General features: G+C 65.6%; 50 protein-coding genes (2 of these 50 running past the window's edge). 18 read left to right on the plus strand and 32 right to left on the minus strand.

Annotation, left to right across the window (positions count from 1 at the left end):
* From FHY02_RS13865 to poxB, 4 genes are all read right to left on the minus strand, one after another.
* Positions 1 to 1,069: the 5' portion of an efflux transporter outer membrane subunit gene (locus tag FHY02_RS13865; protein WP_260172899.1), read on the minus strand. 311 nt of this gene lie to the left of the window's left edge; the window shows 1,069 of its 1,380 coding nt (coding positions 1-1,069); its start codon is at positions 1,067 to 1,069; its stop codon lies off the left edge, out of view.
* A gap of 17 nt (positions 1,070 to 1,086) precedes the next feature.
* Entirely contained in the window at positions 1,087 to 2,166 is a 1,080-nt protein-coding gene (locus FHY02_RS13870; protein ID WP_183923130.1) for an HlyD family secretion protein, read from the minus strand.
* A complete protein-coding gene (locus FHY02_RS13875; RefSeq protein ID WP_183923132.1) occupies positions 2,163 to 3,809 on the minus strand; it encodes an MFS transporter in 1,647 nt (548 codons plus the stop codon). The genes FHY02_RS13870 and FHY02_RS13875 overlap by 4 nt, the downstream gene beginning before the upstream one ends.
* Before the next feature lie 219 nt (positions 3,810 to 4,028).
* The gene (poxB, locus tag FHY02_RS13880; RefSeq protein WP_183923134.1) at positions 4,029 to 5,753 is read right to left on the minus strand and encodes a ubiquinone-dependent pyruvate dehydrogenase; all 1,725 of its coding nucleotides are present in this window, start codon (positions 5,751 to 5,753) and stop codon (positions 4,029 to 4,031) included.
* 267 nt (positions 5,754 to 6,020) lie between these two features.
* Here poxB and FHY02_RS22675 point away from each other — a divergent pair, with 267 nt between their 5' ends.
* Both FHY02_RS22675 and FHY02_RS13890 read left to right on the plus strand, forming a co-directional pair.
* Positions 6,021 to 7,220, plus strand: a complete 1,200-nt coding sequence (locus FHY02_RS22675) for an SHOCT domain-containing protein (protein WP_260172900.1) — start codon at positions 6,021 to 6,023, stop codon at positions 7,218 to 7,220.
* Positions 7,217 to 8,089 carry a hypothetical protein gene (locus tag FHY02_RS13890; protein WP_183923136.1) on the plus strand — a complete coding sequence of 291 codons (873 nt, stop codon included), beginning with the start codon at positions 7,217 to 7,219 and terminating at the stop codon, positions 8,087 to 8,089. Before FHY02_RS22675 ends, FHY02_RS13890 begins: the two co-directional genes overlap by 4 nt.
* 146 nt (positions 8,090 to 8,235) lie before the next feature.
* Here FHY02_RS13890 and FHY02_RS13895 read toward each other — a convergent pair whose 3' ends face one another.
* The 3 genes from FHY02_RS13895 to FHY02_RS13905 all read right to left on the minus strand — a co-directional run bounded on the left by FHY02_RS13895 (position 8,236) and on the right by FHY02_RS13905 (position 16,202).
* On the minus strand, positions 8,236 to 9,420 hold the full coding sequence (locus tag FHY02_RS13895) for an ImmA/IrrE family metallo-endopeptidase (protein WP_183923146.1): 1,185 nt from the start codon (positions 9,418 to 9,420) through the stop codon (positions 8,236 to 8,238).
* On the minus strand, positions 9,417 to 9,704 hold the full coding sequence (locus tag FHY02_RS13900; protein WP_221198654.1) for a type II toxin-antitoxin system HigB family toxin: 288 nt from the start codon (positions 9,702 to 9,704) through the stop codon (positions 9,417 to 9,419). The genes FHY02_RS13895 and FHY02_RS13900 overlap by 4 nt, the downstream gene beginning before the upstream one ends.
* A gap of 432 nt (positions 9,705 to 10,136) precedes the next feature.
* Positions 10,137 to 16,202, minus strand: coding sequence for a DUF3320 domain-containing protein (locus FHY02_RS13905; RefSeq protein ID WP_311731839.1), 6,066 nt, complete (start codon positions 16,200 to 16,202; stop codon positions 10,137 to 10,139).
* A gap of 849 nt (positions 16,203 to 17,051) precedes the next feature.
* On the opposite strand from FHY02_RS13905, the gene FHY02_RS13910 reads away from it, so the two are divergent.
* The 4 genes from FHY02_RS13910 to FHY02_RS13925 are packed head-to-tail and all read left to right on the plus strand — an operon-like array spanning position 17,052 to position 19,871.
* A complete protein-coding gene (locus tag FHY02_RS13910; RefSeq protein WP_183923150.1) occupies positions 17,052 to 18,356 on the plus strand; it encodes a peptidoglycan-binding protein in 1,305 nt (434 codons plus the stop codon).
* Between the two features lie 2 nt (positions 18,357 to 18,358).
* A complete protein-coding gene (locus tag FHY02_RS13915) occupies positions 18,359 to 18,964 on the plus strand; it encodes a hypothetical protein (protein WP_183923152.1) in 606 nt (201 codons plus the stop codon).
* The gene (locus FHY02_RS13920; RefSeq protein WP_183923154.1) at positions 18,961 to 19,416 is read left to right on the plus strand and encodes a hypothetical protein; all 456 of its coding nucleotides are present in this window, start codon (positions 18,961 to 18,963) and stop codon (positions 19,414 to 19,416) included. Before FHY02_RS13915 ends, FHY02_RS13920 begins: the two co-directional genes overlap by 4 nt.
* A gap of 23 nt (positions 19,417 to 19,439) precedes the next feature.
* Entirely contained in the window at positions 19,440 to 19,871 is a 432-nt protein-coding gene (locus tag FHY02_RS13925) for a type VI secretion system amidase effector protein Tae4 (protein WP_183923156.1), read from the plus strand.
* A 46-nt stretch (positions 19,872 to 19,917) separates the two neighbouring features.
* Here FHY02_RS13925 and FHY02_RS13930 read toward each other — a convergent pair whose 3' ends face one another.
* Positions 19,918 to 20,850: a LysR family transcriptional regulator gene (locus FHY02_RS13930; RefSeq protein WP_260172901.1), complete on the minus strand. Its 933-nt coding sequence runs from the start codon at positions 20,848 to 20,850 to the stop codon at positions 19,918 to 19,920.
* Between the two features lie 102 nt (positions 20,851 to 20,952).
* Here FHY02_RS13930 and FHY02_RS13935 point away from each other — a divergent pair, with 102 nt between their 5' ends.
* A complete protein-coding gene (locus FHY02_RS13935; protein WP_183923158.1) occupies positions 20,953 to 21,270 on the plus strand; it encodes a UrcA family protein in 318 nt (105 codons plus the stop codon).
* Positions 21,271 to 21,331: 61 nt separating this feature from the next.
* Here FHY02_RS13935 and FHY02_RS13940 read toward each other — a convergent pair whose 3' ends face one another.
* The gene (locus FHY02_RS13940) at positions 21,332 to 22,342 is read right to left on the minus strand and encodes a hypothetical protein (protein WP_183923160.1); all 1,011 of its coding nucleotides are present in this window, start codon (positions 22,340 to 22,342) and stop codon (positions 21,332 to 21,334) included.
* Entirely contained in the window at positions 22,339 to 22,812 is a 474-nt protein-coding gene (locus FHY02_RS13945) for a hypothetical protein (protein ID WP_183923162.1), read from the minus strand. The genes FHY02_RS13940 and FHY02_RS13945 overlap by 4 nt, the downstream gene beginning before the upstream one ends.
* A 469-nt stretch (positions 22,813 to 23,281) precedes the next feature.
* Here FHY02_RS13945 and FHY02_RS13950 point away from each other — a divergent pair, with 469 nt between their 5' ends.
* A complete protein-coding gene (locus FHY02_RS13950) occupies positions 23,282 to 23,863 on the plus strand; it encodes a hypothetical protein (protein ID WP_183923164.1) in 582 nt (193 codons plus the stop codon).
* A 61-nt stretch (positions 23,864 to 23,924) separates the two neighbouring features.
* On the opposite strand, the gene FHY02_RS13955 is transcribed toward FHY02_RS13950, so the two are convergent.
* From FHY02_RS13955 to FHY02_RS13970, 4 genes are all read right to left on the minus strand, one after another.
* Complete coding sequence (locus FHY02_RS13955; RefSeq protein ID WP_183923166.1) at positions 23,925 to 24,446, minus strand: hypothetical protein; 522 nt, start codon at positions 24,444 to 24,446, stop codon at positions 23,925 to 23,927.
* Positions 24,447 to 25,064: a hypothetical protein gene (locus FHY02_RS13960; RefSeq protein ID WP_183923168.1), complete on the minus strand. Its 618-nt coding sequence runs from the start codon at positions 25,062 to 25,064 to the stop codon at positions 24,447 to 24,449.
* On the minus strand, positions 25,054 to 25,320 hold the full coding sequence (locus tag FHY02_RS13965; protein ID WP_183923170.1) for a hypothetical protein: 267 nt from the start codon (positions 25,318 to 25,320) through the stop codon (positions 25,054 to 25,056). The genes FHY02_RS13960 and FHY02_RS13965 overlap by 11 nt, the downstream gene beginning before the upstream one ends.
* A 170-nt stretch (positions 25,321 to 25,490) precedes the next feature.
* The gene (locus FHY02_RS13970; RefSeq protein ID WP_183923172.1) at positions 25,491 to 26,534 is read right to left on the minus strand and encodes a hypothetical protein; all 1,044 of its coding nucleotides are present in this window, start codon (positions 26,532 to 26,534) and stop codon (positions 25,491 to 25,493) included.
* Between the two features lie 386 nt (positions 26,535 to 26,920).
* Here FHY02_RS13970 and FHY02_RS13975 point away from each other — a divergent pair, with 386 nt between their 5' ends.
* On the plus strand, positions 26,921 to 27,829 hold the full coding sequence (locus FHY02_RS13975) for a HEPN domain-containing protein (protein ID WP_183923174.1): 909 nt from the start codon (positions 26,921 to 26,923) through the stop codon (positions 27,827 to 27,829).
* 174 nt (positions 27,830 to 28,003) lie between these two features.
* Here the strand turns inward: FHY02_RS13975 and FHY02_RS13980 are convergent, their stop codons facing one another.
* The 4 genes from FHY02_RS13980 to FHY02_RS13995 all read right to left on the minus strand — a co-directional run bounded on the left by FHY02_RS13980 (position 28,004) and on the right by FHY02_RS13995 (position 32,021).
* Entirely contained in the window at positions 28,004 to 28,990 is a 987-nt protein-coding gene (locus FHY02_RS13980; protein WP_183923680.1) for an aldo/keto reductase, read from the minus strand.
* Between the two features lie 1,471 nt (positions 28,991 to 30,461).
* Positions 30,462 to 30,908, minus strand: a complete 447-nt coding sequence (locus FHY02_RS13985) for a cupin domain-containing protein (protein WP_183923176.1) — start codon at positions 30,906 to 30,908, stop codon at positions 30,462 to 30,464.
* Between the two features lie 121 nt (positions 30,909 to 31,029).
* The gene (gene rclC, locus FHY02_RS13990) at positions 31,030 to 31,668 is read right to left on the minus strand and encodes a reactive chlorine resistance membrane protein RclC (RefSeq protein ID WP_183923178.1); all 639 of its coding nucleotides are present in this window, start codon (positions 31,666 to 31,668) and stop codon (positions 31,030 to 31,032) included.
* A 14-nt stretch (positions 31,669 to 31,682) separates the two neighbouring features.
* The gene (locus FHY02_RS13995; protein ID WP_183923180.1) at positions 31,683 to 32,021 is read right to left on the minus strand and encodes a carboxymuconolactone decarboxylase family protein; all 339 of its coding nucleotides are present in this window, start codon (positions 32,019 to 32,021) and stop codon (positions 31,683 to 31,685) included.
* Between the two features lie 109 nt (positions 32,022 to 32,130).
* Here FHY02_RS13995 and FHY02_RS14000 point away from each other — a divergent pair, with 109 nt between their 5' ends.
* A complete protein-coding gene (locus FHY02_RS14000; protein WP_183923182.1) occupies positions 32,131 to 33,063 on the plus strand; it encodes an AraC family transcriptional regulator in 933 nt (310 codons plus the stop codon).
* 129 nt (positions 33,064 to 33,192) lie between these two features.
* Positions 33,193 to 33,552, plus strand: coding sequence for a hypothetical protein (locus tag FHY02_RS14005; protein WP_183923184.1), 360 nt, complete (start codon positions 33,193 to 33,195; stop codon positions 33,550 to 33,552).
* Between the two features lie 251 nt (positions 33,553 to 33,803).
* Here FHY02_RS14005 and FHY02_RS14010 read toward each other — a convergent pair whose 3' ends face one another.
* From FHY02_RS14010 to FHY02_RS14045, 8 genes are all read right to left on the minus strand, one after another.
* Positions 33,804 to 37,406, minus strand: coding sequence for a hypothetical protein (locus FHY02_RS14010; protein WP_221198655.1), 3,603 nt, complete (start codon positions 37,404 to 37,406; stop codon positions 33,804 to 33,806).
* Between the two features lie 368 nt (positions 37,407 to 37,774).
* Complete coding sequence (locus FHY02_RS14015; protein WP_183923186.1) at positions 37,775 to 39,817, minus strand: TonB-dependent receptor; 2,043 nt, start codon at positions 39,815 to 39,817, stop codon at positions 37,775 to 37,777.
* Positions 39,818 to 39,868: 51 nt separating this feature from the next.
* The gene (locus FHY02_RS14020) at positions 39,869 to 40,909 is read right to left on the minus strand and encodes a HoxN/HupN/NixA family nickel/cobalt transporter (protein WP_183923188.1); all 1,041 of its coding nucleotides are present in this window, start codon (positions 40,907 to 40,909) and stop codon (positions 39,869 to 39,871) included.
* Positions 40,906 to 41,298 carry a DUF302 domain-containing protein gene (locus FHY02_RS14025; RefSeq protein WP_183923190.1) on the minus strand — a complete coding sequence of 131 codons (393 nt, stop codon included), beginning with the start codon at positions 41,296 to 41,298 and terminating at the stop codon, positions 40,906 to 40,908. Before FHY02_RS14025 ends, FHY02_RS14020 begins: the two co-directional genes overlap by 4 nt.
* A complete protein-coding gene (locus FHY02_RS14030; protein WP_183923192.1) occupies positions 41,295 to 42,002 on the minus strand; it encodes an aquaporin in 708 nt (235 codons plus the stop codon). The genes FHY02_RS14025 and FHY02_RS14030 overlap by 4 nt, the downstream gene beginning before the upstream one ends.
* The gene (locus FHY02_RS14035; RefSeq protein ID WP_221198656.1) at positions 42,002 to 42,337 is read right to left on the minus strand and encodes an SH3-like domain-containing protein; all 336 of its coding nucleotides are present in this window, start codon (positions 42,335 to 42,337) and stop codon (positions 42,002 to 42,004) included. The genes FHY02_RS14030 and FHY02_RS14035 overlap by 1 nt, the downstream gene beginning before the upstream one ends.
* Complete coding sequence (gene nthA / locus FHY02_RS14040; protein ID WP_183923196.1) at positions 42,337 to 43,005, minus strand: nitrile hydratase subunit alpha; 669 nt, start codon at positions 43,003 to 43,005, stop codon at positions 42,337 to 42,339. Before nthA ends, FHY02_RS14035 begins: the two co-directional genes overlap by 1 nt.
* A complete protein-coding gene (locus FHY02_RS14045; protein ID WP_183923198.1) occupies positions 43,005 to 43,334 on the minus strand; it encodes an SH3-like domain-containing protein in 330 nt (109 codons plus the stop codon). The genes nthA and FHY02_RS14045 overlap by 1 nt, the downstream gene beginning before the upstream one ends.
* 206 nt (positions 43,335 to 43,540) lie before the next feature.
* Here FHY02_RS14045 and FHY02_RS14050 point away from each other — a divergent pair, with 206 nt between their 5' ends.
* The gene (locus FHY02_RS14050; protein WP_260172902.1) at positions 43,541 to 44,581 is read left to right on the plus strand and encodes an MBL fold metallo-hydrolase; all 1,041 of its coding nucleotides are present in this window, start codon (positions 43,541 to 43,543) and stop codon (positions 44,579 to 44,581) included.
* 136 nt (positions 44,582 to 44,717) lie between these two features.
* Positions 44,718 to 46,007 (plus strand): beta-propeller fold lactonase family protein, encoded by a 1,290-nt coding sequence (locus FHY02_RS14055; protein ID WP_183923200.1) that lies wholly within the window; start codon positions 44,718 to 44,720, stop codon positions 46,005 to 46,007.
* 69 nt (positions 46,008 to 46,076) lie between these two features.
* Here FHY02_RS14055 and FHY02_RS14060 read toward each other — a convergent pair whose 3' ends face one another.
* The 3 genes from FHY02_RS14060 to FHY02_RS14070 form a co-directional block, all read right to left on the minus strand.
* Complete coding sequence (locus FHY02_RS14060; protein ID WP_183923202.1) at positions 46,077 to 46,655, minus strand: energy transducer TonB; 579 nt, start codon at positions 46,653 to 46,655, stop codon at positions 46,077 to 46,079.
* Positions 46,645 to 47,334, minus strand: coding sequence for a hypothetical protein (locus FHY02_RS14065; protein ID WP_183923204.1), 690 nt, complete (start codon positions 47,332 to 47,334; stop codon positions 46,645 to 46,647). Before FHY02_RS14065 ends, FHY02_RS14060 begins: the two co-directional genes overlap by 11 nt.
* A 148-nt stretch (positions 47,335 to 47,482) precedes the next feature.
* Positions 47,483 to 47,791: a hypothetical protein gene (locus tag FHY02_RS14070; RefSeq protein ID WP_183923206.1), complete on the minus strand. Its 309-nt coding sequence runs from the start codon at positions 47,789 to 47,791 to the stop codon at positions 47,483 to 47,485.
* 552 nt (positions 47,792 to 48,343) lie between these two features.
* On the opposite strand from FHY02_RS14070, the gene FHY02_RS14075 reads away from it, so the two are divergent.
* Together FHY02_RS14075 and FHY02_RS14080 are read left to right on the plus strand one after the other, a co-directional pair.
* Positions 48,344 to 48,847 carry a MucR family transcriptional regulator gene (locus tag FHY02_RS14075; protein ID WP_183923208.1) on the plus strand — a complete coding sequence of 168 codons (504 nt, stop codon included), beginning with the start codon at positions 48,344 to 48,346 and terminating at the stop codon, positions 48,845 to 48,847.
* 97 nt (positions 48,848 to 48,944) lie between these two features.
* Positions 48,945 to 49,772, plus strand: coding sequence for a hypothetical protein (locus FHY02_RS14080; protein WP_183923210.1), 828 nt, complete (start codon positions 48,945 to 48,947; stop codon positions 49,770 to 49,772).
* A gap of 43 nt (positions 49,773 to 49,815) precedes the next feature.
* Here FHY02_RS14080 and FHY02_RS14085 read toward each other — a convergent pair whose 3' ends face one another.
* Entirely contained in the window at positions 49,816 to 50,367 is a 552-nt protein-coding gene (locus FHY02_RS14085; protein WP_183923212.1) for a transcriptional regulator, read from the minus strand.
* Between the two features lie 219 nt (positions 50,368 to 50,586).
* On the opposite strand from FHY02_RS14085, the gene FHY02_RS14090 reads away from it, so the two are divergent.
* On the plus strand, positions 50,587 to 51,426 hold the full coding sequence (locus tag FHY02_RS14090; protein WP_183923214.1) for a hypothetical protein: 840 nt from the start codon (positions 50,587 to 50,589) through the stop codon (positions 51,424 to 51,426).
* 236 nt (positions 51,427 to 51,662) lie between these two features.
* On the plus strand, positions 51,663 to 51,917 hold the full coding sequence (locus FHY02_RS14095) for a hypothetical protein (protein ID WP_183923216.1): 255 nt from the start codon (positions 51,663 to 51,665) through the stop codon (positions 51,915 to 51,917).
* A gap of 425 nt (positions 51,918 to 52,342) precedes the next feature.
* On the opposite strand, the gene FHY02_RS14100 is transcribed toward FHY02_RS14095, so the two are convergent.
* Positions 52,343 to 53,812 (minus strand): carbohydrate porin, encoded by a 1,470-nt coding sequence (locus FHY02_RS14100; RefSeq protein ID WP_183923219.1) that lies wholly within the window; start codon positions 53,810 to 53,812, stop codon positions 52,343 to 52,345.
* A 304-nt stretch (positions 53,813 to 54,116) separates the two neighbouring features.
* Positions 54,117 to 54,401 carry a hypothetical protein gene (locus tag FHY02_RS14105; RefSeq protein ID WP_183923221.1) on the minus strand — a complete coding sequence of 95 codons (285 nt, stop codon included), beginning with the start codon at positions 54,399 to 54,401 and terminating at the stop codon, positions 54,117 to 54,119.
* Positions 54,402 to 54,775: 374 nt separating this feature from the next.
* Between FHY02_RS14105 and FHY02_RS14110 the strand changes: the two genes are divergently transcribed.
* On the plus strand, positions 54,776 to 57,382 hold the 5' portion of the coding sequence (locus tag FHY02_RS14110; protein ID WP_183923223.1) for a TonB-dependent receptor. It continues 474 nt past the right edge of the window; the window shows 2,607 of its 3,081 coding nt (coding positions 1-2,607); the start codon lies at positions 54,776 to 54,778; the stop codon falls past the right edge of the window.

The raw sequence follows: 57,382 nt of genomic DNA on the forward strand, positions 1-57,382 counted from the left end.
TCCTGTAAGCGTAGGCGGCCTGATCCCTCCTGGCTGCGTCGACGTCACGCTGCGCCCTGAGCCGACCACCCTGAAACAACGGTGCGAGCACGCTTCCGCCAAGCGAGAAGAGCGTGACCGGCGTGGCGAGGAGAGACGAGGCGACGACGCCCCCGGAGGCCGAGATCCGGAAAGTCGGGAGCAGGGCCGCCCTCGAGGCGTCCAGACGATGGTCCGCAGCGACAAGCGTCTGCTCCGCCTCGACGACATCAGGGCGGCGGCGCAGGAGCTCCCCGGGTAGCGACGGCGCGACCGGAGGAATTTTAAGCTGGTCCAGGGCTGCCGTCCGGTCGACAGGTCCCGGTGGCTGCGAGAGCATGATGGAGAGCGCGCTCTCCTGGGCCGCTATTGCCGACCGGGCCGGAGGGATGAGCTGCTCGGTCGAACGGTAATCGGCTTCGGCCTGGGCGAGATCGAGACGGGGCGCGTAGCCGGCTTCCGACCGCCTTCTTGCGATCCTGAGAGCATCGCTCCGTGCGGCAAGCGTCTGCCGGAGTACCGCAAGACGCGCGTCCAGGACCACGAGCGACACGTAGCCCGTCACGATCTGCCCCTGCACGGCCAGGCGCACGCCGTCACGGGCGGCCCCGGTCGCGAGCAGCTGCGCCCGGGCTGCGGCGGAGCCGGCGCGTAGCCGGCCGAAGAGGTCGGCGTCGTAGCTCAGCGAGACCTGTCCCTGCACCAGCGACTGGTCGGCCCCCGCGCCGAACGCGCTGACGGATCGCTGCGTGCCCGGCGACGCGGCCGCATCGATCGCCGGCAGCTGCTGCGAGCGCGCGAGTGCCAGCTGCGCCCGCGCCTCCTCGACACGTTGCGCAGCGATGGCGATGTCGTCGTCGTCTTCGAGCGCGCGGCCGACCAGCGCGTCGAGGCGGGAGTCCTGAAAATTCCGCCACCAGCTCGGGTCGATCGGCGGGCCGCCCGCGTGCGGCTCCCGCCACGCCGCGGGCGGGACGATCGTCGCGCCCTGCGGGACTGGCGGCCTGGGTCCGGCGCATGCTGACGCCCAGAGCAGCAGCAGCAGCGGCATGTGAGCCGCCCCTTTCATCATGGCCGCCGCCAGACGCTAGCCTCGACCGACATCCCCGGCATCAGCCTCGTCGCGCCCGGCTGCCCGGGGTCGAGGACGATCCTCACGCCGATGCGCTGCGGCACCTTGACGAAATTTCCGGTCGCGTTGTCGGGCCTGATCACGGCGAATTCGGAGCCTGCGGCTGGCGCCAGCAGCTCGACCTTCCCGGCGAAGGCGCGACGAGCCATCGCGTCGACCCAGACCACGGCGCGGTCTCCCGGCCTTATCCCGTCGACCTGTTCCTCCTTGAAGTTCGCGATCACCCAACGATCCCGAGGGACCAAGGAGACGAGCTGGGTGCCGTTCGTCACGTACTGCCCCAGCCTTACCCCGATCTCGCCGAGCTGGCCGTCTTCGGGTGCGCGGATGACGGTGTTGGAGAGGTCGATCTCTGCGAGCCGAAGCTGAGCGCGGGCGGCTTCGACCTGCGCCTGCAGACCGGCTCTGCCGACCACGACGCTCCGCACGTCCTGCGTGGCGATCTCGCGAGCCGCGTCGGACTGGCGGACCTGCGCCTCCGCCAGAGCGAGCGCGGCTAGCGTCTGGTCACGCTCCCGCATCGAGACGGATCCGTCCGACACGAGATCGTCGATCCGGACCATGTCGGCGCGCGCCTTGCGCAGCTGCGCCCGGGCGCTGTCTCCTCCCGCCGACTGGCTGCGCTCGCCGGCGATCCGCGAGGCATGCGCCTGGTCCGAGTTGGCGAGGCTGGCCATGGCTGCCGATAGGTTCGCGCGAGCCTGATCGACACGGGCCCTGTAGATGCGGTCGTCGATGACGGCCAGCACCGCACCGGCCCTCACCTCCCGATAGTCCCTCGCCCGTACCTCCGCAACATAGCCGCTGACCTGCGGCGCGATGACGGTGGTCCGCCCCCTGACGCTCGCGTTCTCGGTCATCGCCCTGTCCTGCGAGAAGGGGGCGACATGCCAGGCTCGGGCGAGTGCGATCATCGCGAGCGCCGCGAGGGCGAGCGTGAGCGCCACCGACGCTCGCCCGCGGGGCGGCGGGAGCCACGTGCCCTGCTGGGTGGCGGCGGCCGGCGCATCGCTCATGGCGTCGCTCCCGAGGGAGCCTCGCTGCCCCGCACGACCGAGATGAGGACGATGAGCGAAGCTGTGGCCAGTGCCAGAAGGGTGACGAACCAGAAGACGTCGACGAACGCGAGCACGTTCGCGCGCCCCGTCACCGCCTGCCCGAGCATGGCGGCGCCCCGCTGGCCGGCGAGAGCCGCGTCTCCGCCCTGGACCGCCGCGGCCGCCGAGTAGCTGCGGATCCGGTCGACGACGAGGGGATCGGCCGTGGTCAGCCGCTCCCCGATGCCGACGACGTTCTCGCGAGAGCTGACCACCTGTAGGCTGCCGAGCAGCGCCGCGCCCGCCAGGCCGCCCACGTTCTGCGTGGTGCTGAACAGCACGATGTAGGTGATGACGTGATCGGCGCCGCGGTGGAGCGCCCGCACGAAGCCGAGCAGAAGCGACGGTCCCATGAAGAGCATCGTGCCGAAGCCGATGAGCATCTGGCTTGCATAGAGCTGCCTCGGCCGCGACAGGTCGCCTACCTTCGTGTCCAGCCAGGCACCGAGGGCTATGACGAGCGACGCGGCCAGCACGACCTTGAGGATGCGGCCCGGCCGGGTAATCGCGGCGGCCACGGCTATCCCCGCGACCATCGCGCCCAGTACCAGCACGAACAGCAAGTGCATCTGGTCGTTGATCAGACCTCCGAGCGAGAGAAGCCCGACCGAGCCGTACGTCTGCTCCGCCAGCGCAAGCCGCACGAGGACGGCGACCATGGCGAAGCCGAGCATCTCGGCCGTGCCGATCCAGCGCGTCTGGACCAGCGGTCGCGTCCGCACGTGCTCGATCGCGAACGCGCATGCGAGCAGCGGCACGGCCGCCAGGATGGAGCTGCGGATCCAGGAAGCGTCGGTCCACCACACGTACCTGCCCACGCTAAGCACGCCGCAGACGAGCAGGGCTCCGGGTACGACCAGGCAGATCGTGACGGCATCTAGCGGCTCGAAGGTCCGCACGCGGTCTCCGTGCGGCACCGGTAGCGCCCTGGTCGCCGCAAGAGCGGTCAGCACGAGCGCGAGCTCGACTAGATGCAGACCCGACCAGCCGTAGAGCGCGAGCGCCTCGACCGGGAACAGCCTCGCGATCGGCGGTCCGAGCTGGGGAACGCTGATGCCGATGAGGACGCCGATCGGCCGCGTGGCCGCTGGGAAGGCCTGTATGATGTTGTAAATGCCGAGCGTCACCAGGCCGGCCATCGCGAGACCGGCGAGCGCCCGGACGGCCAGCGTCAGGGCGAAGCCCGGCCACAGCAGCTCGGCCACCAGCGCCAGGGCGTACGCAGACAGGAGAAGGTTGGAGATCGGCGCGATGCCGAACTGCGCGCGCGCCTTGATCAGGGTCAGGTTCGCCGTGGCGTTGAAGGCGACGAAGACCGCCGGGAGCCAAGCCGCCTCAGCAGCGTACACACCCAACCCGCCGCCAAGGCTCCCCAGGTTCACCGTGACGAGCGAGTTGGTCAGGTTCGACGTCACGCCGCAGAACAGCCCGATGATCAGATAGCAGATCCGGTGCGGGAACGTATGCCGCGGCAGGTACGGCGACCCGAGCGTGGTCGGACGCTCGTCGTCGGCGAAGACGTATTCCGGACCGGTATCTGCTGCTCGTGTGCTGGCGACCATGCCGGATTTTCGGCTGAACCCGGGCGTGCGGACAACACGTACCTGGGTATCGGCGGCACCTGACCTTGGCACGGGAATGGCTTAGGGCGGCCAGACCGGCAGCAATGCGATGCGCGGTCTCGCGCGTAGATCGCAGCTTGCGACGCGCCGGCAGCTCGTTCGCGACCGTCGAACGGCGGCGTTCACGTTAACCGGGTTGCCGAGCCTCCGATCGTAGAGCTAGCGAAGCAGGTTCGCCCGGGCCATCTCGACAAGCTCGTCCCCCCGCCCGCTCATGACCGCTCTCGCCGCGTACAGGCTGAAGCCCTTGATCTGCTCCGCCCTGATCTTCGGCGGCACCACGAGCTCCATCGTCTCCGTGACCACGTCGACGAGCGCCGGTCCGTCGTGCGCGAACGCCGTCTCGAGTGCCGACTCGAGCTCGTCCGAGCGGGTCACCCTGATACCCAGATAGCCCAGGCTGTTCGCGACCGCGCCGAAGTCGGGGTTCGCGAGTGCGACGTTCGCATCCACGTACCCGGCCGCCTTCTGCTCGAGCTGGACGAATCCCAGGGAGGAGTTGTTGAAGACGACGATCTTGATCGGCAGTTTCATCTGCACTGCGGTGAGCATGTCGCCCATCAGCATGGCCAGGCCGCCGTCGCCCGACATCGAGATCACTTGGTTCCCCGGCGCGGCCGCCTGCGCTCCCAGCGCCTGCGGCATCGCGTTCGCCATGGAGCCGTGATTGAACGAGCCGATGAGGCGCCTGCTTCCGTTCATGGTGAGGTAGCGCGCCGCCCACACCGAAGGCGTGCCCACGTCGGTGGTGAAGATGGCGTCCGGCGCCGCGACGCGGTCGATCATTCGGGCCACGAACTGCGGGTGCAGCGGCCGGTCGCCGGCCCTCGGCGTCGCGAGATCGTCGAGTCCCTTCCTCGAATTGCGGTAGTGGTCGATCGCACGGCGGAGAAAGCCTTCGTCCCGGCCCGTGCCGATCCTTAGAAGAAGCGCTCGGGCGACCTCCTTCACGTCGCCCAGCACCGCGACGTCCAGCGGAACCCGGCGACCGAGGGAGGACGGATCATGATCCACCTGCGCGATCTTCGCCCCGGTGGGATAGAAGTTCCGGTAGGGGAAGTCCGTGCCGAGCATCAGGAGCGTGTCGCACTCCATCATGGCGTGATAGCCCGAGGAGAACCCGATCAGTCCGGTCATGCCCACGTCGTATGGGTTGTCGTACTCGATCCACTCCTTGCCTCTGTAGGCATGTACGATGGGCGCCTGCAGCGCCCCTGCGAGGGCGACCACCTCGTCGTGCGCGCCGGCGACGCCCGCACCGCACAGCATGGTGACGGCCTCGGAGCCGTCGAGCAGACCGGCCAGCTCGTCCAGGGCTGCCTCGTTCGGGAGCATGCGGGGCGGCGCCAGCGTAGCCAGGCGCCCGCTAGCGGGCGAACGGACCGGCTGCAGAGCCACGTCCCCCGGCACGACGAGAACGGCGACGCCGCGCCGCCCGATCGCAGTCCGGATGGCGCGGTGCAGGAGTTCCGGCATCTGTCCTGCGTCCTGCACCATCTCGCAAAAATGGCTGCACTCGCGGAACAGCTCGGTGGGACGCGTCTCCTGGAAGTAGCTCAGCCCGATCTCCGACGAAGGGATGTGGGCGGCGATCGCCAGCACGGGGACACGGCTTCGGTGGCAGTCGTAGAGGCCGTTGATAAGGTGCAGGTTGCCGGGGCCGCAGCTGCCCGCGCATACCGCGAGCCCGCCCGAGGCCGCCGCCTCGGCGCCGGCCGCGAAGGCACCGACCTCCTCGTTGCGGACGTGCATCCACTCGATGTTTCCGAAGCGTCTCAGGCTCTCGTTCAGCGCGTTCAGGCTGTCGCCCGTCACGCCCCAGATCCGCTCGACGCCGGCCTCCTCCAGCGTACGTACGATGAGATCCGCAATAATCTCGGCCATGTCAGGCGCTCCTCATGCACGGACGACGTCTTCGTCGAGCCTGCCAAGCGTGGCACGTTCGTCGGCGCTAAGGCACCCCTACCGAGGCAGGTAGATGGTCCTGAGCGTCGACGCACGCGCCAGCTTCGTGGTTAATGGAGCCTTCTTCCTGCCAGATGGGATCGATCCGGCGTTGACAGCATAGCTCCGCGCTCGCGAAGAGCGGCGCGCCGCGAGATGGCGGCAAGACGGGGGTCTTCAGCAATGCTTAGAAAGGGCGCCGCCGCCTTGGCGGTCTGCGCCGTGCTCGTGGCGTCGGGCGCGAGCGCGCAGGATAGAAACAAGGCTCGGGCGGAAGCGAAGTCCGCAGCAGCGGGGCTCAGGGCGCTGGGAGAACCGAAGGACCGCTGCGCGACGGGCGCCGAGCTCCAGGGGGAGAACGTGGTGGTCCGCGCCTCCCGCGGCTCCTCGCTGCTTCCAGGAGATCGGCTCGAGTCGCTCAACGGTCAGGACGTGACCCATGGCGACATCGCGGCGACGATCGGCATCCTGCGCTCGGTCGCGCCAGGCGCCACCATCCCCGCGACAGTCCGGCGCGGACAGGCCCGGACCGAGGTCAGCATCGTCTGCACGAATAGCCGGCCGATCATGGAAGCCTACGTTGCGGGTCTCGATCAGGCCGCTGCGGGCAAGTTCGACGACTGCGCGGCCACCTTCGGCCGTCCGCTCGATTTCGGGGCCGGCGGCGCCCTGGCGCGGGCACGCTGTCTTGCGCTAGGCCGCAAGCCGGACGCGCGCGTCGTCGCCGAGGCGGAATTCGTCGCGCTCAGGATGGCCATAGAGGATGCGACGTACATGCCGCCCTCGCGCCGGCGGCTGGCTCAGCAGCTCCGTGTGTCCGAGGCGTCGATGTCCCAGCAGGTCGGCGCCGCGCGTTTCCAGGAGCTCGTCGCCCTCACCATGCGATGGCCCGGGGACGCCGACCTGTTCGCCAGATCCGAGCCCGACTGGGCTGCGTTCCGCCGGAAAGGCGAGGAGGTGCTGCGGGCACGCCTCGTCGATCCTGAATCCGCCCGCATCGAATGGCCGCGCGGCTTCCTGTACGGATCCTGGAAGCCCATCCTCAGCAAGCGCATCGAGGGCTACTGGACCTGCGGCCTCGTCAATGCGCGCAACCGGATGGGGGGCTATACCGGCTCGACGGCCTTCGTCGTCGTCATGGATCCGGACGGAAACGTCCTCTTCTCCGACATGGGCTCGGCAAGGGAGTACGACCTGGTGTCGAGTCAGTGCACGGGCTCGGCCAACATGCTTCCGCCGGCGCCGCCCCAGCTTCAGGCGTCGGCCACTCCGCCGGGCGAGCCGGCACGTCAGGGGTCCCTGGGCGACGAGCTGCGCAAGCTGGCGGAGCTGAAGGCTGCCGGCGCGCTTACCGACGGGGAGTTCCAGGCGGCCAAGGCCAAGCTCCTGGGCGAGACCGGAAGATGATCCCTTCTTCCCGCTCCACCTGCGGCAGCATCGCGGCGATCGCGGCCGCGCTACTTGCCGTTGTCGTCTCGGCGGCGCCTCCGGGAGCCGAAGCCCAGAAACGCCGGACTCCGGCGAGATCCTCGGCGCGGGCGGCGACGAAGGCCGATCCGGTCAAGGATCTCGTTCTCGCCATCGCAGTGAACCAGCGTCGGGACGGCGAGAGCCTGTTCGCGGCATGCGAACGCTCGAGCTTCCAGACTCTTGCATGGACCCTGGACGCGATGCGCACTCGCATCGCACTCGAGAAGGGCGAGTACGAGACGGAGGCGGAATTCGGCGTCCGTCGCCGAAAGCTCGAGGACGCGCTGAACCAGGACCGGGAGCTGGTGGTCTGCCAGCCGCTGGACGACAACGAGGACGCTCCATTCAGGTATGATGCCGAGCGTCAGGTCTTCGCAGGCACCTTCTCCCGTCACCAGAACGTCTGGCGGGACGTCAAGCGCACCGGCAGCTACGTGTCGAAGACCCGCATGGGCGTGAGCGCGACCGTCCGATCCTCGGTTCAGATCGAGTATGACGTCGATCTGGGATCGGCTCTGAGCGACAGGCGATCGGACTGCCTGAAGGGCAGCTACCAGGCCGAATACGAGCTGGCAGTCGCCAGGGAGAACGCGCCGCTGCTCAAGGCGCGAGGCTACCTCGTTTTCACGGGAAGGCTGGTGGCGCCCTTCGTCGATCGCGACGACACGGCGGGATCGCCGACGCTGGACGACCCGAACGACGTCTACGAGCGGTCCCTCACCGTGCACTTCGAACCGAGTACGGTCAGCGTCGCCGGGCCGATCGGACCTGCGGCCTGGACCTGCTCGTTCCGTAGCGCTGGCTGAGCCTGGACCTGGCTCTTCCTGCCTGCAGAAGCGCTCTAATCGTGCCGCCGCGATCGGGAGGGGCTTCAGCACGATCGATCGGCGGAATCGTCGTGCTGCCTGCCGTCACGCGTCAGCCCATGCCTTCGCAGTCGGGCGTCGCAATTTCAGATCGCCCTTTCGGCAACCGGCCAGTCCCGCATCTGGGAACGGACCGTCCGGTGTCCGAGCATCTTGGAGAAGCGCAGGTAGTTGCGGTTCACCATTCGCCAGCGGGCGGCGACGATGGCGGGGCTCACCCCGGCCTCCCCTGCGAGCCCCTCGATGTCCCTCCTGCTGGTGAACTCCCCCTTGTCGAAGTCCGCCCAGAGCCCGGGAGGGATCAGGGTATCTTCCGCGAGCCTGTCGGCCTCGCGTTCGATGCGGGTGGACGATCCGATGTCCAGATCGTCGAGGATGGCAGGGGTCGCGTTCCCGAGATGCAGCCGGACGTGCGCCAGCTCGTGCATGAGCGTGAACCAGAAGTTGTCGACCTGATCGCGGCGTAGCGTCATCGCGACCATCGGAACGCCGTCGGAGCGCAGCATGGCCGCGCCGTCGAGATGCGTCCCGGGCAGATGCGGCAGCGCCACGAACGAGATGCCGAGATCGGAGAGGGTCGCCTCTACCCTGGAGGGACCGTCCTCCAGGGCGCTCAGCCGGGCGATGGTCCGCATGGACGCCTCGAGTGCCGGACGGTCGAAGCTGCCGCGCACCGTGTTCTCCCGGGAGCGGAGCAGAGCGGCCGCGCACCACGCCTGCATCGCGGCCGGGTCCGTCTTCGCGTTGGTCCTGTCCGTGCGGGTCTGGCGCAGCATCGCCAGCGACGGAGCGCCGTCGAGCGCCCGGCGGAGCATCTCGCCCAGCTGCTCCCCAGCCCGCAGGATGCCCCAGGCGGAGAGCTTCTCCTCGACCGGCTTGGCGAGCCTTGCGACCGGTCGCGGCTCCTCGTCCTCGCCCAGCAGGGACTCGGCCGGGATGTCGAGATGGCGAGTGAGCGCGCGGATCATGTCCAGCGACAGCGCACGGCTGCCATTCAGGACCTCCGAGACGCGCGACCGCGATCCGAGTATGGGCTCGAGGTCGCGCGTAGACAGGCCGCCCTGCTCCATGCGGAAGCGGATCGCCTCGATCGGCGTCGGCGCCTCGATAGGATAGGCAGACTTCTCGAAGTTCTCCACGAGGACGGACAGCACGTCGAGCTCGTCGGACTCGGGCGTTCCAACCTCCGCATCGATGATGACCTCGATGCGCGCCAGAGCATTCTCGTAGTCCTCGTCGTTGCGCAACGGCGCTACGGATACCATGGTCATTTTTTTCCTCCACCGACTATCTCGGCAGTGACTTCGTCATACTCGGCGTGCGTCCCGACGAACTTCACCAGGACGATTTGCAACTGGTAGTTGATGTGAACGATAAGCCGATACTTGTTGCCCGCGATGTTGAAGACGACACGGTTGTCGCCCACGATGCTCGCGCTCTTGTACTTCGCCTTGACATCCGCCGGCGTCTTCCATGCGGCGGCCATGGCCTCCGCGTACCAGGCCTTCAGAGGCTCCTCCGAGTCCTCCCGCTGCGGTGTCGACCAGTGCTCCACGAGCGGCCGCCTGCTTAAAACTCTCATGCAATCATGCTCGCTCGAACCGATGATGTCAATCGATGTTCCCGTCGCGGGAACATCGACATGTAGCAGCTTGGATCATGGCGGCAAGCCCACGACCGGCTGTCTCGCGCTGCGGCTCCGCCTCGCGCCCCTCCTGCACGCCTGTCGGCCAGCCGTCGCCCGCTCGGGGTCGGGCCATGGCGTTATCCCGGGGCGGACTGGCTCCGCGACACGGATGCCATCGGCGTTCCTCTGCGCGAGAGCTCTTCGATGACATCGTTCGGTTCGCCGGAAATCGACGGACCCGGACGATGGATCGCCCGTATGGCGACCTCGGACGAGACGAGACGCGGACACAGACGCCGCAGAACCGCCAGCCTATGTGTCCGAGCCGATGGCGGCGCGATGCGCTGAGCGCGACGTCGCCTATCGCAGGTCCCGGCGGGCAGGCTCATCTTGCCCGGAAGGTTGCCCGGGGTCCTGCGCCTGAGCTGCCCCTGCGTCGGGCCGCCCGCGCGCCTTGCCGGCGCCCCGCGAAGATCCCGCGGCTGCACTGCCGGCGGCAGGACCGTACCGGCGTGCGACGATCGATGCCGAACGCTCGCCAAACGGGGCGACATGGTCCTCCACGTCCGCGATCCGGCTTCTTGCTGCCGACGACAGCCTTCGGATCCCGAAGAACCGCGCGATGGCGACGGGGTCGCTAAGTCCGGTCGCGCCGATCTCCTCGAGCGATATGTCCTCGATCTGCCTGATGTCCTCCTCGGACGAGGGCGCTCGTGCGGCGCGCCATCTGTCCTGCTGCTCCTGCCCGAGCCAGACGAATGACTCGACCCCGTCGCTGGAGAGATGATGGCGGCCGCCCGCCAGCGTCATGATGCGGTCGCGGATCACCCTGCCCGTCCTCTGGAAGCCGTGCGCCCGCGCGATCCGCTGCACGAGCATCCCCTCCGAAACGGGCGCCTCGCATTCGAGCACCCGCTTGACGAGCAGGCAGAGGACCGGATCGTAGCTGGCGTCGTAGAAGGCGTCGGGGTCGATCATCTCGCTCAGCCCCTCGAAGGTCGCCCGACGGTACTTGCCGGCGGACTCGGCACGACCTGGACCCGACGCACCGGCGATCGTCGGCTCCAGCCGGCCGCGAGCGCCGCCCGAATCGTCGAGAGCCGCTCCCACGCCGTCCTCATGACCGACGTCCTGCGCGACCGCGCCTGCGGACGGGACCTCCGGCGGAGCCGAAGGCGCGCCCCGTTCCGTCTCGGCCGCAGATGTCGGAACGGAGGCCGCGGGCTGCACCGCATGCTCGGCGGCCGACGCGCGGCTGCGGGCGAGATGCTCCTCCAGCCTCTCGTGCAGCCTGTCGGCCGCCCGGCGTCGGTCGATCCACCAGTCCGTCGACCACACGCGCTCGAGCGACCATCCGAGATCCTGCAGGATCGACGCGCGGACCCTGTCGCGGTCCCGCGCGGTGGCGGCGCTGTGGTAGGTCGCCCCGTCGCATTCGACGCCCAGCAGGAAGTCGCCCGGACGGTCCGGGTGGACGATGCCGAGATCGATCCGGAAGCGCGACACGCCGACCTGCGGCACGACCGTCCATCCCCGCCGCTGAAGCTCCCAGGCCACGGCCTCCTCGAAGGGCGAGTCCATGCCGCCGACCGAGCCGCGGTCCGCCTCGGCCAGGGCGCGTGGCCCTCTCTCGGCGAACTGGATGAAGTGCTTCAGGTCCGCGATCGCGCGCTGGCTTGTCCTCGACAGGTCGATCATGCCCGGATCGAAGGAGGTGAAGACGACCATCTCCTGCCGGGCCCTGGTGACGGCCACGTTGAGGCGTCGCCACCCGCCCTGCATGTTGAGCTTGCCGAAGTTCATCGACATCGTCCGGCCGCCGGGTTCGGTCGGACCGAAGGAGATGCCGAGCAGGATGACGTCCCGCTCGTCTCCCTGCGCCGTCTCGAGGTTGCGCACCACGACCGGCTCCAGCCGCTGCTCGGCGTCGAAGTGCGGCTCGATCTCGGGATGGGCACGTCTCGCCTTGTCGAGAAGGTCCTCCACGAGGCGCATCTGCTCGGCGTTCATGGTGATGATGGCGAGCGTCATTGGCCTGCCGCCCGCATCGACGAAGTTGGGGTCCCGGAGGCGCGCCACCGCCTCGTCGACGATCGCGCGCGCCTCGATCGCGTTGGTCTTCTCGGCGCCTCGCGCCCAGACCCCGTCGACACGACGCCAGCTCACCGCGCTTGCCTGCGTGACGGGTGCGGGGAAGGTCACCAGCCGCCCCTCGTAGTAGCGGTGGTTGGAAAAGGTGATCAGGCTCTCGTGTCGGCTGCGATAGTGCCAGTCCAGACTGTGCTGCGGCACGCCGGCCCCGAGGCACTCGTCCAGAATGCTGTCCAGATCCGGCTCGACGTCCTCGTCGGCGCTGACCGAACCGACGCCGCGCTGGAAGTCGCTGCTCGGCGGCATCTGTCTCGGATCTCCGGCGATGACGACCTGCCGGCCGCGCGCCATCGCGCCGATCGCATCCCACGGCGTGATCTGCGAGGCCTCGTCGAAGATGACGAGATCGAAGAGCTCCTGATCGGCGGGCAGATACTGGGCGATCGAGAGGGGGCTCATCAGCATGCAGGGCGCGAGCCGCGTGAAGGCCTCGCCCATGTCGGCCGCGAGCTGTCGGATCGGCTTGCTGGGCCGCTGCAGCTGCAGCTGGTGCTTGAGGACGCCGTATCCGTCCCGGCCCTGCGCGTCGTTCTTGTCCGGAATGGAACCGCAGAGGCGGGCGCGGATGTAGCGCGAGGCGAGGTCGGCCATGCGGGCGTCGAGCTCGCGGAAGCGGGCGATCCGGTCCTCCTGCTCGCCGGCGACGAAGCGGGTGAGCACCGGCTCGGCGTCGATGCGGCTGCCCGCGAACCAGCGGGCGTAGGCGACCTCGAAGACATCGCCCGCCCGGGCGGCCTGCACGTCCCCGTGCTCCAGCGCGGTCACAAGCGGCAGAAGGCCGAGAGCGATCGCCTCGTCGCGGACGCGCCGCCAGTTGGCCCAGGCGGCGAGCCGGCTGGCATTGTCGCGCACGGCCCGGGCGCGGTCCCGCAGCGAGGTAAGGTCACCTTCCCCTTCCGCCTCGGCCAGCCCGTCGAAGCGCTCCCGTGTCAGGTCGAGGCTCGCGACGGCGTCCGTCAGACGCCGGACCACGGCGGCGTTACGACCGTCCGGTGCGAGCACGTCGTTGGCGTCGAGAACGAGCCGGGCGACCGCCTCGCGACGCTCGGCGAGAGCGTCTGGACCGTCGGAGGCGGCGCCGATGGCGGACCTAAGCCGCAGCGCGAGATCGGCGTCACCCTCGAGCGCCGCTACGTCCGTGCCGAGCCCGTTCCATGACGGGATCGCGGCGGCGCGCGGCGCCAGATCGTCGATTCCGTCCAGAAGTTCTCTCATCCTCGACAGCTTCGGCAGATCGGCTTCGACGTCGACTGGGCCGACGACGCCGCCGGCGTCCGCCAGCTGTCGTGCGACCTTCCTCCTGCCGAGCGTGGCGAGAAACCAGAAGCGACGTCCCGCTGCAGTCCACGCCGTCCGAATGCCGTCGAGATCGATGCGGCGCGCGCTCTCGGCGGAGTAACGGGCGGAGAGTTCGGCCTCGATGGACCGGTACTCCGCTATCAGCGAACCCGCCGAGCGGGCCGCGGCAGCCCGGTCGATCAGATCCGGCAGGAAGGCGAACCGCATGTCTCGTCCGTGACACTCGAGTGCGACCCCGAGCAGGTCGAGCGTCCGGGCGAGATCGTCCCGGGTGGCGAGCGCAAGAGACGGGCGGGTCGCCGCCCTGGCCGCCTCCGTCGCCTCGTGCAGCGCGTCCAACGCCTTCAGCAGCTCCGCCGCGGCGGAGACGATCTCCTGCTGCCAGCCGTTCGACCACTCCGTCCGTCCGATCCCCTCCATCCCGGGCGGCAGCCCTCCCACGTCGCCGCGGGCTATGGCGAGACGGCGCACGACCTCGCGCATCCGGACCATGTCGTCCCGGTCATGCGACGTCCCCGGAGGGAAGGAGAGGACGGGCGTACCGTCGTCGAGATCGCGGACCGTACGGCCGATCGCGCGGTGCAGGGTCCACCCGCTTGGATCGGACCGGTGGAGGAGTGCCACCACCTCGTTCAGCTCGTCGCGAAGCCGTCTCGCGGCCGCCGCCTCCTGCTGCCATTCGGTCTCGGAGAGCGCGTCCCTGGCGGTCCATGCGCGGTCCAGCTGCTTCAGCACCTCGCTCTTGGTCGCCTTCGCGGAGTGCAGCTCCAGACAGAACGGGCCGAGGCCCTTGTCGGCGAGCCGACGCTGGACGACGTCCAGCGCCGCGCGCTTCTCGGCGACGAAGAGGACGCGCCGACCCACTGCGAGATTGTGCGCGATCATGTTGGCGATGGTCTGCGACTTGCCGGTGCCGGGTGGTCCGTCGAGGACGAAGTCCCTTCCCTGTGCCGAAGCCACCACCGCGGTCAGCTGGGAGCTGTCCGCCGGCAGCGGCGTGAAGATCGAGGCGGGATCGACGAGCTCGTCGAGCCTCTCCGGACGCGGGAAGTCTCCACGCCCCGCGAAGGCGTCGCCCGTGCGGTCGATCAGGTGGCTGACGACGGGGCTTTCCCTGAGCCGGTCCGACCGGTCGACCAGATCCTTCCACATGAGGTACTTGGCGAAGGAGAAGGTCCCCACCGCGACGTCAGGCACGACCTCGAAGCCGGCCATGTCGCGGACGGCGGTCCGCACGGCGCGCCACACCGCCGGAACGTCTACTCCGGAAGCATCCTTGGGCAGCTCGCCCTCGAGGCCCGGAATGACGAGCTCGAAGTCCTGCCGCAGCAGCTCTAGCAGCGTGAGATTGAAGCGCGGCTCGTCCTCGTGGGCGCTCATGACGACACCGGACATGGCGCTCTTGCGCTCGAGTCTCACCGGCATGAGCACGAGGGGCGCCCTGTACGTGCGCTCCTCGTTCGGGGTCTTCTTCCACTTGAGGAAGCCGAGCGCGAGATAGAGGGTGTTGGCACCGCCCTCCTCGAGATCGCTCCTGGCCTTGCGGTACAGCTCGATCAGCAGGGCATCGAGCCTGTCCTTCGGCATCGGCGAGAGCGTCTCGCCGCGAGCAAGCGCAGCCTGGGCCACTTCCGCCCTCAGGCTTTCCTGCGTCTGCTGCTGGTAGAGCGCCTCGTCGCGTCCGCCGGTCGTGAGCTCGGGCACCGGCGAGATGCGGATCTTCCTGCCGCCGGACAGCAGATCCTCGAGCGCTCCCGGATCGGGGCAGAGCAGCTTCAGGACCTTCGCGCCGTCCGGCAGGTGCAGCAGCCTGTTGCTCGTGGTCAGGTTGAGCAGCTTGCGCTGCCACTGCCTGATGCGGCCTCCCGGGCCGTCCGGCTCGACCTCGACGTCCACGTCGAACGCGGGGAGCTCGGGCGCGAGCTCGAGCGCTTCGGACACCTGCGCTTCCGGGACGGATCCGGGCTGCTGGGGCGCCAGGGCGACCGCAAGCGGCCTGATCTTCTGGATGCGCGCGCGACGGACGTCGATCGCCATCTCGAAGCTGGCCTCGACGCTCTCGTCGACCTGCCGGCGGGCGGCGGCGATCGCCTGCACGAAGCCGGCCGGCGGGCTCTGGGTCGCGAGCGTCGTCTCGAAAAGCAGAAGGTCGTCGATGTCGAAGCGTCGGCGGATCGCCGCGGCCTCGTCGGTGAGCAGGGTGGAAAATTCTATGGGCTGGAGCCAGACGCCCACGAACGCGTGGCCCCGCGTGAGGACGAGTATCGGGTTGAGGCCGGCCTGCTCGAGCGCCGACGCGAACAGCAGCGCGGTATCTAGACAGGTCGCCAGACCTCCCTCCAGCACGGCGCTCGGATTGCGGACCTTCTGGCCGACCTGTTCGAAGCTGGCGGGCGGCAGGCTGTACGTCAGCCGGAGGCCGCTCACGGCCGCCCAGATCGCCGAGGATAGCTCCCAGACGCGCTTGCGCTCCTTCGAGATGTAGCCGTCGATGGCGTCGGACTTGCCGGCACGGCGCAGCGCATCGGAGGCCGACTTGAGTATTCTGTCGACCGCCGGATCGTTGGGCATGACGAAGGCGGGAAGAAGCTCCGCCATGTCGCCCAGGCCGCCCCACTCGTTCCGCGCAAGCAGCTCGACGGGCCACGTGGCACGTGCCAGCGATGCGCCTTGACTGTCGAGCAGTTCGAACGTCACCTCTCCGGTCATCCGCTCGGCGACCTCGTGGAGGAAGGAGGCGCTGAGCGACACCGATCGGTCGGTGATCTCCAGCCGATCGCCAGGCTGCATTCGCTCGATGCGCCAGGTCTTCTCCTGCAGGAACGGCGGATCGGCGAACAGGCGCAGGCTGAGGCCTTCCTCGGTCTTCGAGCCTCGCGCCTCGACGATGAGCTCTCGGACGAGCGGAACGGCGTTCTGGTGCGAGGCGAAGCCGATCTTCGACGAGACCGTCGCCTGGATGTCAAATTTACTCACTGCCCGTGCGCTCCCCCGCGCGTCTCCGACCGGCCGACGCGTCTCTCGTCTCAGATGCACTCGTCGCCTTGGCGGCAACTCCTTGGCAAGTGGTGAAAATAGTTCATTCATCCGTCGCGACGCCACTCGGATCGTCTCCGGATCGAAGATGAGCGATGAGGCGCCGGCCGGCGTGCAGAACGACGTCAGGTCGTACGTGCTATCGTCCCAACAAGAAGTCTTCCCGTCCACGTCAGGGAACGATCCTCGGCTACTTTCTCACGAGAAAGCTGCCTTCGTGGCACGGAGAGGGCGCAGTGCCTTGCGGTCACCGAAGCGCCCTCCTTGATGTTAGCGATCTACGTCTACACGACGGAACGGTAAAAATCAGCGTTTTCGACGGATGTTTTGTCCAATCAGCTTATCCGCACGAGGCGTAGTTATGACGATCAGGAACGCGGGGGGCGTTCGAATCGGTTCAGCACGAACGAAGTGGAGGATGCTCATGCGGCCTTTACGTGCTCGTCTGCGATTAAATTCCTGATTTATCGCTTAAACACCGTCATTGCTCGTCTGCTGTCGAGCATAGGAACTTCAGATTCCTAACGACAGACGTAGGGTCGGACGACGAGGGTCGATCTCATGTTGCTTCAGGGAGCAGCAGTTATGTCTCGTCACTTCAGAACGCACCATGTTGTTGTCGCCGCCGTACTCCTGAGCATACCGCTCGGGTCCGCAAGCGCCGCGGTACAGCGGATGGGAATAGCGGCGGGCACTTACCGCATTTCCGCCAACGGCTCGCGAAGCGTTCCCGCCTTCTGCTTCGACTACACTAGGAAGAGCCCTTCACGAGGTAGCCGGTTCGACACGGTGCTGACCGACAGCAGCTCCGCGACCGTAAAGGTCGGCCAGAGGCGCATGACACTCCAGCAGGCGATCTCGCAGGGCATCGTCCAGGTAAGCGGCACGCAGCACACGATGGACAGCGTGCTGAAACGCGTCGACGACCCAAGTCTCCGCGCCCGCATGAGCCCGGCCGAGATACAGCGGTATCGAGTTCTGCAGGCCTATTGGGCTCATATGCCTCCCGCTCAGCGTGCTCAGATCGAACGAGCGAACGCGTCCTACTTTGCACAGCAGGGCGATCACACGCGCCTGCAGTTCTCCAGCAGGACGAACCAGCCTGTCGAGATCACGTTCGGAAAGACGGCGCTTCTGGGCACCGATGCAGATCGGGGTCTAGCTACGCCGGATCTACAGATCTCCGGGAGCTCGCCGCAGCACGCGGAGCAAGCCGCGATCTGGCGCAAGATGACCCGCCGTCATCAGGCCTTACTCGCCACTTCCGGCTACGCCGTTAAGGTCGATGGCGTAGCGAGCAGGTCGACGAAAGGGCAGATCGCCCGCTTTCAGCGCGATCACAAGCTCGTTCAGTCCGGCGAGATAGACGTTCCGACGGAAAAGGCGCTCGTAAGGGAAAGCGGTCAGGCTTCCGCGCTGAAGGCGGTCAACACCAATCCTGCTCGCGAGTACACCGTCCTCTACGTATCTCGAAACCCGTCCAGCGAGGGGACGGTATACCAGGTACATGACGGCAGCGGGCCGCGGTTCTCCGCAACGACAATCAGCGACATCATTAAGGGAATGGGAGCGCAGCCAGGCTCGGGCAGCAAGCGCGTCTTCCTCGTTCCGCGAGGCCTGGACGAGAGGCAGGTGGGCCTGCTTGCCGCTTCTGCCGACAACTACAGCAGAGCGGAGGCGCAGGGCCGTCCGGCCGTCGGAGTGATGAAGGTCAGCGGCGTGACCGACGAGGCGATGTTCCAGCGCACCGTGCAGCTCGACATAGGCGAGACCGTGACGAGAAGCGCTGGCGCCAGCGGCGCGTACGAGAAGCTAATCACTTTCCAGAGTGCCGATGGCCGTTCGAAGACCGTCACGGTCGTATCCTTCGCCAGGAATTTGATGGATCAGTTCATCCGCAACCTCCAGGCGTTGTTCTCTCGTCATCAAGGCAGCCCGACCGCGCCGACGCCGGCTCAGCTGATATCCCTAGCGCTCGAACAAACTCGACGTGATGCAGGGCTCACCCGCAGGGAGATGAAGGAGCAGCTCAGCGTGGAGATCTCTAATACGCAATTTGCCAGCCGGCTCATCCTGAGCAGGATCGCAGGATAAACATGACTGCCTCGACTACTCCATCGGACTGGATGGTAGGCGTCTGCCTTCCATTGAGTGAAGGCGAGTACAGCTTGCACTCATCGAATCCAGGCTCGTTCGACCTCGTCCACCAAATCGATGGAGGCTGGCCAGTCTACCAGCGAGCATTACTGACAACTATTCTTGAGGCGCTAAACTATTACAAAAATCTAGGCGTACTTATTGAGCCGAGTTTTACCCTTAACAAATTTAATCGTCTGAGCCATCACATTGGCGCTAATAAGGTTTTTACACTTGTCGGCCACTGGACCGAAATAGGAGTTGAGCTAGCTGATGGGATTACGCCTTTTGACACCATCGTTGATATCATTCCGCCGACATATTGCGGTGTGGTCGATCTATGCGTGTGCCATCCCACACCACTAGCTGCCGCCCTGCGGCTCAGACGACCGTCCATCCGAACCATCAGGTTCGTGGACGCTCCTGTGTCGTTGCTTCTCTGGCTGCGCCTCTACAAGGCTCTTTTCGCCCTGCTGTCTCAAACAAGTCTCGACGTAGACGATGCGATGCAGGCCTGGATAGGCGCAGCGATTGACGGCGCCAAGAACCTTGGGAGGAGACCATGAGCCGCCAGATCGTAAGCAAAGAGGACATCGCCAAAGCTACCACGATGGGACCCGGCGCCAAGCCAGTCAAGGCACCAGACACCTACGTGGAAAGGCTTGTGAAGTACATCCCGCCAGATGTTATCGCAGCCTACGTAACCATAGAGGGAATGATAGCTGCGGCAGAGAACTCTAGAGATAAGGCCCCACTATCCTGGGCGGTATTCGTGATTATTCTAATAGCATGTCCACTCTACCTTAGAAGATCTGGCGTAATCAAGCCACTTCAACTTATTCTCTCGACGTTAGCATTTGCTGTTTGGGCATTTGCGTATAACGGACCTCCCTTTTCGCTCCTTCAGCTCAGCCCAATCTATGGTGCAGTCCTGCTCACGCTCACTACCTTTCTGATCCCCATCATCGTCCCGGAAAGTAGCCAAGGTCCGGCAAAGCCGGCTGCGACGGCGATCTAGCTGCGAATAGAGGAGACGTTCTCGTGAAATTCGAAGATCTGTGGGCCGCATATCCGGAAGAGGACTTCCCTTGCCTTGATGCTATCGGCGAGCCGGCATTCGAGAACCAGTGCGCGATCCGCATGGGCACGACGCTGGCGGCTGCAGGGATCGACCTGAGCTCTTTCGGAGGAAGCACGTGCTGGCACAATCATGGCAACGCGCACACACTGCGGGCGGAGGAGCTGTCGGCCTGGCTTGATGAGACGGTAGGTCCTTGGGCACCCACAGAGACGCACGACGGTGCTATTGCCGACACCTTTTCCGGCCGACAGGGCATCATACTATGCCGAAATTTCTGGGGCACCGGAAATCAGGGCGATCACATCGATCTCTGGAACGGCTCCGCGATGAGGCACGGTGCTGCCGAATATATCGACAGGTCGGAGCAGGTTCTTTTCTGGGAGGTGCGATAAATCTGTATCGGGATTGTTCCTATCCCGGTAAGGGAAGGGTGACCAACTAATGGTAATGGTTGATCTCGGCACCTCTCCGTGACTGTCGCGGCAGGCTCGCGAGCCGCTCAGCAATAAAGTCAAGCGTAGCTCGGATACGCGGCTGGTGTCGCAGGCGCTCGTGGGTCAGAAGCCAGAGACCTCGCTCGCCGTCCGGCATTGGCGGAAGGCAGCGGACGAGCTCGGGATTCAGATCCGCGACAAGGCAAGGCAGCGCCGCGATGCCCAGGCCCGACCGCACGGCCGACAGCATACCGAGCGAGGAGTCGTGCTCGACGACGACGTGCTCTGCGAGACCATGTCTCTCCAGCCAGTCGCGATAGTACTTCCTGACACCCGGTTCGCCGCCGCCGATCAGCACATGGCCGGCGAGATCCGCGCGCCGCGTCGGCTTGCCGCGCCGCTGAGCGTAGCCGACGCTGCAGTAGATGCCCCAGTCGTCGGTCGCGACGCGTCGGCCGACGAGTCCGGCACCCTCGGGACGTACGCAGGATCGAAGCGCGACGTCGGCTCCGCCGGCGGCAAGATCACGCACCGCGTCGGTCGTGTCGAGCTGCAGCCTGATCTGCGGAAACGCCTCGTGGAACTCGCCAAGCATCGGCGTCAGGATCGTCGTGGCGTAGATGTCGCCGATCGTCAGCCTGACCGTCCCGCTCGCCACGCGCATCCGTGCGGCGGAGGCGTCCTCGAGGTCGAGTGCCGCCTGCTGTATCCGCAACGCATGCGGCATCAGCCCCCTCCCCTGCTCGGTAAGCAGATAGCCGGTCGGCAGTCGCTCGAAGAGGGGGAGCCCTAGCGCGGCCTCCAGCGCTGCGATCCTTCGTGCGACCGTCGTCTGGCTCACTCCCAGCAGGCGCCCCGCCGAAAGGGTGCTGCCGGTCTCGGCCACCGCGATGAGGTGTCGCACGTCGTTCCAGTCGAACATGGCGACGTTCTGCATCCTTGCAGAAGGTTCGCGCAAGATCGTCGTTAGTCGACGAGGTCGGATGCGCCTATCTCCGCGAAGGCGCACGCCGGCCGCTGCGCGTGGAGATCATCTGCCATGAAGTTCGTAATTCTGGTCGCGGCGCTCGCCGCGAACGGCCTCGTTGCGCCTGTCCTCGCTCAGGACGCCCCTGCTGCGATCGCCGTCTCGTATCAGGACCTCGATCTGGCGCGTGCGGGCGACGTGTCGAAGCTCGACCTTCGCATCGCCCGAGCCGCCGACACGGCCTGCGGCCGGGTTTCGAGTATCGATCTCGCGGGGATCGTCGACAAGCCCCGGTGCCGACATGACGCGATCGTCTCGGCGCGACTGCTCCGCGACCGCGCCGTTGCCGCGGCAGGTGTAGGCGGTGCGTCGGGCAATCGCACCCACTGATCACCCAGGGAGAGCAGGTCGTTACGATTGCCGAATGCAGAACGGTCCTGAGCCCTGCTGACTACGCCGGCGAGGTAGCTGCACGCCTAAGAAGCTCGTTGACAAGGTCGTCGGAGACGAAAGTGTCCCGGCCGAGCGTCAGCAGAAATCGGGCCACGATGGTGGGGAAGGAACTGGTGTTTTGGAAAAACATTAGTTCCTCCGCCACATACATTAGCTCGTCCCTGCGGCCGCCCTCCGCCCGCTCGAGGATGGACCGCGCGATGTCTTCGATGAGCCGGTCTTGATCGGACATCTTTCGCGGGGGCGCACCATAGCTCTGCTCCGCCCACTTCATCAGTCGACTTACCTGGGGGGCAAGCTCCAGTAGGGCGGGCAGATCGACGTCCCCACCTTCGAACGCGGCCAGCAGAGATCGATGCGTCGACGCATACCGATCAGGCGGCAGGTCGACGATCTTCTGATCGTAGAGATCCTTGTGGATCGTGCGAAGATCCGCGGCCTTCAACTCGCGGCGCTCGCGGCCTGGATGAAGATTTCCGATGATCCTGAGCCAGCTCGCCCACAGGCGCGCCGCGACGAGGCCGGCCGCAAGGTTGCCTTCGAAGCCGATGCGGTCGAGAGCTGTCGTATCCTCGGCCAGACGCGCGAGCATGGCCTCCTTGTTCTTCAGCGGACCTTGCACGTACCGCGCGTTTGACTGGTCTGCCGACACGTCGAAGAAGCGGATCTGGAGCTCCGCGCCCGGCAGCGCCGCCAGAGCCGAGGAGATCGTCTCGAAGCGCCAGAGCGCCTTCTCGTCCTCTACATAGCGGGGCAGCGATCTGCTTCCCGGGCGACCGCCCCCTCTGCGACGGCGGTTGGCGACCTCGATGATCAGCAGGTCACTTCGCTCCGCGCCCTTCTCGTCCCGAACGGCAATCTCGGCCACGATGTCGAGGTCCAATCCCTCGAGCGACGCGAGCGGCGCGATCCCGGCCTTCAGCCGATCTCCCGGTACGTTGGTCGCGACCGTGTAGCCTGCAGAGGTCAGCTCCGCGGCCATTGCCTTCAGCTGCGTGTCCTCATTCATCGAACCACCGATCGAGCGTGATTTGGAGCGGCGCCGACGGAGACGAACACCGCGGCCTGAGCGGAAAGCGCGGCGAGAGCCGCGCCATATTCTTCCGGCGTGAGCCGGCGCCCGCTCAGCCTCGTGCCGAAGCCGATCTTCGTCCGCTGGCTAACGACCTTCTCGACGTCGCGATCGTCATGAATGACACGCATCGGCAGCTTGGGTCCGCTGCCAGCCTTGCCGTCGAGCCCGTCCAGTATGGCCTTGAGGATGTTGTCGACGTCCTTCCTGCGATCGAGGTGCTGGAAGTAGCGGATGCGTACCGAACAGGCCGCGGTCACAAGGCAGCCGGACCACGTCCCACCCTTGACGCTCTCGGCGTGCACGTCGCCCCGCCAGTTCCTGTAGGCCGGGGTGCCGTAGCGGTTCACCGAAACGGGCGATCCCGTCACGAAGAACTCACGGTGGGCTCGGGGGAGGATCGCCATGCTCGTGTAGTGCACGTCGCAGCCGGTCAGGCCAAGCCTCGCCCGCAGGATCTTCGTTGCGTTCGGCGGTCAGATTGGGAGGGAAGCGGAACGGCCGTTCTCGGTAGACCGTCAGAGCCTAGCTGCCGTTCATTCAGATGTCCGCTGGGAGGCTCGTGTGCAACCGGGTGGAAAGCGAATGAAGATTCCTAGCGCACAATGCTCCAGTGGGACACTGGCCTTTAATACTTTCATTTGCCTAGGTATCTTTCTAGAGAGCGTATGACGCTGCTAAAGGGCAATCTTTAGGGCCTGACCTCCTCTTTACCCTGATCGCCCGATTGTTGCGTCTGGGTCCCAGGAACGCTTACCTTTCAATCCTTCGATTGCGTCGCGCTCGCATCTGCGCCAACCTGGCCTGCAGGGGGATGCGATGGACCTGGTGACCTGAATCTATCACGCGCTTGGTGGCGGCGCTGCCGCGCTCGCGGTGATCGTGGCTCTGATTGCCCTCGTCGGCGCGTTGGCTGGCGTCCTCACCTCCTACTTGGTGGCGGGTCGAACCGTCTACATCAACAGCATCACGGCTGAGCGTTCCAAGTGGATCGACAAGCTGCGGACGAACATCGCGGCTCATTCTGGTTTGCTGGCTGAGCTGAGCTTTACCCTCCACGGTCAGAAGGTGATCAAGAACGAGGGCAGCGGGATGGCATCGCTCGTCGTCAACGTGCTCACCAAGATCAACAACAGCGCGGCGATCATCCAGTTGCAGCTGAACCCATGGAATGAGATCGACAAGAACATTCTGAGCCTGATCGAGAGCATCGTGATCTGCGATGGAACCGACCACAACCTGGTGGACGAGGCAGATAAGCTGCTCATCGCGCACTCACAATGGCTGCTCAAAGCCGAGTGGGAGAAGGTCAAGTATGAGGCGCACGGTGCGTTCTATCGCTGGTGGCACAACAATGACGATGAAAAGCGACTGAAGGAATACCGCGCGTGGGTTGGAAAGGAGGGGTCGCTTACTGACGTGCTTGCCCGGTTCGCCAAGGAGAAGGCGCGCAAGTGAGCCTACCTAGCAGGTGAGGCCGTTCACCATTCTGATTGCATCTGATCGCAGGATGCAACTACTAACCCGTTGGCTGCGTCCCACCCACGTCTAAATAACCAGGGGCTGGGAGCACGCCGTCGTCCTTGACAATGTAGTTCACGCCGGCCGCTTCAAGCAGGACCTCAGCTACTCGCTTCCCGCCCTTCAGCGGCTTGTGCCGACGCAGGTGCGCTGACAACCCAAGTTCACCAGAAAGACGCAACACCTCTGACCTGGTGAGCCTCTTTACATCGCGGGCTCCGTTGGCCTCATAATACTGGTCGAGAGGGATGGGCCTCATGAAGTCGTTCGACTTGCTCAACATCGACGGCGCATAAACGTCGCCCCTTGCTTTCACCCAGGCATGTATGAGATCATTGCGGGAGCCGCTCGGGTTGGCGCGCAACTCTTCCTCTGCTCCCCCGGCGAACGTGCCGAGGCAGAGGTCGGCACCTGGTGCGCCCAGAACAAAGGCGGCCGCGCGATAGAAGCAGGTTCCGAAACCGTTACCCTCGAAGGCTACTGCACTGGACAGGTGTGGCATCACGGCCTTCTTGGGCATTTAGTCGTCCTCTGGATTCCAGTAGAGGGGAACGCCAAAGTGCTTCACATTGAACGTTCGACCAGTGCCCTTGTGCGGATGAGCTGAATTGAACTGTAGCTCATTCACCTCGACAATGTCGCCCGTGAGTACAGTTAGCTTGCCTAGGGCAGTCCGCCACTTGCTCATCAGATCGGACGGCTTTTCTTGCTCAAAGTAGATGAGGATCGCGCCATTGTCCTGCCCTGATATGCCGGTGGCGTATCGCGTCATCAGCTGACGGAAGCCCTTGAAGATCCAGGCTTTGCCGGTCCAGTTTTTAGCTTCACCGATCCACAAGAAGCCATCACGCATCTCGACGGAGATGTCGGTGTGCCCACCAATCTTTACATCGTGGTTGGCGGGGATGCCGTTCATGTTCAACATGGACACGAGGTCGGTGGTAAGGGCGTCCTCACTCTGGTCCTGCTTATACTTCCGGTTCTTGACAAGATTGCCGATGGCTAACGCGAGCGCGCGTTCCAGTTGCTTGAGGATTTCCTCATGCGTGTCGGCGCTCTGCATCCGCAGCTGAACGTCGTAGGCTGTGTTGTTGTAGGCGCGATTGAGCATGTCACGCAGCGTGGTCTCACCGTCCATTGGCAGCCACAAGCGCGTTCACGAACTCCTGGGAAGCCTTGTAGACAGGCTTCAACTGCTCTGTGAAATCCTCAATCTCTTCACCCGTGCGAGGATGGATGAACACCGCCTCGTCAACGGACTGCATCACCTCCGATGCTGAGACAGCAATCTCTCGATCCTCGCCCTCGTCGTAGAACACGAAATAGAGCGTCAATGGATTGTGTTTAATTGTGGTGAGTGAGGGCAGTAAGGGCAGACTGAAAAACGTCGTCATCGGGTCTGGTCTGTGCAAAATCAGCCAAGAGAATGTATGTAAGGCGCTGAAGTTGGTCCGGCCGCATAGCTGATAACCTATCCACCAGACTTTGGCAGACATGCAGAACCGGTTCGCGAATGTCGCGAGCGATGTTCTCTTTGATGTCCTGGAGAGCCATTAGGTCGCCATCACGATTCGTCGTCGTCTTCGTCGTCGGACGTCAGATGATCGAGGATGCGATCACGAACATGGTTATAATCCAGGAACCGCGCGCAATTACGCACGACCATCTCGCCGATGAACGGGTTCTGTTCAGCGGTATGTAACGAGTTACCCCGGATCGAAACCTCGGGTGCGGAGGAAGCGTCCTCGCCTAAGTCGACATGCCAAAGCACGCTGGTCCGATACACCTGGATCGGAGCATCAAGCGCGCCAATGCCGCCGAGGTGGTAAGCCTCCTCGCGACAGCATTGCTCGCCCCGCCGGGTCTTCTCCAGCTTTTGAGATGCGCCAGCCACCATGAAGCCTAGCTCGACCATCGCGCCATCGCCCTGCGCTTCGTAGAGCGACTGTATGACGGGGAACAAGTTAACATGACTGAGTTCCAGGTTGCTCCCAAGAAGGTCGTCGAATCGCCCACGAGCTTGGTTAAGGGCGATCATCCCGTGCCGCTGGTGCATCCCAAACGGATAATCCACGCGGACTTCGATATAGCGGCCGTCCTCGGGAATCCACAGCACGTCGAGGGCTTCGAGGCGCTGGTGGCGAACACCGATCAGCTCGTTGAATCCGGCAAGTTCACCGGCTGCTTCGTCGGTGAGTTCTGCGACAACGACCGTCTCGCGGGTTTGTAGGTAGCGCGTGGAGGCGAGCACGACCGCTACGCCCTCATTGTAATTGACCACTGCCGCGAGCACCGGTGCTGCGCCTTGGTGCCCGGCCAACTCTTCCTCGGTGAGCAAGATGGGGTATGCGCCACTGAACGGGTTCTCAGGCACATCCAGGGCCAGGGCAGTGGCCCGCAGAGCCGCGATCTCCTCTTCCTCAAGCTCAAATAGCTGAACCAGCTTCTCGCCGCACATGATGTGCTCTTCAAGGGCGTCCTGAAGCTCATCTTCTTTGTTGTCGTATTGGTCGTCACCGTCTGCGGCACGCGCAAGGGTGCGGTTCCAGCCGCGCGCCCGATTCAGCCCCTCCGATTTGAGGAGCCGCCGCGCCACCGCCCAGGGCACCCGTGCCCGCATACTTCGCATTACGTCGACGGTAGCCAAGACTCACCCTCTCACTGCATAGACAGTTCATCGCCCTACGCATTTGTTCTGGCAAGACTGACGCTTGGGGACTGGTAATCGCGACCCTACACCGGAGGAACACGCGAGCCTACCAGCCCCGTCGTATGGGCTCAGATGCGTGACACACTCCGCTGCTCTGCCCACGTCCTCGTGGCGGCTATCGCCACCTCCAAGGGTATGGGTCCACTCCCTCGGCGTCGCCAGCGTCAGTTTTGAGATCAATGATCACATCTGAACCGGAGCTCCGTCCAGGCTCGTTCTTAGCGCTCGCCGAGGATTTAGAATGCATCGACGCCGACGTCCAAGCGCCTGCTATAGGCCGCCTCATGACAGACGTTCCGACGGAAGGATCCGCCTTCGAGGCGATGATGCGCGAGATCGATGCGAAGCTGAAGGCGGAGGGGGTGGAGATACCGAGCCGACCCATCTCCGCCGTCCGGGAGGTCAGCATCCGGCACGGGAACACCCCAATCCCGCTCGGCAATGGGACCATCAAGATGCCGCCGGAGCTCGAGCGCCACCGCCCGCTCGCGGCGGCGATACGCAAATGGTACGACGACACCTACGGCGACCGGATCAAGGTCGACATGTCGGCCGGAAGAGTCGTCCTGCTGTTGGAGGGCGACCTCTACACACTGCAGATCCCCCGCTTCTTCGGCAGCGTCAACTTCATCGCTGCCCGAGAGTGGCTCCCGAATGTGGCGATCGGCCGTGGTCCTGCAACCTGCAATGTCGTGCAGCTTGTGGACGACATAACGCCGAGAATGACCAAGATCTTGTCGGACGAGGCGCTCCTGGCGATTTGGTCCGCGTTCGAGATCGGCTTGCCTGCCTGCTACACGCTCGAGAGCACGCAGAGCGAGCTGATGGCCATCGCACGCGGCGACATAAAAGTCGCGGTTTCGAACCTGATGGACCGAAGCGACCACTTCGGTGCCTCGAAGTGGGCATCGCTGCAATCAGCCGAGAAGGTTTTGAAGGCTGCGATTCTTCTGAGGGGCGGTCGCTTCAAGTTTGTGCACGAACTGCGGTCGCTATGCGATCAGCTTGCCGGGCTTGGCATCGTCTTCGACCACGCCCAGCTCATCGCCGACATCCAGTGCACGCCTAAGATCCGCTACGGCGAGGAGCCCTGCACGCGCGAACAGGCGCTGGCAGCACATCAAGCCTCGCTGGCACTGGTCAATCGGCTGCGGGACGCAGGCGCAGGCTTCGAGCTCGGACTGGGCGGGTGAAAGCTCCCGCGGCAGGCCAAGCATTTGGGGTAGGCGCTCGGTCATCCTAGGTCACCGCCGCTGATTGCTCGCATTAACGTGCGGCCGTTTCAGGTGGCCGCGCGACGGTGTTGAACGACCGACTATGGTGGGGGATTTCGCCACTTCGAGCTCGTCTCGAGCTTCCGCCGAGTCTTACCGATTCACGCTCGCCATGCCGGCAGCCGGGTAGCGCGTGCCAGCGGCTGCGCCGGCCGGCATGACCTCGTCGATGCGGGCGAGCTCGGACGGGCTCAGGATTACGTCGAGCGCACCCAGGTTGTTTTCTAGGTAGCGACGCCGCTTGGTGCCGGGGATCGGGACGATGTCCTCGCCCTGCGCCATGACCCATGCAAGCGCCAACTGTGCCGGCGTGCAGCCCTTCTCGGCTGCCATGCGCGCGATCTCGGCCACTAGGTCCAGGTTGCGGGCGAAGGCCTCGCCCTGGAAGCGCGGCGAGTTGCGGCGGTAGTCGTCGGCCGGCAGGTCGGCCTCGGACCTTAACTGGCCCGTGAGGAAGCCGCGTCCCAGCGGGCTGTACGGCACGAAGCCGACCCCCAGCTCGCGCACGGTCGGCAGAATCTCGTCCTCGGGGTCGCGGCTCCACAGCGAGTACTCGGTCTGAAGCGCGCTGATGGGATGGACGGCATGCGCCCGTTGGATGGTCGCGGGAGCCGCCTCGGACAGGCCCATATACTTCACCTTGCCCGCCTGCACGAGCTCGGCCATGGCGCCGACGGTCTCCTCGATCGGCACGTCGGGGTCGACGCGGTGCTGGTAGTACAGGTCGATGTAGTCGAGCTTGAGACGGCTGAGGCTCGCGTCGCAGGCCTGCCGGACGTACTCGGGACGGCCGTCGATCCCGCGGAAGCTGCCGTCCTCGCCGCGTACGTTCCCGAACTTGGTCGCCACGACGATCCACTCGCGACGGTCCCGTACCGCCCGTCCGACCAGCTCCTCGTTGGCACCGACCCCGTACATGTCGGCCGTGTCGAGGAAGGTGACGCCCAGGTCGATTGCGCGGTTGATCGTCGCGACCGACTCCGCCTCGTCGCGACCGGCGTAGAACTCGGACATGCCCATACAGCCGAGCCCGAGCGCGGACACTTGCAGGCCCTGGCTGCCGAGCCGTCGAGTGGGCATCGTCTTCATCGGCTGGTCGCTCCGGCACAACAGGATCGTCGCTCGCCGTCGACGAGCACCGACCGCAGAATGATCAAAGGAACGTTCCGTTGCGTCCGGCGTGGCGATTAGCAGGGCCTTGAGGAGGTGAGCCCTGCAGGTCCGAGAGCCGGCCCCCGGCAGAACCTGCTGGGCGCGCAGCTCTCGGGCGAGGTGCTGACGTGGTGCCACCCTGACGGGTCGCTGGAGCTTGCCCGCCGCGACGCGTCGGACGTGCGTCGCAGTTCCATGTTCCTCACGGTTCCCGCGAAGTCCGAGCCGCGCAGGTCCTACGACGCCGCCACGATCTGAGATCTTCGCCACCGTGGCGCGTCGATGTCGGGCCTGCGCAGGACGTCCGCCACGGAGACGCCGGGTCGCAGAAGCGAGCCGCCAGCGCCCGCCTGCCTCGCGCCTGCGCCCGCCTTCCCAGTCCCGCCGGGACACTCGTCACGGCCGGTCCGGGAGGGCACCGGCGATCTCGCCCGACACGTCGACCCGCGCGACGGCATCGCCGAAGATCCTGCGGATGGCCTCGACCCCTTGCGGGGAGCATGAGAAACCGGGAAGCGTCGTGGTGTTCTACAGCTTCCATGGCGCAACGCTGTGGTGTGATCGCCGAGCCTCGTGGACGAGCCCGGAGCGAGCTGGAGCAGGCTGGTCGCGCGCCCGCGCGGAGAGTCTCTCTCTCTTAATCTTAGAGTCTAGAGATAAGATAGAGATCCGCGCGCGCGGGCGCTCTCGCGCACGCGCATGCGTCCTCGAGGTGGCTGATGTCAATTATGGGTTTTTGGCGGTTTTCCGGCAATTTCCGAAAAGGGCGGACGAATCAGCGAAGCAAGAGGAAGGTAGGCGTATGCACACATGTGCATAAATCGGCCGATTATGCACATGTGTGCATGTCGAGTCGCGCGCCGGCGACGATGCACATGTGTGCATAATCGGGGCTCGGATGCACATGTGTGCAAACGGATCGGATGCACACATGTGCATAAATCGGCTGTTTATGCACATGTGTGCAAATCAGGGCGTATGCACATGTGTGCATATGGGTGCCGGCAAGGGCTCTGTCTCGGCCCCCCTCGGGTCAGAGCGCAAGCACTCGCCGGGCTGTCAGGCGGCCGACAAGGCGTTCAACGCGTCGCCGACCGGCAAACCTGGTCCGCGGGCAGCGCCGCGGCGCAGAAGGCGTTTTCGGCCCCGGCGGTACGTCACGTCCAGGTCGGCGCCCTGATCGGCTACCGCGGCGAGCCGTAGGTCCGGCATCGAGGGCCTCGGACGGTTGACCGCCAGAGGTGAACCTCATTTCGATGATCCTCAGCCGGCTGCGCCCTTGGACGCTGCAGACCCCACGTGGCGCGAAGGTGGCACCTGCGCTAGGAGCACTCGCGAGAACGAGTTCGGCGTCGACAACGCATGTCCTTGCCCGCGGGATCGCCGTGGTGCGAGCCGCTCAGTCCACGGGTGGGCCCACGAAGTCGATGCCGTGGCTTCTGCAGGCCGCCACCAGCGCCTCGATCTCTTCGTGGGTCGGCTCGACCTGAGGCGGCAGCCCGGCTCCGCCCGCCGGCCGTCCGACACTCCGCACCATCTCCTCGAAGCTGCCGTTGGTGATCGTCAGGAAGCGGGCCTCCTCGGAGACGACCCTGAACGAGTGGGGCAGTCCGGCCGGCACCGAGGCGGCCTCGCCGGCGCCCAGTTCCCTCAGCTCGTCACCGATGCTCATCCGGATCCGGCCTTGCAGCACGAAGAAGTTCTCGTCCTCGGCATCATGAACGTGAAGCGGAACGGCGAAGTCCTTCGCCATTGCGTGCTCGATCAGCGAGATGCCGCCGGCGCTGTCCCGCCGGCTCAGATGAATCGTAAGTCTGGCGGTCGTGAACCACAGGTCCTCGGTCATCGTCGTCTCCTTGATACAGCCAACTAGCGGTCGGGGGTCGGCTCGTGCCCTCTCGCCACGCGCCGACTTCGAGTGCCGCGATCCGCCGCCGTCCTGCAGGAGATCGGCGGCGATCGGTGGTTCATGCGGCCCGGCGCGAGACGGCAGCTGGCACAGGAGCGCGGAGCCGGTGGACCTCGGCGCTCCCCTCGGCCTGGAGCAGCGCCCTGGCGCTGTCCACCATGATCAGCCAGGCGCCCGCGAGCAGAGCCACGTCCTTGAGCACGAGCCGCCCTGCCCCTGACAGGTACGGGAAGCCGTACTGCGCATCGCCTATCGCCGGCACCCATGCTTCCGGCGTCGTGAAGAGAAACGAGAGCGTCACGAAGGGTGTCGCGAAGGCCAGCGCGGCGCCGACGATGCCCACTCTGCGGGACACCAGGCCGGCGAGCGTGAGGCCGCCGATCACCAGCTCGAGCGTGCCCAGGCCGGTGGAGAAGCCGTAGGTGTTGTTGGCCGTCTGCCAGGTCCGTTCGGCCGGCTTGAGCTCGCCCTCGTGGGTCATGTGCGCCTTGTACTCGGCCGGATGCTCGTAGAAGAACGACATGACCGGGCTGTTGGCGACGAACGGCGTGATGCTGTCGGCCTCGTACGGCACGAACTTCAGCGCGCCGATCCAGAGGAAGATGATCGCGACGGCGATCTTCATGGCCGCTACCCCGACCCGTCCGGATCGGGGAGACGCGACGGTCGAGAGGCCTGTGCGGATGATCGGGTTCATGGCGTCGGCCTCCTTCAGGCTGCCTTGAAGGCGTCGAGCGTGCGGGTCGAGAAGACCAGCGCGGCGCCTGCGTTGATGGAGGTCGCGACGCCGAGAGCCTCGGCGAGCTCCTCCTGCGTGACGCCGAGCTTCTTCGCCTCGGCGGCGTGGACGGTTATACAGCCGTCGCAGCGCAGCGAGATGGCGACCGAAAGCGCGATCAGCTCGCGGGTCTTCGCGTCCAGGTGCCCGGTCTTCGCGCCGGCGCCGCCGAGCGTTGCATAACCCTTGACCGTGTCTGGGCTCAGCTTCGCGATCTCTCCGACCCCGGCGACGACCTGACCGCGGTAGGCGTTCCAGTCCAGCATCGACATCGTCACATCCCTTCGTTCAGTTGATGGATGTGATCTGGTCCCGGATACGTCCCGTGAGGATGTCCGGGCGGCGCAGTCGCATGGCCCGCGGGATCACGAGGACCGGATCATGCGCAAGGATGTGTCGGAGCTGCTCAGGGCGATGGTACCGCTGCTGCGGGTACGGCCGGTCATCGAGGACTTCTGCCGCTTCGGCGGCAGCTGGTCGGCGGAGCACGGGCCATCGGGCGCGGGCTGGGCGCAGTTCCACATCGTCACTCGCGGCGCCTGCGTCCTGGAGCGGCCCGGTCTGGGCGAGATGACGCTCCAGGCAGGCGACGTCTTCCTGCTGCCGCACGGCGACAACCACGTGGTACGCAGCGCGACGAGAGGCGTGCTGCGCCCGATCACGGTCGACTACCGCAACGGCGTCCGAGACAAGTCAACCGAGGGCGCGCAGACCGACACGGAGCTCTTGTGCGGTCGGCTGGAGTTCGAGGGCGGCGAAGGCAACCCGCTCCTCGCGGTACTTCCGGACGAGATCGTGATCCGTACGGCCGGGGAGCCGCTGATGGATCGGTTTCGTCGCCTCCTCGCCGACATCCGCGACGAGCTCGACTCCGACCTGCCAGGATCGGAGGTGATCGCCGCCGACTTCGCGCGAGCGCTGTTCGTGATGATGCTTCGGGACCATCTGGGCGGGGAGCATGCCGGAGACGGCACGCTGTCGCTGCTGCGCGAGCGCGGCACAGCCCGTGTCGTGCTCGCGATCCTCCGCGACCTGGCGCGCGACTGGACCCTCGACGAGATGGCAGACGTGGCAGCCATGTCGCGGGCCACCCTGGTGCGCACCTTCAGGCGGCTCGGCGGCCAAGCTCCCATGACGTTCCTGTCGGACCTCAGGCTTGCCGTCGCGCGGCAGCGTCTCGCCGGCACCGGCGACCCGATCGCGCGGATCGCGGCCGACGTCGGCTATGGCTCCGAAGGAGCTCTGAGCAAGGCCGTGCTGCGCAGATATGGCGTAAGGCCGGGAGCGCTGCGGCTGGGTGATGCGTCGGGCTGAATCGCGTCACGCCAGCAGGTTGAGCCGCAGGATCATGACGCTGCGCCGCCGGATCATGGGGCTAACCACGGATCGTGCGCAGATGGCACTCGGCGGGCGCAGCTTGGCGACCGTGCGAGGAGGTTTACAATGCGCTGGATCACCATGTCGTCCGTCCTGGCCGCCGCGGCGATGGCGATGATATCGGGCACTCCCCTTGTCGCGGCTCCGACGGCATCCTCGTTCTACGACATCGAGCATGTCGTGGGAGAAGACGGTAGAGAGGATGCCGAACGCGCTCTCGTAGAGCGGATCGCAGGTCGGGGCGTCTTCATTGAACAGGCGAGGTCGGCGCTGGAGACCGCGGGAGCGTCGTTCGTCGGCTCCGACCGGAGCGGATCTCTCGAATTCGTCTATGTCCTTCCGGAGACCTCGGTGACGGTGACGCTCCAGATTTCGGGCAGGACTATCAGTTCGACGAAGGTCCGCAGGTCAACACTCGGCGGCTAGGCCTATGAAGCGCGGCGACCATCACGACCTCTATGACCATCGCCATATCACTCGACGAAGCGACAATCCAAAGCGGCCGCACGCACGATCTCGCGGGGCCGCAGGTGGGCCATCGCACAAAGGATAAGTGCTGCCGAAGTCGCCAGCCGGTTCCGACATCGTGACCGAACATGCTCGTGATCTCCTCGACCGAAAGCGGCCGAGCTGGCGAGGGCTTTCGCTAAGGTGACCGATCAGCTTCTTCTCGCACGCTACTTCCTGAACATGTAAAGACGTATCTCATCGTCGAAGATTCGCCCTCGCTTCCAGGAGGATATGAAGCCTCGGGCCTCTAGCCACGAAGCAAACTCCCGGTTGACCTCGCTGTTCGCGAGCTTCGGGGTAGCCCTACCCGGCTGGATGTCAGGCATCGGATTGGGGAGGGACTGCAGCACCTCCCGCACGTCGTCGTCGTCCAGGCGCTCCTGAAGCAGGTTGAACAGCGAGATCTGTACCTCAAGAGGACGGGAGCTCAGAACGACCGCGATTGCTGCATCAGCATCCAGCTCCTCGATCGCGATGCCGGTGCGAGCAAGCAGATGACCGACCAGGGCTGCTCGCGGAGCGTTGCTCGACAGCAGGCTCATGTCCATCTGACGAAGGACCTGCAGCCGCTTTTCGTCGCCGATGTCCGCCTGCAGCAATTGCTCCCGCAGATCGTCGCCTACCTTCGATCCGCTCTCCATTACCAAAAACTCGTCGATGTTGTTGGTCACGAAGGCGGCACTTAGAGCAACATCTCCTACAATCTGGGCAAGAGCCTCGGCGGAGAAGATGATTCGGTCGAGGTCGACCATCGCCTTCAGCTTGCTAGCGCCTAGATTCTCTGGAAACGCGTGGAAGCGGGTAGGCAGCATCTTGAGATAGGCGATGTACGCTCCTTCACTCAAGGCATCATTGCCGATGATGAACTGACGCAAGGGGAAGGCCTTGTCTCCCCTTGGCATAGTCGTGCGCCCGAGGACCTCGACCGTCAGCGGCAGATTGAGAAAATCGGTCAGGGCGTCGGGCTCGTATGTCTCCTGATCCATGAAGAAGAGGCAATTGTCCCAGGTCGGCTCGATCTTGGCGAGCCGGAAGAGCGCAGCGTGGAAGTCGGTCGGAATCCCCTCCAGCGTCGGCAACAACGTCCTCTGCCTGTCGAGGAATCGAAGCACGCTATCTTGCTCGACGTCGGACCGCAGCAGGACGTGCCGGATCGTTGCCACGCTCTCGTTACGGTTGTCCGGCAGGCGCAGCAGGACGTTGTCCAGATACTCGGCGAACTGAGCGCCGATCTTGGCGAGTAGGGGAGCGCTGCTCGTCTCCAGCATTAGCGTATAGTTCTGTTCGCGCGATCGCCCGTCGTCTGCGATGCCGAGCACGGCTCGGCAGATGAACTCCAGGTTCCTGATGGAAAGCTCATATAGTCCTTCGTCGAAGAGCGCTCGGACGAAGCCGGGGTGCGACTCGATGGCGGGAAGATCGGCGACCTCAAGGTCGAGCGACTGCAGGCGCTCAGGAGCAAGATCGATCCCGAGCGCCAGGATGTCAGGCAGCCTCTGCGCGACGAACGCCAACAGTTTCGGTCGTCGCTCCGTCAGATCCTTCAGCTGCGAGACCGGCATATGGCTGAGTATGCGCGCGGCGTGGGTGAGGCTGGCGGAGCTGGCCAGGGCCGCGGCGGCAAATCCCGGCCAACTGGCCGCCAGCTGCGAAATCAGCTTCGATACGTCATGGCCACGAACGTAGTATTCCGAGAGAAACTTCTCCGCCTCTGCGAAATTCGTCCTGATGAATTCGAGCAGCCTTCCCGTCTGCGTCTCATAGGAACCCGGATCAGCCAGCAGACAGTCGACAATTTTGACGTTAAGCACATAGTTCCGGCCGAAATCCTCAGCGCGCATCTCGTCTACGACCTCCCTGGGGTTGTCGATCTGAAAGGCGGGGTTCGGATTTCTAAAGCCTCGTATGTGGATCAGGAACTTGTTGTCGCTTGGTGAGAGGCGCCCCGAATGGAACAGGGAGGTGTACTGGTAGTAGGTGTCGTCGAGGTAGCCCTCGAGCACGAGGAAGCGAGCCAGATCCGCATCGTCCCCGAAGGCCTCGAACAGGTGGTCGAGATCTTCCGAGCTCTGCCTGATGGCCTCGTTGAATTTCATCATCCGAACGCCAGCCAGCTCCGCGCGGAGTTCGGCCACGGCTACAGCGGTAGCGTCCTTGAACGAGACCGATCTGTTCTCGACCTCCTCCTCGCGCTGCGCGAGCGTCCTCCCAGTGCGCAATCTAGTCTGCAGGGTGGAGAGCGAGACCCGGCCATATCCGTTCTGCCAAGGGCTGCTGATAAAGACGTGGCTCGAAGCGAGAAGCTGGCCTAACTTGTCGCTCTGCGCCAGCGTTTTGACGGGAACCATGTTACTCTGATCCACCCCGACGTGGGTGGAGCCGTCCGGGAGCTCCTCTACAAGCATCATCGCAAAGATGCTCCGCAGTTCGTAGAGATCCTGCGGAAGCTGTTTCTCACCGGCGTCGATAAAGTCTTCAAGACGGGCGATCTCGGCCGTGAGTCTCGCCTCCGTGGCTGAGATGTAGCGCTCGTGGCCGCGCAGGACCTCCGCCAGATCACCTTTTCCTCGATGGAGCTTCTCGAAGTCGCTCGGGAACACGTTCTTGTAGATCAGGATCGCCAGCAGCTTGGTCGCGTCCAGGTTGGTTTCGCCCTCTGGTTCAAGGTTTGCGACGTAGATCATGTATTCATTGAAGATGTTCTGGATCAGCCGCAGATCGCTCAGGTAGCGCGAAACCTCTCTCACGAACTGCTTGTCGAGCCTGTCGTCGATCGAAAGCCGCTTGCCCTGCTCCACTACCTTGTCAATCGAGTTGGAACGATTGATTATCGGAATGACAGGAATGATGAACTCGAAGAACTTGGTGCGATCGGTGCTCACGAATATATCATCGCGGAGGGCGTAGAGAAAACGAACTGTTCGCGTCACCCCGGCGTTGGCATTGATCAGACTATTAATCTCTCGCAAGGTCACAAAGATTTCCGGGTTCTCAAACCGGTCCAAATCCTCGATTACGACCAGATCATACTTTGTCGATTGGAAAAAGTATATGATCTCGTCCAGATGGCGGTTGAGGATCGACTCCTCGGTAGCGGCCTTCGGCGCGATCTCGATGTCTTTCAGCGAGACGCTCTTTAGGGAGATACCGAAACTCGCAACATAGATTCTGTGACAAACAAGCCACAGGAAGCTCCCACCAACGAGGAAGGCGAGCAGGTTAAGCCAATTCGCCAGCGCGATCGGCTTGAAGTACCTTCCGGATGCTACGTCGTCGTGATGCTGCATGAGGTGCCAGCAGGCAACAAGTCCGAGAAGTGTGAAAAGGGACGTGAGGGCAGCCCACCTACCGGGAGACTGGATCCGCTTAAATCTGGAGAGCGGCAGTCTGTTGGCGTCCGCGCCGTAGAGCATCTGCTGAAGGATGCTTCGCTCGATCTCCTGCCTGCTGACCTGACCGGCAGTCGCTCCGGCATCAGGAAGAAACGCGGCAAGGGATATCTGCAGGACAGGTCCATCGTACTTCTTCAAGAATGACATGATGATGCTGCTCTTGCCCGATCCATAAGGTCCGGTGAGAGCTATGTTCATGACGCGGGGATTGTCGGTCGCCTCGGTAAGGGCGCCCGAGTAGACACCTTCTGCGTCGGCCTGGTCGGTCGGAGCGAGGTCGACGAACCTGGTGCTGCCGCGTTCCTCCTCCGACCGCTTGATTAACCGATCCGCGGCCGACGAAAGCCAGCCTGCGAGCTTCGTCCGATAGTACGACAAGGCGTCTGGGCTCCATGTGCGAAGGAGGGAGCGATCGGATCGGAACGCGACGCTGCTTCTAGCCGGATAAGGGGATTGGGAGAAAGAGGGTCAACCCATAACGCGCTCATCTTCCTTGACCTTCTACCGCGCGCAAAATGCGGTGGACGCTCGGCACAGGAAAATTTCCGAGGGACTGGCCTTCGCTCGTCTGCGATCTCGAGTGTTTCGTCACCCCAGCACAACCGCGTTCGTTCAGGGGCGATCGGAGTGCTTCGCGTCGTCTCGCCGATCATCGAGCTCACTTCGCGGTCGAGATGCCCCGGTGACGAACCTATCGTCCATGTCACAGCGGGACCTGTTGCCCAGCTCGGCGCGAGTCGCTCTTCCTAGATCTCCAGCTTGACCCCGAAGCGCAGCGATCTCGGCTCGAGCACTCGGCTCATGCGACCCTGAACGGGACCGCCGGCGTCCAATGCCGGCAGGTAGGAGTCGTAGAGATAGGCGATGTCCTTGTCCCGGCTGTCGAGCAGGTTCAGCAGCTCGCCGTAGAGTTGCAGCTTACCGATCTTCCAAGACGCACGGGCATTGACGACGGTGCTGCCTCGGTCACGAACGCTGTTGTTCTCGATGAGCGGGTAGGGCCCGAGATGTCTTACCCGCAGGCTTCCTTCCCATGGGCCTGTCGTGAGCGACGCTCCCGCCGACGCCGCGTTCTCGAACGCGTTCGGTATCCGATCGCCGTTGTCGTACCGGGCGTGACTGGCCGTATAGGTCGCGTCGAGGGCCAGCCAGGAGGCGGGTCGCCAGAAGCCGACGAGCTCGTAGCCATGCCGCCGGCTCGCTCCTGTCGGCTCGACCGAGTTGGCGTCTCCGACGAAGCGAAGCTCGCTGTCCACATCGAGCCACCAGTAGGTCGCAGTCAGGCTGACGGTGCCTCTCTGCAGCCGTGTGCCGATCTCCCGGCCGTCTCCGCGCACCAGCAGCGGCACCTCAGCTTCGCGGCTGACCGCGCCGCGGACGTCGTTGGAGTGGAAGCCTCTCCCCCAGTTGGCGTAGAACTCGATCCAGGTCGCGGGCGCATAGGCGATCGACGCCTTCGGCGAGACCAGCAGGCTGTCGCCCTTCCCGGTGCCGAGCGAGGCGGCCTCCGCGTCACGCGCACGCACGGCGAAGCCATAGTAGTCGGCGCGCATGCCCCCGACGAGCCGCAAGCCTTGGACGGGACTCCAGCGGGCCTCGCCGAACAGCGACGCCGAGCTCTCCTGCAGGCGGTAGCGGCCGAGCGAGCCGAGCAGACGTCGCGACGACGTGCGGTACACGCCGACGTCGCCGACATGGTCATGTCGGCCCTCGCCGCCAAGCGTCAGTTCCAGCGCCGACGACACCTGCCAACGCCGTTCGCCTGTCGCCCCCAGGGTCCAGCGCCGATCGAACTGCTCGATCTGGGCGCTGGTGCCGTCCGGATCGGCGTACGTCGGGTTCGAGAACATGCGCCAGTCGTAGAACTGCCCGAAGACGTTCGCGCGCCAGCGCTCGCCGTCGATCGAGACGTTGCCCAAGAGACGGGTCGTCCGTCCGCGCGCGCTCGGGTCGGGGGAGCAGAAGACATCGGGGCAGACGGCGGAGCCGACAGCTCGCTCCGGGATCTGCTCCGTCGGCCGCCACGTGGCATGATAGGCATGCAGGGTCGCCGCCAGCTCGCCGGAGCCCAGGGGCCGGGCATACTTCGCGAAGCCGGCCAGATGACGGAGGCGCTCGGGCTGCTGCCACGGTCCGTCGTATGCCTTGCCCTCGCCCACCAGGGTAAGCGTGCCGCCGCCGACGCCGTCGAGAGTCCCGCCGGTCGCCAGGCGGCGCCAGCCGTACGACCCGAGTTCCGCCGATGCCCACGGCCGGTCGTAGGATGCGATCGTCGTGAAGTACGCCGCGCCGGCAAGGGCGAAGTCGCCACCGTCGGCGCGGTACGGCCCCTTCCGGAAGTCCTCGCCCGCCACGATCTCGGGGATGAGACCGTTCAGATCCAGGTATCCCTGCCCATGGCCATGGCTACGCAGGTTCATCTGCACGCCGTCGACGTAGGCGGTGAAGTCCGACCCGTGGTCCAGATTGAAGCCGCGGAGGAAGTACTGGTTGGCCTTGCCGCTGCCGGAGTGCTGCGCGGCGATCATGCCGGGGACGGCTTCCACCAGCTCGGCGACGCGCAGGAGCGGCCGGACCAGCAGGTCGGCGCCGCTCACGGTTCCCTCGCTCGCGGCTTCGGCGATACCGATCTTCGACTCCCCTCGGCCGAAGATCACGACTTCGTCGCCGCTCGTCGCCTCCGACCGAGCTGCCGAGTCGCTCGGCGCCTCGTGGCCCGGTTCCGCCGAGGCGTGGCTGCATGCCAGGGCAGCGACGCCGAGCGCTGCCAGTCGGGTGCCGTGACACATGCTACAGACCTTCCTGCCTGGTGACGAAACAGGTCGCCGGCGAGCGCGACATCATGCAGCCGCCGGGCGCCGCTCGATCCCGCGGAAGATGAGGTAGGACGCCCCCCAGGCGGCAGCGAAGACGCCGATGATGGCGAAGCCGAGCGCGTTGAAGTTCTCGTTCAGCACGACGGCACCTCGCGCGAGCGATCCCTCGAGTCCCATTCGCCGTGCCGCCAACGCGGCCAGCTCGACCCCGCCGATGAAGACGGCCACGGCGATCGACATCAGCGTGATGGTCATGTTGTAGTAGAGCTTGCGCAGCGGATCGACGAAGGCCCAGCGGTAGGCCCCAACCATCATGACCCCGTCCGTCGTGTCCAGCAGCGACATCCCGGCAGCGAACAGCACTGGGAAGACCAGAGCCGCCGAGAGCGGCACGCCCTGCCCGGCCTGCGTCGCGGAGAGACCGAACAGGGTCACCTCCGTGGCCGTGTCGAAGCCGAGGCCGAAGAGGAAGCCGAGCGGCGCCATGTGCCAGGACCGGCTGATGAGCCGGAACAGCGGGCCGAAGAGCCGCGAGAGAGGTCCGCGGCCCGCGAACATTAGGTCGAGCTCGCCGTCGTCGACCGGCTCGCCCGCACGCACGCGGCGGAGCGCACGCAGGATGGAGACGAGGATCGTCAGGTTCATGGCGGCGACCGCCAGCAGGAAGACGGCCGAAAGGCAGGTGCTGAAGGTGCCTCCGGCCTCGCGGAAGCGTTCGAACCGATCGACGTTGCTGGCCGCGGCGATGACGAGTGCCGTGACGAGCACGACCACCGCCGAGTGACCGATGGCGAACCAGAAGCCGACGGCGACCGGCTGCTGACGCTCCTGCACCAGCTTGCGGGTCACGTTGTCGATGGCCGCGATGTGGTCGGCATCGACGGCGTGGCGCAGGCCGAGACCGTAGACCAGCACGGCGATGCCTAGAAGTGCCGGGCGGTCGTGGAAGAGCGTCATGGCCCAGACCCATCCGCCGACGTTCAGAAGCGCCAGGATCAGGTAGATGAAGCCCAGGCTCCGGCGATAGCTGCGGTCCGCCGGCAGGAGCGCGAGAAGCGACGTCATGCTCCGGCCACCTCCGCGGCCAGGATGGCGAGCAGCTGCTGCATCGTGCCGATGACGGGCAGATCGATCTCGCCGTCGTGCCGCTCCACCAGCCATGCCGGATCGTTGTACGCCACCTTCGCCCCGTCCTGCTCCCACACCAGCAGCCTGAGAGGAAGATCGATGCCCAGGCTCGGGTATCCCTGCATGAGCAGCGTCCCCGCCCTCGGATTGCCGAAGACGAACAGCGTGCATGGCGCCATGCTGAGGCCCACGTCGGCAGCGGCCGCCTGATGATCGATCCGGGCTGCCGGCACGATGCCGCGGGCGGCAAGCGCTCGGTCCGCCCGCGCGAGCGCCTCGACGTAGGATCCCACGGCGGCGCGGACGACGAGTCCCGGCACGTTCATGCTTCGGCTCCGGTTCTTGGCATGAGGACGAGGACGAGAAGAAGCGCAAGGAGGGCACCACCGATCTCGCCCACCACGTAGGGCAGAGCGGAGCCGAGACCGAGTGAAAGCGGCCCCGCAGTGACGAGCGCACCCAGGACCACGGCGGGATTGGCGTATGACGTCGTCGGAAAGGCGATCACCGCGGCGATGAGCCATGCTCCCACCGCCAAGGGCCCCGTCGATGTCCGTCCGCTGCGAGCACACCCGAATACGACGAGCATCAGCCCCGCGCTGGCGACTAGCTCACCGGCCGTCCCGCCCCAGCCCAAGCCACCTGGCGCGGGTGGAGCGACATTCCAGAGCACTGCGGCCGCCCTCCCGCCGATTGCGCCCCCGGCCAGCTGCGCGGCGACGTACGCCGCTGCGCACGCTCCGCCGCGCTCCCGGGCGAGCCACTGCAGCACGGTGATGAGCGGATTGAAGTGTCCGCCCGAGACCGCACCGAAGGCGACGATGAGCGACACGAGCGCGCCTGCCAGAACGATGGCGACCACGGGCAGCAGGGCGCCTGGTGCGGCCGACAGCAGTCGCGAGGCGGCGATGCCGCCGCCGCTCGCGGCGAGCACCAGAAGCATGGTGCCGAGCGCCTCCACCCCGGCGCGCCTCGCGAGCGACAGCGCCGGATCGGCCTCGTGGAAGCAGGTGGTCTGGGCGGCGCGCATCAGTCGTGGCCCTGATCCGCGTATCTGGCGTCGACCTCGCCCATCTTCTCGGCCAGCTCCGTCGGCGTGAAGAAGCCCTTCGCGAAGGCGATGTTGGAGAAGGCCACGATCCAGCGCTCGTAGTAGGGCAGCTTGCCGATGAGCGCCTCGCCGAGCGCCTCGACGCCCTTGCGCTTCTCCTCGGTGTTGATCAGCTTCTTGAAGTCGAGCACGTCGGCGAGCGCATGGCAGCTCTTCTCCCATGGCTCGAGGACGTGCTCGGTCCGCATCACGGAACCGGCTTCGAACCCGCCGATGTCGTTGGGAAGTCGGCTGACGAAGTCCTGGGTCGCCATCACGCGGCCTCCTTGTCCAGTGTGACCGGTATGACCCCGATCATGGCGTCACGCGTGACGAGCGCGGCCAGCTGCTCCTCAGACCAGCCCTCCGTCCCTTCGGGACGAAGCGGCAGGACGAGGTAGCGGACGACCGCCGTGGAATCGCTCACGCGGACCTCGACGTCGTCGGGGATGATCGTGCCGAACTCCGCCAGCACCTTGCGCGGCTCGATCACCGCGCGAGCCCGGTACGGCTTGAGCTTGTACCAGTCGGGGGGAAGCCCGAGCACGGGTCGTGGGTAGCAGGAGCACAGGGTGCACACGATGAGGTTATGCACCTGCTCGGTGTTCTCGAGGACGATCAGCTGAGTGTCGTCGTAGAAGGTGATGCCGAGCTCCTCGCAGCCCCTGCGACCGTCGGCGAGAAGGCGCGCCTTGAATGCAGGATCGGTCCAGGCGTGTGCCACCACCGCCGCGCCTAGCGCGGGCGTACGGCTGTCGAGCACCTCGATCTGGTGCCTGATCTCGTTGGCCGTGATGTACCCCTTGTCGATCAGCAGCTCGCGGACCGCCATTTCCATGACGGCATAGTACCCAGGGCGTTCGTCGGAGGTGATGGCGGCGTGGTCGTCATGATCGTGCCCGTGAGCATGACCGTGATCGTGTGAGTGCGGGTCGTTGGTCATCACGCGCGCTCCAGCCATGTCTCGTAGACTTCGATGTGAAGCTCGTCGCGGGGCGAACCCTCGTACCTGCCCCACAGCGACGGCATGGGGATCGAGACGCGATAGAAGTGGCGCCGGCTTCCTGCGTTCCGACCGAACCCCTCCTCCTCGTTGTCCACGAGTGCGGGCTCGATCACGCGCTCGACCGTGGCCATGCTGCCGCGGAGGTACATGGGCACCCGATAGTGCCCGATCGGTGCGCGATCGGCGATACGAACACGCTCGCCGATGCCGAAGGTCGGCATCTCGTTCAGCGCGGGCAGTACCTGCTGCAGTATAGTAGCGGTCATGGGCCAGTTCCCCTGTATCAGCTGAAGCCAGGCTGCAGGACGGACGCATCGCAGACCATTCTACCGTGTCAGGCGGATCCCCATACCAAGGTCTGTAGGTTGGCAGCGCGGCTCGTATACGTCGCCGTAAGAGAGTAGCTCACCGACGTTGTTGGTATACGTCGATACCGACGTATGTCTTCGAGACCGCGGCTGCCTCGGACATCTTGAAGCATAGTAACGGCGCCCAGACTGACGGCTCGAGACTGCTCGTCGTCCGACTGGCAAGTTCTTTCGCCCTCGATCAGGGCGGTGACGACGTCCGCAAGCAGAAGGAAACCACGACGATGAGAGTGCTGATCAAGGCGGTCCTGCTCGGTGGTGTAGTCAGCCTGGGCGCGCTGCCTGCGCTCGCACAGGAGACTCCATACGCTATGATCAACGCGGCGGCGCAGGCGTCGGCGGTGACGGTCACGCCTCTGCGCGGCGGCGTGTCGCTCCTGCAGGGCTCCGGCGGCAACATGGCCGCGTTCGCCAGTGCGGACGGCCTGTTCCTGATCGACGACGGGATCTCGATCTCGCGCGAGAAGATCGAGGTGGCGCTGCATGGCATCTCTCCTGCGCCGATCCGCTACGCCGTCAACACCCACTGGCACTGGGATCACGCCGACGGAAACGGCTGGGTTCACAGGGATGGCGCCGTGCTGATAGCGCATGCGAACACCGCCCGACATCTCACGCAGACGATCCGCGTCGAGGAGTGGGGCCATACCTTTACGCCCACCGAAAAGGACGGTCAGATCGCGCAGCTCGTCTCGAGCGAGAAGACGATGCAGTTCGGCGGAGACTCGATCCGGCTGCGGCCGTACATGCCTTCGCACACCGACGGCGACCTCTCGGCGTACTTCGCGAAGGCGGACGTCATGCTGACCGGCGACACTTGGTGGAACGGCCTATATCCCTTTATCGACTACGTGGCCGGCGGCAGCATCGACGGCATGATCCGCGCGGCCCAAGCGAACGTCGAGATGGCGGGCGTGAAGACGATCGTGGTTCCCGGTCACGGACCGGTCGGCGGTCGAGCCGATCTGGTGGAGTACCGGGACATGCTGAAGGCGATCCGTGCCAAGGTCGCCGCGCTCAAGGCGCAGGGCAGGACGCTGGACGAGACGATCGCGGCCCGCCCGACGGCCGACTACGACGCCAAGTGGGGGCAGGCGATCATCAGCCCAGCGCTTTTCACGACGCTGGTATACCGAGGCGTGTGATGCCTTCCCTTGAGACGAGCGGCTGCGACCGACAACGTCCGACCCGATCGGAGCTTCTCGCCGCGTCCAGCGGGCCGTGTGCATCGACGCGGGCCGGCCGGTGCAGGCTCCTGCCGGTACAACACGGAGCGCCGACATGAAGCGCCTCTTCCTTGCGGCGTCACTGATCGCCGGCGCGGCGAACGCGCAGTCGGCTCCCTGGGCTGCGCCGGCGGCGATCGAGCTCCCGCTGGTCGATGACCGGCCAGAGCCGGCGGCGTCGGGCGGCACTGGAAAGACGCAGGTGCCCTGGGGTCACCGCGCCATCGCTGTCAGCGCCCACGATCGGGTCTATGCGGCCGAGCAGCTCTCGAACACGCTCTCAGTGACCAATCCCGCCACCAACGAGCTTCTGGGCGTGATCAGGCTCGGCAGCCCGCAAGCGGCCGACCCACGTTCGCCGCATGAAGCGCAGGCGCTCGTCAGTGGCCTGGGTTTCTCGCCCGACGGACGCACGCTGGCGGTGGTGTCGATCGGATCCGACTCGGTGACCTGGATCGACACCGCCACCAACGCGATCAAGCACACCAGCTACATCGGCCGCAGTCCGCACGGGGCGTTCTTCACGCCGGACGGCAAGGAGGTCTGGGTCACGGTTCGCGGGGGGGATCATATCGCCGTACTCGACCCGCGCAGCTTCGAGGAGACCGGAACCATCAGGACGCCCGTCGGCCCGGGAATGACGATCTTCTCGCCCGATGGCCGCTATGGCTACGTCTGCTCCTCCTCCATCCCCGAACTGGTCGTATTCGACGTGGCGACGCACGAGCAGGTCGGGCGGGTCCAGCAGCCCAGCTCCTTCTGCCCGGATATCGCCGTCAGCCCGGACGGCAGGCAGGTCTGGTTCACGCTGAAGGACGTGGGCAAGACGGTTGCGTTCGATGCCAGGCCTCCATTCGCGGTCTTGAGGGTGATCGACACCGGACCGATCACCAATCACGTCAACTTCGCTGCCACCGCGAAAGGACAGTTCGCCTACGTCACCGTCGGCGGCCTCAATCAGGTGAAGGTGTTCCGGATCAGGGACTACAGGCAGGTCGCGACCATTGCGGTCGGAAGTCTGCCGCACGGTCTATGGCCTTCGGGCGACGGATCGCGCGTCTATGTCGGCCTGGAGAAAGACGACAAGCTGGCCGTGATCGACACCGCGACGAACAAGGTCACTGCCATGGTGCCGATCGGGCAGGCGCCGCAGGCCATCGTCTACGTACCAGACGCCGTGCCAGATGGCGGCTGCACCGCCAACCTGCAGCCGCTCGGCGCCGCACGCGAGACGGCGGGGCTCGCGTCCGAGCCGGATCACGCCGCCGTCTCGGCCGCTACGAGCGCGACCTCGCTCGCGCAGACCGTGGCTATGGCGCCGCTCCGCTCCAATGGTGAGCGATGACGACGTGAGTCCAGCAGTCGCAAACCGAAGGTCCCAGGGTGGCGCGCGTGCTGTTCAGCACGGCCTGCCTCAGGGCATCACCCAGCGGACCGGCAGCGTGTAGCTCGAGGACACCGGCGATCCGGAGGCGTCGAGCGCAGGCGAGAAGTATACACGCGTCGTCGCGGTCCTGCAGGTGGCGTCGTCGAGGTCGACGTTGCCGCTCGACGTCGTGATCTCGCATGCGCTCACCCGGCCGTCCGTGCCGACCGTCAGTCTGGCCACGACCCGCCCCTCTGCACCGGCCCGGATGGCGGCAGGCGGGTAGTTGTCCGCCGAGAAGAAGGCTCCGGGATTGCCGCGCAGCGAGGCCGCTCGACTGATCGCCGGAGAGACCGCGGGCGCCGCGGATGGCGCCTCCCCATCCTCGTCGTCACCGTCGTCGTCGCTCTCCGTTGGCACGTCGCTGCGATCGACATCCGTCGAGCCAGGACTCGACGTCTGGGTCGGAGCGCTCGCCGCCTCGCCACGATCCACACCTCTCGCCTCCATGGGGGCGATCTCCGCCCCGGCGTCGCCGTCATTGAGGGTCGTGTCCACTCCGCGCTCGGGAGCGGGCGGCCCCGAGCAGGAGGAAAGAGCAAGAAGGATCGCCAGACTACGCCGCATGTTCGGTCGGCTCCCCAGCCTTCACGCGAGCGGTTCCGATCAGGCGGAGGCTACGCTCGATCTTCACGAACAGGAATACGAAGACGATGAGGACGAAGCCCAGGAAGGCCGCGCCGGCGAGCGTCACCTGGATCCAGAACTTGGCGTTCGCTTCGGTCTCTCGAGCCTGACGTGCGGCGAGATCGGCGACGAAGCGCTCCCGATGCCACTGCAGAAGCTCGAGCACGCGCATCTCGGTCAGCGGCCTGCCTTTGCTGGCCGCAAGCTCCATCGCCAGGCTCTTCACGCCCTGACCGTAGGCAAGCGCCTCTCCCGGAAGCCGGTTCGCCTCGGCCTGCAGACTGCGCTCGAGGTCGGCCGCCGTCAGCGTACCTCGCTTGCCAAGATAGGTGACTATCGCCTTGGCTGCCTCGCGGATGCTCGGATCCACGTAGGACTCCATGTCACGTGTCAAAGTGTCCTGGCTCTCGGCCGTCGTGTCCGTGATCCTGCGCTCGGAGATGAACTCGCGCAGCGTCCCGCCGGTCGGAGGCGCCGTCTCGGTGAGCCCCGCCCATCGCAGCAGCTGGGGTACGCTGCTCGCGAGACCCCATGCGGTGAGCAGAAGCGCCACGCTGGCGGCGATCAGGATCACGACGCGAAGGACGCCCAGGTAGACGTTTTCCAGATTGGTCAGCATGTTGCTCCCCCCTCTCTCACACTATGCCTCGCCTGCGCCGAGACAAGCTGATCACTCCGAACCGAAGCGACTTGATCGCGGCACCTCCGCCCAGGCCGGGCGCTGCCAGGCCGCCCTGCCCCGCTCGCATCCCAGCTCCCGCGAAAGATCAGACCTTGTGCACCTGATCGAGGCCGCTGCCCGTCGCATCCGCTCGGAGCGACGCCCGGACCTGCATGCCCATGTCGGAAAGCGAGTACACGTAGCGGGACTGATCCTCGTCGAAGCGCTTCAGCAGGAGAGCCGTCATCGCGACGCGACGACGCCTTCGCGGGAGCCAGTGACAGAGGGCTGCGAGAAGCGTGCCACGCGTCCCAAGCTCCTCGCTGGAGGCCTCGGCGTCCGGGAATGCGGCCATGATGCGGCGTTCGCCCGCGGAGAGCAGACGGGCAATCTCCGATGCTTCTAGCTTTTCCATCCTGCACCTTCTGTGCCCGGACGGACATGCGTCGGGATCTCTCCGCCAAGCCTGATCGTCGGCGCTTCCACGGGCCCCCCTTTCTCCTGGCACGGCCAGCTGGCCCGACACCAGGAAGCGACCTGCCGTCGCGCCGCTGAGCCGCGGTCTCGCCGCATCGCTCCTGCCGCAAGACGAGCATCTTCTCCCTGCCATCTTTCCTGCTCCACAGCGGCGCCGTCTCGCGTCGCCGGAGTGGTTGGCTCGATCCGCGAGCCCGGACGAGCGCTACCTTGGTATGGCCGTTCTCTTTCCTCGACTGTTTAGGCGAAGTGGCCGCCGCGTCGGACTCCGTCGCATCGGCGCCAAGAACACAGCGACCGATGCCGTGCCCGTTCGGCATACGCATCACTAGGTCGCAGACGCCTCCAAGCCCTTTGATCAACCTTAAATCGTCCAGAAAGAATTGAGCGACCCGCATGTATCGAAGAAGGCTCCATTGTGAATGTTGGAGCCTGCGCTATGAAGTGGATACAGGCCGCTCAGGTCGGTGCAGGCAGAGGGGGAAGGCACATGGTGCATGACGATGAGGTTCTCGCGCTTGCGACCGATCTGACAGTGGCATGGATCGCCAATACAAACACGCGAACGGAGGCAGCTCAGGTTTCGCAGGTTCTGCAGTCGGTAGTGGACGCCCTGTCGATGCTCTCGGCGGGCAAGACCGAAGAGGAACCGACCACCGTCGCCACCCCGGCAGTGTCGATCCGCAAGTCGCTTGCAGACAAGAACCACATAATCAGCCTGATCGATGGTCGTCCGTACAAGTCTCTGCGGCGTCACCTCGCCGCGAACGGCCTGACCCCGGAGGAGTACCGGGCGCGGTACGGTCTGAAGCGCGACTACCCGATGGTGGCCGAGAACTATAGCGAAGCCCGGCGCGCGATGGCGAAGGAGCTCGGGCTGGGACGCAAGCCGGCAGCAGCAGCCGCCGAGAAGCCGTTGCAGGTCACGGCGGACGCGGAGACGAGGAAAGGATCCGGGCGTAGGCCAGGGACGCGCAAGCGGACGGTAGCCTGATCATGCATCCGCTCAGAGGCGTTCAGATTGAAATGAACCGCTGCCCGCTACTTCGTCTGTGTGAAGGCTCGCTCGGCAATATGACGGCCGACCTTCCTTGAGCACGCGCGAAGGCGATCGCGACGAGGTGCGCCCGGAGCAGTCCACCGACCCATCTGCATCTAGGGGCTGGTCACCTGGCAGGCTGATCACCTTCGCGCCGGTGCGGATCTCCTCCCTGCCCGACCTGGCGCTTCTGGCGGGAGGGGCGGGTGCCTGCCTGTATTTCTTCAGCCGCGTTCACGACGTGGTCTTCCTGTCGGGCTTCGGCCTGGGCGCGGGCGTGATGCCGGTCACCGCGCCGGACGCGATCGTGGATGGCCTCTCCGGCTTCGTCCTTACGCTGCTGTACCTGGTCGTTCCGGTCGCCTCGGCGTACCTGCTCTACGCCGGGCTGGTCATCGTGGTGCGCGCATGGCCGCTTGCCCGCAAAGCACCTGCGCCTTCGAAAGTGGAAACGTCGAGCAGCGGCATCGCCGGCTTTCTGCAGCGGGTTCGCTCGGATCCGCGAAATCCCCCGCTCTTTACGGCGCTGCTGCTGCTGCTGGCCGTTCCCTTCTGCTTCGTGGTCTGCGTCGCCGCGGTCGCGATCTCGGCGGAGATGGCGGCACGCAGGAACATCCGAGAGGCCGCGAACTCGGTGGGAGGGACATGCACGAAGTGCCTGATCTACACTGTGGGAAAACGTAAGGTGATAGGCAGGCCAATCGGCAGCACGCCGGAGCGGCTGTTCGTCCTGGGTCCCGGGCGAAGTGTGACGCCGCTCAGGATCGACGAGGTAGACGAGATCGCGCCGGCTCGCTCAGATATATCTCAGGGCACCAAGACGACCGCGCCGCTTCGTCGGCGAGGCGAGCGTGTCTCCTCGTCGCCTCCCCCGGCCTGACTGCGACTTCGCGGAGACGCGCGCGCGAACTCCGGCACGCGTCCTACGGCAGAGTCGTAACGAACAGCCGCGCCTCGTGACGTACTCTCAGCCATCTCTCCTGCTCCACCCGCGCGTCGGCAAGCGCGCGATGCGCCGGCGTGCCGTCAGGAGCCGATCCGAACCTCGCTACGAGATCGTGAACGACGGACTCGAGCTTTGCCTCGGCAAGCGCCGGTCCGAGGATCTCGGCTGCGGTCGCCCGCAGCGCCTCGTCCGTATCGCGCAGCCGCAGCCGGTGCCGGGGCTGCCCAGCCGCTCGCAGCAGGACGCTCAGCCACTTGCCGTCCCATGAGGGTGCGCTGGCGAACAGATCGTGTTCGGACAGCACCTCGACCATCCGCTCCGCGACGACGTCATGTGGCTCGCCTTCGGCCTCAAGGGTCGCGCGGCTGATCCCATGGATCCTCTCCGCAGCCTCGTCCCAATCCGTCCAGCCAGGTGCAGGTGCGATCAGGTGGCTCTCGCCACGGCCATCCTGGAACACCCATGCGACCTCCACGGGATAGCTGCGATCGGCGAGAGACGACGCCTCGAAGTCCAGGAACACCTTCATGGCACCCGCCTACTGTCATCTTCCCTCGACGCAACCCGCCCCGCACGGGCGCGCGCTCATGCGATCCTCGCCGCAAGGAGTCTCGCTCTCCTCCGATGCGGACGGGACGAAAGTACAGCGATTCCGCCGAAGCCGCTCGATCCGGATGAAATCGGCAGCAGCGACGGTTGTGGCCGCGCGTCGGCGCCAGCATAGTCGCGACGGGCGGGAGAATCTCTGATGGGCATTGCACGAGCATCGCGTGGCGGACTGCTGTCGATCCTCGTCGTGGCACTGCCGGCGGGCTCCTCCGCGCAGGACGTCGCCAACTTCGACAGCGCGGGCGTCGTACTCGGCAGCGATCTCCAGCAGGCCACGGCGGCGCTGAAGGAGCGAGGCTTCGCCGTGAGCCAGATGGTCGCCACGTACCCCGTCGCGAAGGACACCTCGTTCGTACAGGCGCTCACCGCGGAGAAGGAGGACGAGGTCACGCGCGAGAACGTCGTCGTGCGCCTGGACGAACCGCCGTCCGAGAGCCGCGCCTTCCTTATCTGGCGCTCCATATCCTTCAAGCCCGGCAAGGCGCCCACCGTCGAGAGCTATAGGGCGGCCGTCCGCGAGAAGGCAGGCAACGAGACATACTGGCACGACGAGCGCGGCTCTGTGATCGAGCAGTACGTGCAGTGGTCGAAGTCCGGCAAGAAGCGCGGCGGCCTGTTCAGGATGATGGACTCGCTCCCCTCGAGCTATCCCAACGCCTGCGTGGTCGGGATCGGCGTATCGAAGAGCGACGAGGCGATCCGCGCGAAGGTCCGATATCCCGAGTACGGCAGGATGGGAGGCAACGGACCGCCGCCGGTCGCCGGCGTGATCGTCCCGCAGGAGCGCTGCGCCGCCGGTCTCGTCGTTCGCTACTTCGTCCCCGATCGCGCGACCGGCCTCGTGAGCCGCGTCGACCTCCTGCTGATCGACCAGGCGCGGTCGGAGGCGATGGTGGCCAGGCGGGACAAATTCCTCGAGGAGCGTAGGGTTGCTCAGGTGAAGGCCGCTCGCGACGCCGGCGGAAAGCCGGTTCTATAACCGGCCCAGGACACTGCCGCGGCTACGATCGACCTTTGCCGAAGCGCCGACCAGTCGCAGAAGAACGCTTCGCACATGCCCGCTTGCAGAAGTTGAGAGGCGTCGAACGGTGCGGTCGCGCTAACGCTCCATCGCAGATAAGCCCCTGATGCCGATCAACTTACGCATCCGTACCCGTGACCCGTCGTATCTGAGAGCGCGGCTGGGAGAGAAGACGCGTGACGGAACGACAACGGGTGAAACGCAACCTGCCCGTCGAAGGAGGACGCCGGATACTTCTGTACTTCTGGGGGCACGAGACCGCTCCGCGGATCCGCAATTTCGTCTGTGTCGACGCGCATGACGCGCTGGTCTGGCAGGCAGAGCTCCCGCCGTCGACCAGCCCCGACTGCTTCGTCTCAATAGATCGGTCGGGCGATGTCATCGAAGCGAGGACCTACCGGGGACAGGCGCTGACGATCTGCACGAAGACGGGTGCGACGCTGTCCTGATCCATGCCGCAGGCTCCGAACGATCCGGCTTCCGGCGAGCTCTCGAGCTGCCGCAGATGAAGAAGACGTCCTTGCTCCACGAGGTGACGCATGATCCGTCATATTGCCTCTTTCCGTCCTCGATGCTGCGCGCTCAATCGTCGCGCGTATTTCGGCACAGAAAGTCGACGTGCGCGGCAGCCCGCGAAAGCGGATAGACCACAGCTCGCTGGCGCCAGCCCAGCAGCGCGACCATTGCGTATCGTAGTGGCGGCTCTCCCACAGCTCCTCGGCCAGCCGCTCGACGAGGCCGTCGCGATCGGTCGTGGTGCAAAGCACGCAGCCAGCGGCGTTGTGACCGAGGGCGACTCGAGAAATGATCGAGAAGTACGACGGGCCTTCCCACGCTCACGTCGCGGTTCGACGACATGGCGCGCGGCCGGACGCTACAGCGTGACCGCGGCCTTGAGACCCACCACGCCGACGTCATCTACGCGGCGCAGCCCGCCCGGCTGGTGGATCCATTGCACGTTCGGACGAAGCTCGAGCCATTCGGTCGGGTGAAGACTGTAGTACACCTCCGAGGCGTATTCTGCGTCACGCACCGGCGTGCCGGGCACGAGCGCATCCGCGCGCGCGGCACGCCCGTTGACGTTGGTGCGTGCCAGCGCAACCCCGAGCACGTCGCCGGGCAGCGCGGGCACGAGCCCCTTGTAGAAGAGTCCGAGCGCCACCTGATTGTCGGTGACCGTCGTCTTCCGATCCGTCTGAGTGACGTTGAGAAACATGCTAAGCCCAGTAAGGGCCTTGCCGTCCTTCGACGCTCCGGTGAGCTGCTGCTGGACCGACACGTACACGCCGTAGCGGCTCGAGCGGCGAAGCGGGTCCGTGCCGGTGAGCACGATCGGTCGGCGGTCGCCATCCAGGTACACGTCGTCGCCGTCAGCGGTCGCGAGCCAGCCGCCGACCTTGTACGAGCCGACGCGGCCATCGTCCCCGCCTCGCGCGAAGCCCGCCTCCACCGGAATGAGCACGCCGGTGGCACCCTTGAAGCGGCCGACGAAGAAATCGTTATCGAGGTTGCGCGGATTGATCTCGTAGACGGCGCCCTGGACGTAGTGGCTGTCGTCGACCGCCAGGCGGACCCGAGCGCCCCACTGGCTCACCGGCCAGTTGTACCAGTAGTCGCCTGCGAGATTGCCCGGCTGCGCGCCGCAGAAGCTCAGGTTCATAAAGTGGCATGAGAAGGCGGCGAAGTCCTCGCCGGCATTGGTCCGCCCGACCTTCATCTCTACATGTTCGCCCAGCTTCTGCTCCCACCAGAACTGCGTCAGGCGCACCGTCTGGCCACGGCCGTACACCTCCTGTACCTGCTGAAGCGTCTTTAGCCCGGCGTCGGTGGTGAGATCGTAGCCGCGTCGCCACGTCACCGTGGCCTGGAACGCGCCACCCGTCAGCCCCACCAGCTTATCCAGGTCGAGCAGTGCGCCGACGTCGAACTGGCCGGTTTCGCGGAACAGCTTCCGCTCGCCGCCGGCGACATTGTAGCCGCTCTCCGACGCGTAGCGTGCGGTGAGGCCGATGCCGCGGCGGCCGAGCCTCGTGCGTATCTCCTGCCAGTCGCCGATCAGCCCGGCGGGGGGCGAGCTCTGCGTATCACCGACGAGCGACGATGGCGACGTGTCGCTGGCTCGCCGGCGAAGCGGAGCGCGAGGACGGCGCTGCGTGTCCGCCGACCGTGTCGCGGTGGCGGGATCAGGAACGGCGGCGTCCGCTGCGGGCGCAGGGTTCTGCGGCGTGGCCGCCTGTGCCGCGTCAGCCGGCGGCGATGCTCCCACGTCCACCTGCTGGGAATGCGCGGCGCCGGCAAGCGGCAGGGTCGCCGCGGCAACCGCGGCGGAAATCAACTTTCTCATGGAGCCCTTGAACACATATCGTTGCGGCTGGGCAACGAGCCATGCACAAGATCGGTCCTAGCTCCGGCACGTGGACGACAGCGACGCGCCAGCCGCATGGTCGCAGCCCTTCTAGATGCGCCTATCTCTGATGCGGCTCTTGAAGCCGTTCGTCAGGCCAGCGGCGAGCCCTCATCGTCACCTTATAACTAAGCCGCGAAGCCGTGCAGCCCACCTTCGACGCAGTCGCTGGCATCGCGCCCAGAATCGAACGTGCAGATCTACTGGCCCGATTACACCGCCTGAAAGTCCGTCGGAGAACGCGTCAGGCGCTCCGCGCGGCGGTATCCGGCAAGCGCCCGGCGAGTTCATAAATGCCTGCACCGTGGAAGGCCGGAACCGAGGCTCCGTCGATCAGGATCGGGCGTTCCGGTGTCAGGACTGCCGCCTCGCGATGAGCGGGGTCGAGCGTCAGCCAGGCCCGGACCGCGCCCTCCAGGCTCGTGACTTCCGCGAGGTCATCGTCCCCTCGAGGTACGTTCTCCAGCGCGGCGCTCATCCGCCAGTCGATCGTCGGCGTCCCGCTGTCGCCCCACGTGGCCTCTGCCATGCTGCACTCCGTCTCTTCTCAGCTGATCCAGCGAGCGCTCCCGCGTAGATGAAGTTCCAGTGCCACGACATCGACAAGCGGACGCCGGCCTCGGCGTGGAGGACGCCGTCTTCAGGACAGCAACATCAGCCATCGACTTGCTACATTCGACAGTTCCCTACGCCGCTGATTTTGGCGTGATCCTCTCGACAGGTCATGTCACGGCATCCGCCGACGAGCAGGTCGGGAATTGAGATGCCTCCCGCGGCCGGGCGGCCACGAGCGCTCCGCGCCGATCCAGGCACTCGGTTCGGCCAGCCGCATGGAAGCCTTCTCGGAGATCATTGGCACCATTGACGGCATACTTTGGTGTTCGTCTTTGTTAATCGATTGTAATGGATTGTTTCCAGATTGATCGCGCCGTAGGGGCCGGAGACACGGTCAGGACGGCAGATCGGGCTTGCTTCGCATCACGCGGTCATGCCGCATTCGGCATCGCTCCCGATCCAGGTTTCGGAGGGAAGATGATGCGGTATCTCAGGCCCGTGCTGCTCGGCGCGGCATCGCTCGCCTGCCTGGCGGTGGCGTCGGGTGCGGGCGCACAGACGTCTCAGGGAGTCCAGGACAGCAGCAACGCCGGCACGCCCGACGCGACCGACGCGGTTCCGCTCCAATCCGATCCTGCGGTCGCCGGAGCGCAGACCGCCTCGCCGGCTGCCGATGGCGCCCCTGCAGCAGGCGGCGAGGTCGTCGTGACCGGCATCAGGGCCAGCCTCGCCTCGGCGTTGGCGACGAAGAGACGCGCCGGCAACGTCGTCGACAGCATCACGGCGGAGGACGCGGGCAAGTTCCCCGAGAACAATCTCGCCGAGTCGCTTCAGCGCATCGCAGGCGTCTCGGTCGTGCGCAGCTTCGGCCTCGGCCAGCAGGTCTCCGTCCGCGGGCTCGGCCCGGACTTCACCAACGTGCTGCTCAATGGCCGTTCCCTGCCGTCGGACACGGGTGCCTTCGCGCCCGATGGCGGCGGCCGCGGGCGCAGCTTCAACTTCGACGTGCTGCCGTCCGAGATGATCTCGCGGCTCGACGTCAACAAGACCTCGCTGCCGCAGCTGACCGAAGGCGGCATCGGCTCGACCATCAACATCATCACGCCGCGGCCGCTGGACGGCGACAAGTCGTACGCAAGCCTGACCGTCCAGGGGAACGTGGTCTCCAAGGTCGATACCGTCAGGCCCACCGCCAGCGGCATCGCGTCATGGCAGAACGGCGATCGGACGTTCGGCGTCGCCGTCTCCGGCTCCTACACCGACCTGCGCGCCTCCGAGGACTACATCCGGGTCGGGCAGTGGGATGCCGGCGCGTTCAACGTCATTTCGGGCGGGACCGCCAACCCGGTCGTCTCGCCGCAGACCTTCAAGGGGCCACGGCAGATCAGCTACGGCGTCGTCCGCGGCGGGACGAAGCGCTACTTCGGCAGCGGCAGCGTCCAGTGGAAGCCGACGGACAAGCTGCTGCTCACCGCGGACGGCTTCTATTCCGAGCTTCACCAGCGCATCTCGGATTCGATCCTCAACCCAATCTTCGGCAACACCGTCGTCGACCCGGTCGTGAGCAGCAACGGCGTGCTCGTGTCGGGTACCTATCCCGGTCAGACGTTCCTCGGCAGTCCTGGGGTGGCCGCGGCTCTGGCGGCGGCACGGGACGCGAACGGCGCCCCCTTATCGGTCGTCCAGCCGCAGACGCTGTCGGTGGTTCGGGCGCGCGACCGGGTCGCCAAGAGCTACGACATCGGCCTGAACGCCAGGTGGGAGCCCACAGACCAGCTTACGCTGGAGGGTGACGCTTCCTTCGCGAAGTCGACCGGCAACAAGCCCGACGACCCCTACATCCTTGTCGGCAATTACGCGCAGAGCAGCATCGGCTACCAGCTCAAGGATGGCAATCCGCTCGTCACCGACAACGACGCCGTCCTTGGCGATCCATCGCTCGCACGGATCGGTACGTTCCAGAACTACGGCCAGCGCGTAGACGACAGAATCGACGAGGGCCGCTTCTTGGCGCGCTACAGGTTCGATGGCTCCTTCCTCTCGAATGTCGAGATCGGCGGAGACTATCAGGATCATCTCAAAGGCCTGAAGGACTACTCGAACCCGTCCGACTCGTACAACACGCTGACATTCCCTTTTCCCACCTCGCTGTTTCGGCCCGTCTCGCTCGGGAGACACTTCCTGAGCGGGGATGCCATCCCGCCGGCGAACAGCTTCATCGGCTACGATCCGGCGCAGCTCGCCGCCTACCTCTCGCAGGCGGCTCAGCTGAACAGCCGTGGCAACTACAGCAGCAGCTACCTTCCGCAGACGGACGCGGCCGGGAATGTGTCGTGCACCGGCAACTGCGCGCTGATCGCGGCGGATCCTGCGCGGCCGGGCGGCCCCTTCGCGCTGGTCAACAATCCCGGCGGCAGTTTCGCCACCCAGGAGAAGGTCGCTGCCGGCTACGTCAACGCGGCCTGGCGCTGGAGTCGCCTATCCGGGAACGTCGGCGTGCGCGTTGTCCACGTAGACACCCTGTCGACGGGTTTCGGACAGACGGTGACCGGCTTCCAGGCCGGCCCGTCCGGCAGCTACACCTTCGTCTACTCGCCCGCGACCGAGCTGTCGGGGAAGGCGAACTACACGAGCGCGCTGCCGTCGGGGAACATCCGTTTCGACCTGACCGACCGCCTTGTGCTGCGTGCGGCCGCGTCGCGCACCCTGACGCGCGCGGACCTCAACGACCTGCGGTTCGGAGACAACTGGTCCGGCTCGGTCGGCAACCTCTCGCTGGCGCGCGGCAATCCCGGGCTCAAGCCCCAGTTCGGCAACAACTACGACCTGTCGGCAGAGTGGTACATCTCGTCGATCAACTACGTGTCCGCGGCCGCCTTCCGCAAGGACCTGCGCGGGCTCTTCCAGGCGGTGACAACGGAGGAGACGATCCCGGGGGCGCCCGAGACCGTCTTC

It is taken from the genome of Sphingomonas sp. BK069 (assembly GCF_014193405.1).
Taxonomy (GTDB): Bacteria; Pseudomonadota; Alphaproteobacteria; order Sphingomonadales; family Sphingomonadaceae; genus Sphingomonas.

Bases quoted from the DNA above. Each gene is read 5' to 3' on its own strand.
- FHY02_RS13870 (WP_183923130.1), bottom strand. From the start codon at position 2,166: ATGAGCGATGCGCCGGCCGCCGCCACCCAGCAGGGCACGTGGCTCCCG.
- FHY02_RS13875 (WP_183923132.1), bottom strand. From the start codon at position 3,809: ATGGTCGCCAGCACACGAGCAGCAGATACCGGTCCGGAATACGTCTTC.
- poxB (WP_183923134.1), bottom strand. From the start codon at position 5,753: ATGGCCGAGATTATTGCGGATCTCATCGTACGTACGCTGGAGGAGGCC.
- FHY02_RS13890 (WP_183923136.1), top strand. From the start codon at position 7,217: ATGATCCCTTCTTCCCGCTCCACCTGCGGCAGCATCGCGGCGATCGCG.
- FHY02_RS13895 (WP_183923146.1), bottom strand. From the start codon at position 9,420: ATGACCATGGTATCCGTAGCGCCGTTGCGCAACGACGAGGACTACGAG.
- FHY02_RS13915 (WP_183923152.1), top strand. From the start codon at position 18,359: ATGACTGCCTCGACTACTCCATCGGACTGGATGGTAGGCGTCTGCCTT.
- FHY02_RS13920 (WP_183923154.1), top strand. From the start codon at position 18,961: ATGAGCCGCCAGATCGTAAGCAAAGAGGACATCGCCAAAGCTACCACG.
- FHY02_RS13930 (WP_260172901.1), bottom strand. From the start codon at position 20,850: ATGCAGAACGTCGCCATGTTCGACTGGAACGACGTGCGACACCTCATC.
- FHY02_RS13935 (WP_183923158.1), top strand. From the start codon at position 20,953: ATGAAGTTCGTAATTCTGGTCGCGGCGCTCGCCGCGAACGGCCTCGTT.
- FHY02_RS13940 (WP_183923160.1), bottom strand. From the start codon at position 22,342: ATGAATGAGGACACGCAGCTGAAGGCAATGGCCGCGGAGCTGACCTCT.
- FHY02_RS13945 (WP_183923162.1), bottom strand. From the start codon at position 22,812: ATGGCGATCCTCCCCCGAGCCCACCGTGAGTTCTTCGTGACGGGATCG.
- FHY02_RS13955 (WP_183923166.1), bottom strand. From the start codon at position 24,446: ATGCCCAAGAAGGCCGTGATGCCACACCTGTCCAGTGCAGTAGCCTTC.
- FHY02_RS13960 (WP_183923168.1), bottom strand. From the start codon at position 25,064: ATGGACGGTGAGACCACGCTGCGTGACATGCTCAATCGCGCCTACAAC.
- FHY02_RS13965 (WP_183923170.1), bottom strand. From the start codon at position 25,320: ATGACGACGTTTTTCAGTCTGCCCTTACTGCCCTCACTCACCACAATT.
- FHY02_RS13975 (WP_183923174.1), top strand. From the start codon at position 26,921: ATGACAGACGTTCCGACGGAAGGATCCGCCTTCGAGGCGATGATGCGC.
- FHY02_RS13980 (WP_183923680.1), bottom strand. From the start codon at position 28,990: ATGCCCACTCGACGGCTCGGCAGCCAGGGCCTGCAAGTGTCCGCGCTC.
- FHY02_RS13985 (WP_183923176.1), bottom strand. From the start codon at position 30,908: ATGACCGAGGACCTGTGGTTCACGACCGCCAGACTTACGATTCATCTG.
- rclC (WP_183923178.1), bottom strand. From the start codon at position 31,668: ATGAACCCGATCATCCGCACAGGCCTCTCGACCGTCGCGTCTCCCCGA.
- FHY02_RS13995 (WP_183923180.1), bottom strand. From the start codon at position 32,021: ATGTCGATGCTGGACTGGAACGCCTACCGCGGTCAGGTCGTCGCCGGG.
- FHY02_RS14000 (WP_183923182.1), top strand. From the start codon at position 32,131: ATGCGCAAGGATGTGTCGGAGCTGCTCAGGGCGATGGTACCGCTGCTG.
- FHY02_RS14005 (WP_183923184.1), top strand. From the start codon at position 33,193: ATGCGCTGGATCACCATGTCGTCCGTCCTGGCCGCCGCGGCGATGGCG.
- FHY02_RS14015 (WP_183923186.1), bottom strand. From the start codon at position 39,817: ATGTGTCACGGCACCCGACTGGCAGCGCTCGGCGTCGCTGCCCTGGCA.
- FHY02_RS14020 (WP_183923188.1), bottom strand. From the start codon at position 40,909: ATGACGTCGCTTCTCGCGCTCCTGCCGGCGGACCGCAGCTATCGCCGG.
- FHY02_RS14025 (WP_183923190.1), bottom strand. From the start codon at position 41,298: ATGAACGTGCCGGGACTCGTCGTCCGCGCCGCCGTGGGATCCTACGTC.
- FHY02_RS14030 (WP_183923192.1), bottom strand. From the start codon at position 42,002: ATGCGCGCCGCCCAGACCACCTGCTTCCACGAGGCCGATCCGGCGCTG.
- FHY02_RS14035 (WP_221198656.1), bottom strand. From the start codon at position 42,337: ATGGCGACCCAGGACTTCGTCAGCCGACTTCCCAACGACATCGGCGGG.
- nthA (WP_183923196.1), bottom strand. From the start codon at position 43,005: ATGACCAACGACCCGCACTCACACGATCACGGTCATGCTCACGGGCAC.
- FHY02_RS14045 (WP_183923198.1), bottom strand. From the start codon at position 43,334: ATGACCGCTACTATACTGCAGCAGGTACTGCCCGCGCTGAACGAGATG.
- FHY02_RS14055 (WP_183923200.1), top strand. From the start codon at position 44,718: ATGAAGCGCCTCTTCCTTGCGGCGTCACTGATCGCCGGCGCGGCGAAC.
- FHY02_RS14060 (WP_183923202.1), bottom strand. From the start codon at position 46,655: ATGCGGCGTAGTCTGGCGATCCTTCTTGCTCTTTCCTCCTGCTCGGGG.
- FHY02_RS14065 (WP_183923204.1), bottom strand. From the start codon at position 47,334: ATGCTGACCAATCTGGAAAACGTCTACCTGGGCGTCCTTCGCGTCGTG.
- FHY02_RS14070 (WP_183923206.1), bottom strand. From the start codon at position 47,791: ATGGAAAAGCTAGAAGCATCGGAGATTGCCCGTCTGCTCTCCGCGGGC.
- FHY02_RS14075 (WP_183923208.1), top strand. From the start codon at position 48,344: ATGGTGCATGACGATGAGGTTCTCGCGCTTGCGACCGATCTGACAGTG.
- FHY02_RS14085 (WP_183923212.1), bottom strand. From the start codon at position 50,367: ATGAAGGTGTTCCTGGACTTCGAGGCGTCGTCTCTCGCCGATCGCAGC.
- FHY02_RS14090 (WP_183923214.1), top strand. From the start codon at position 50,587: ATGGGCATTGCACGAGCATCGCGTGGCGGACTGCTGTCGATCCTCGTC.
- FHY02_RS14100 (WP_183923219.1), bottom strand. From the start codon at position 53,812: ATGAGAAAGTTGATTTCCGCCGCGGTTGCCGCGGCGACCCTGCCGCTT.
- FHY02_RS14105 (WP_183923221.1), bottom strand. From the start codon at position 54,401: ATGGCAGAGGCCACGTGGGGCGACAGCGGGACGCCGACGATCGACTGG.